The organism is Providencia sp. PROV174, from assembly GCF_028480685.1.
GTDB classification, from domain to species: Bacteria; Pseudomonadota; Gammaproteobacteria; order Enterobacterales; family Enterobacteriaceae; genus Providencia; species Providencia rettgeri.
Window position 1 is genome coordinate 173,014 of sequence record NZ_JAMPOT010000008.1, and the last position, 57,671, is coordinate 230,684.

At 38.5% G+C, this 57,671-nt stretch carries 62 protein-coding genes (1 of these 62 running past the window's edge); 30 read left to right on the forward strand and 32 right to left on the reverse strand.

The genetic code is table 11. From position 1 onward, the window contains the following. On the reverse strand, nucleotides 1-329 hold the beginning of the coding sequence (locus PSE60_RS06550; protein ID WP_272664893.1) for an MFS transporter. The gene continues 850 nt to the left of window position 1, outside the view; only the first 329 of its 1,179 coding nucleotides appear in the window; its start codon is at nucleotides 327-329; its stop codon lies beyond the left edge, outside the window. A 116-nt stretch (nucleotides 330-445) separates the two neighbouring features. Here PSE60_RS06550 and PSE60_RS06555 point away from each other — a divergent pair, with 116 nt between their 5' ends. Then, nucleotides 446-1,345 carry a LysR family transcriptional regulator gene (locus tag PSE60_RS06555; protein WP_272664894.1) on the forward strand — a complete coding sequence of 300 codons (900 nt, stop codon included), beginning with the start codon at nucleotides 446-448 and terminating at the stop codon, nucleotides 1,343-1,345. A 2-nt stretch (nucleotides 1,346-1,347) separates the two neighbouring features. On the opposite strand, the gene PSE60_RS06560 is transcribed toward PSE60_RS06555, so the two are convergent. Further along, complete coding sequence (locus PSE60_RS06560; protein WP_272664895.1) at nucleotides 1,348-2,202, reverse strand: helix-turn-helix domain-containing protein; 855 nt, start codon at nucleotides 2,200-2,202, stop codon at nucleotides 1,348-1,350. Between the two features lie 153 nt (nucleotides 2,203-2,355). On the opposite strand from PSE60_RS06560, the gene PSE60_RS06565 reads away from it, so the two are divergent. The 5 genes from PSE60_RS06565 to PSE60_RS06585 all read left to right on the forward strand — a co-directional run bounded on the left by PSE60_RS06565 (nucleotide 2,356) and on the right by PSE60_RS06585 (nucleotide 7,053). Continuing rightward, nucleotides 2,356-2,898: a GNAT family N-acetyltransferase gene (locus PSE60_RS06565; protein ID WP_272664896.1), complete on the forward strand. Its 543-nt coding sequence runs from the start codon at nucleotides 2,356-2,358 to the stop codon at nucleotides 2,896-2,898. Nucleotides 2,899-3,073: 175 nt separating this feature from the next. Continuing rightward, nucleotides 3,074-4,501, forward strand: coding sequence for a Na+/H+ antiporter NhaC family protein (locus PSE60_RS06570; RefSeq protein WP_210838387.1), 1,428 nt, complete (start codon nucleotides 3,074-3,076; stop codon nucleotides 4,499-4,501). A gap of 15 nt (nucleotides 4,502-4,516) precedes the next feature. Further along, complete coding sequence (locus PSE60_RS06575) at nucleotides 4,517-5,506, forward strand: D-cysteine desulfhydrase (RefSeq protein WP_272664897.1); 990 nt, start codon at nucleotides 4,517-4,519, stop codon at nucleotides 5,504-5,506. A 130-nt stretch (nucleotides 5,507-5,636) separates the two neighbouring features. Continuing rightward, complete coding sequence (locus PSE60_RS06580; protein WP_272664898.1) at nucleotides 5,637-6,158, forward strand: GNAT family N-acetyltransferase; 522 nt, start codon at nucleotides 5,637-5,639, stop codon at nucleotides 6,156-6,158. A gap of 28 nt (nucleotides 6,159-6,186) precedes the next feature. After that, the gene (locus tag PSE60_RS06585; protein WP_272664899.1) at nucleotides 6,187-7,053 is read left to right on the forward strand and encodes an SDR family oxidoreductase; all 867 of its coding nucleotides are present in this window, start codon (nucleotides 6,187-6,189) and stop codon (nucleotides 7,051-7,053) included. Between the two features lie 36 nt (nucleotides 7,054-7,089). Here the strand turns inward: PSE60_RS06585 and PSE60_RS06590 are convergent, their stop codons facing one another. Next, entirely contained in the window at nucleotides 7,090-7,995 is a 906-nt protein-coding gene (locus tag PSE60_RS06590; protein WP_272664900.1) for a DMT family transporter, read from the reverse strand. 96 nt (nucleotides 7,996-8,091) lie between these two features. Between PSE60_RS06590 and PSE60_RS06595 the strand changes: the two genes are divergently transcribed. After that, entirely contained in the window at nucleotides 8,092-8,961 is an 870-nt protein-coding gene (locus tag PSE60_RS06595) for a LysR family transcriptional regulator (protein WP_272664901.1), read from the forward strand. On the opposite strand, the gene yqfB is transcribed toward PSE60_RS06595, so the two are convergent. Further along, nucleotides 8,958-9,287, reverse strand: a complete 330-nt coding sequence (gene yqfB, locus PSE60_RS06600) for a N(4)-acetylcytidine aminohydrolase (RefSeq protein WP_210838397.1) — start codon at nucleotides 9,285-9,287, stop codon at nucleotides 8,958-8,960. The genes PSE60_RS06595 and yqfB overlap by 4 nt on opposite strands. A gap of 184 nt (nucleotides 9,288-9,471) precedes the next feature. On the opposite strand from yqfB, the gene PSE60_RS06605 reads away from it, so the two are divergent. Next, the gene (locus PSE60_RS06605) at nucleotides 9,472-10,254 is read left to right on the forward strand and encodes a GNAT family N-acetyltransferase (protein WP_272664902.1); all 783 of its coding nucleotides are present in this window, start codon (nucleotides 9,472-9,474) and stop codon (nucleotides 10,252-10,254) included. 40 nt (nucleotides 10,255-10,294) lie between these two features. On the opposite strand, the gene PSE60_RS06610 is transcribed toward PSE60_RS06605, so the two are convergent. From PSE60_RS06610 to PSE60_RS06620, 3 genes are all read right to left on the reverse strand, one after another. Continuing rightward, entirely contained in the window at nucleotides 10,295-10,894 is a 600-nt protein-coding gene (locus PSE60_RS06610) for a LysE family translocator (protein WP_272664903.1), read from the reverse strand. 1 nt (nucleotide 10,895) lies between these two features. Beyond that, the gene (locus PSE60_RS06615; protein WP_272664904.1) at nucleotides 10,896-11,816 is read right to left on the reverse strand and encodes an alpha/beta hydrolase family protein; all 921 of its coding nucleotides are present in this window, start codon (nucleotides 11,814-11,816) and stop codon (nucleotides 10,896-10,898) included. A gap of 111 nt (nucleotides 11,817-11,927) precedes the next feature. Further along, nucleotides 11,928-12,698: a DeoR/GlpR family DNA-binding transcription regulator gene (locus tag PSE60_RS06620; protein ID WP_272664905.1), complete on the reverse strand. Its 771-nt coding sequence runs from the start codon at nucleotides 12,696-12,698 to the stop codon at nucleotides 11,928-11,930. Nucleotides 12,699-12,786: 88 nt separating this feature from the next. Between PSE60_RS06620 and PSE60_RS06625 the strand changes: the two genes are divergently transcribed. The 5 genes from PSE60_RS06625 (at nucleotide 12,787) to PSE60_RS06645 (ending at nucleotide 17,513) form a co-directional block, all read left to right on the forward strand. Beyond that, nucleotides 12,787-13,587 (forward strand): inositol monophosphatase family protein, encoded by an 801-nt coding sequence (locus PSE60_RS06625; protein WP_272664906.1) that lies wholly within the window; start codon nucleotides 12,787-12,789, stop codon nucleotides 13,585-13,587. A 27-nt stretch (nucleotides 13,588-13,614) separates the two neighbouring features. After that, a complete protein-coding gene (locus tag PSE60_RS06630; RefSeq protein WP_272664907.1) occupies nucleotides 13,615-14,775 on the forward strand; it encodes an MFS transporter in 1,161 nt (386 codons plus the stop codon). A 190-nt stretch (nucleotides 14,776-14,965) separates the two neighbouring features. Then, a complete protein-coding gene (locus PSE60_RS06635; protein ID WP_272664908.1) occupies nucleotides 14,966-16,066 on the forward strand; it encodes an NAD(P)/FAD-dependent oxidoreductase in 1,101 nt (366 codons plus the stop codon). A 3-nt stretch (nucleotides 16,067-16,069) separates the two neighbouring features. Further along, complete coding sequence (locus PSE60_RS06640; protein WP_272664909.1) at nucleotides 16,070-16,843, forward strand: GNAT family N-acetyltransferase; 774 nt, start codon at nucleotides 16,070-16,072, stop codon at nucleotides 16,841-16,843. A 118-nt stretch (nucleotides 16,844-16,961) separates the two neighbouring features. Continuing rightward, nucleotides 16,962-17,513 (forward strand): adenylate kinase, encoded by a 552-nt coding sequence (locus PSE60_RS06645; RefSeq protein ID WP_272664910.1) that lies wholly within the window; start codon nucleotides 16,962-16,964, stop codon nucleotides 17,511-17,513. Between the two features lie 46 nt (nucleotides 17,514-17,559). On the opposite strand, the gene ddlA is transcribed toward PSE60_RS06645, so the two are convergent. Then, entirely contained in the window at nucleotides 17,560-18,663 is a 1,104-nt protein-coding gene (ddlA, locus tag PSE60_RS06650; RefSeq protein WP_272664911.1) for a D-alanine--D-alanine ligase, read from the reverse strand. Between the two features lie 133 nt (nucleotides 18,664-18,796). Beyond that, the gene (locus tag PSE60_RS06655; protein ID WP_272664912.1) at nucleotides 18,797-19,681 is read right to left on the reverse strand and encodes a LysR substrate-binding domain-containing protein; all 885 of its coding nucleotides are present in this window, start codon (nucleotides 19,679-19,681) and stop codon (nucleotides 18,797-18,799) included. Nucleotides 19,682-19,832: 151 nt separating this feature from the next. Here PSE60_RS06655 and PSE60_RS06660 point away from each other — a divergent pair, with 151 nt between their 5' ends. After that, complete coding sequence (locus PSE60_RS06660) at nucleotides 19,833-20,447, forward strand: LysE family translocator (RefSeq protein ID WP_272664913.1); 615 nt, start codon at nucleotides 19,833-19,835, stop codon at nucleotides 20,445-20,447. A 41-nt stretch (nucleotides 20,448-20,488) separates the two neighbouring features. Here PSE60_RS06660 and PSE60_RS06665 read toward each other — a convergent pair whose 3' ends face one another. The 3 genes from PSE60_RS06665 to PSE60_RS06675 form a co-directional block, all read right to left on the reverse strand. Then, nucleotides 20,489-20,962 carry an NUDIX hydrolase gene (locus PSE60_RS06665; protein ID WP_272664914.1) on the reverse strand — a complete coding sequence of 158 codons (474 nt, stop codon included), beginning with the start codon at nucleotides 20,960-20,962 and terminating at the stop codon, nucleotides 20,489-20,491. Between the two features lie 56 nt (nucleotides 20,963-21,018). Continuing rightward, a complete protein-coding gene (locus PSE60_RS06670; protein WP_272664915.1) occupies nucleotides 21,019-21,405 on the reverse strand; it encodes a cytidine deaminase family protein in 387 nt (128 codons plus the stop codon). Nucleotides 21,406-21,483: 78 nt separating this feature from the next. Then, a complete protein-coding gene (locus PSE60_RS06675) occupies nucleotides 21,484-22,824 on the reverse strand; it encodes an aminotransferase-like domain-containing protein (RefSeq protein WP_272664916.1) in 1,341 nt (446 codons plus the stop codon). Nucleotides 22,825-22,919: 95 nt separating this feature from the next. On the opposite strand from PSE60_RS06675, the gene PSE60_RS06680 reads away from it, so the two are divergent. Together PSE60_RS06680 and PSE60_RS06685 are read left to right on the forward strand one after the other, a co-directional pair. Next, nucleotides 22,920-23,804 carry a DMT family transporter gene (locus PSE60_RS06680; protein WP_272664917.1) on the forward strand — a complete coding sequence of 295 codons (885 nt, stop codon included), beginning with the start codon at nucleotides 22,920-22,922 and terminating at the stop codon, nucleotides 23,802-23,804. Nucleotides 23,805-23,921: 117 nt separating this feature from the next. Continuing rightward, nucleotides 23,922-24,380, forward strand: coding sequence for a GNAT family N-acetyltransferase (locus PSE60_RS06685; RefSeq protein ID WP_272664918.1), 459 nt, complete (start codon nucleotides 23,922-23,924; stop codon nucleotides 24,378-24,380). 46 nt (nucleotides 24,381-24,426) lie between these two features. Here PSE60_RS06685 and leuE read toward each other — a convergent pair whose 3' ends face one another. Further along, a complete protein-coding gene (gene leuE / locus PSE60_RS06690; RefSeq protein WP_272664919.1) occupies nucleotides 24,427-25,068 on the reverse strand; it encodes a leucine efflux protein LeuE in 642 nt (213 codons plus the stop codon). Nucleotides 25,069-25,553: 485 nt separating this feature from the next. On the opposite strand from leuE, the gene PSE60_RS06695 reads away from it, so the two are divergent. From PSE60_RS06695 to PSE60_RS06720, 6 genes are all read left to right on the forward strand, one after another. Further along, nucleotides 25,554-26,408, forward strand: a complete 855-nt coding sequence (locus PSE60_RS06695) for an AraC family transcriptional regulator (protein WP_272664920.1) — start codon at nucleotides 25,554-25,556, stop codon at nucleotides 26,406-26,408. A 58-nt stretch (nucleotides 26,409-26,466) separates the two neighbouring features. Further along, entirely contained in the window at nucleotides 26,467-27,168 is a 702-nt protein-coding gene (locus tag PSE60_RS06700) for an AzlC family ABC transporter permease (RefSeq protein WP_272664921.1), read from the forward strand. After that, nucleotides 27,165-27,479: an AzlD domain-containing protein gene (locus PSE60_RS06705; RefSeq protein WP_004910828.1), complete on the forward strand. Its 315-nt coding sequence runs from the start codon at nucleotides 27,165-27,167 to the stop codon at nucleotides 27,477-27,479. Before PSE60_RS06700 ends, PSE60_RS06705 begins: the two co-directional genes overlap by 4 nt. A gap of 191 nt (nucleotides 27,480-27,670) precedes the next feature. Next, nucleotides 27,671-28,138: a DUF1456 family protein gene (locus PSE60_RS06710; protein WP_272664922.1), complete on the forward strand. Its 468-nt coding sequence runs from the start codon at nucleotides 27,671-27,673 to the stop codon at nucleotides 28,136-28,138. A gap of 88 nt (nucleotides 28,139-28,226) precedes the next feature. Next, on the forward strand, nucleotides 28,227-28,688 hold the full coding sequence (gene parS, locus PSE60_RS06715) for a type II RES/Xre toxin-antitoxin system antitoxin (protein WP_004910826.1): 462 nt from the start codon (nucleotides 28,227-28,229) through the stop codon (nucleotides 28,686-28,688). Further along, nucleotides 28,685-29,143 carry an RES family NAD+ phosphorylase gene (locus tag PSE60_RS06720; RefSeq protein ID WP_196718396.1) on the forward strand — a complete coding sequence of 153 codons (459 nt, stop codon included), beginning with the start codon at nucleotides 28,685-28,687 and terminating at the stop codon, nucleotides 29,141-29,143. The genes parS and PSE60_RS06720 overlap by 4 nt, the downstream gene beginning before the upstream one ends. On the opposite strand, the gene PSE60_RS06725 is transcribed toward PSE60_RS06720, so the two are convergent. From PSE60_RS06725 to PSE60_RS06750, 6 genes are all read right to left on the reverse strand, one after another. After that, nucleotides 29,144-30,034 carry a LysR family transcriptional regulator gene (locus PSE60_RS06725; RefSeq protein ID WP_272664923.1) on the reverse strand — a complete coding sequence of 297 codons (891 nt, stop codon included), beginning with the start codon at nucleotides 30,032-30,034 and terminating at the stop codon, nucleotides 29,144-29,146. It abuts the gene before it with no gap. A gap of 45 nt (nucleotides 30,035-30,079) precedes the next feature. Next, entirely contained in the window at nucleotides 30,080-31,039 is a 960-nt protein-coding gene (accA, locus tag PSE60_RS06730; protein WP_210838816.1) for an acetyl-CoA carboxylase carboxyl transferase subunit alpha, read from the reverse strand. 105 nt (nucleotides 31,040-31,144) lie between these two features. Further along, a complete protein-coding gene (locus PSE60_RS06735) occupies nucleotides 31,145-31,567 on the reverse strand; it encodes a helix-turn-helix domain-containing protein (RefSeq protein ID WP_210838818.1) in 423 nt (140 codons plus the stop codon). Between the two features lie 30 nt (nucleotides 31,568-31,597). Beyond that, nucleotides 31,598-32,161, reverse strand: a complete 564-nt coding sequence (locus PSE60_RS06740; protein WP_210838820.1) for a GNAT family N-acetyltransferase — start codon at nucleotides 32,159-32,161, stop codon at nucleotides 31,598-31,600. Beyond that, nucleotides 32,142-33,602 (reverse strand): AMP nucleosidase, encoded by a 1,461-nt coding sequence (locus PSE60_RS06745; RefSeq protein WP_371031718.1) that lies wholly within the window; start codon nucleotides 33,600-33,602, stop codon nucleotides 32,142-32,144. Before PSE60_RS06745 ends, PSE60_RS06740 begins: the two co-directional genes overlap by 20 nt. 93 nt (nucleotides 33,603-33,695) lie before the next feature. Then, nucleotides 33,696-34,610 (reverse strand): AEC family transporter, encoded by a 915-nt coding sequence (locus PSE60_RS06750; RefSeq protein ID WP_272664925.1) that lies wholly within the window; start codon nucleotides 34,608-34,610, stop codon nucleotides 33,696-33,698. Between the two features lie 295 nt (nucleotides 34,611-34,905). Here PSE60_RS06750 and PSE60_RS06755 point away from each other — a divergent pair, with 295 nt between their 5' ends. The 4 genes from PSE60_RS06755 (at nucleotide 34,906) to PSE60_RS06770 (ending at nucleotide 37,861) form a co-directional block, all read left to right on the forward strand. After that, nucleotides 34,906-35,673: a basic amino acid ABC transporter substrate-binding protein gene (locus tag PSE60_RS06755; protein WP_371031681.1), complete on the forward strand. Its 768-nt coding sequence runs from the start codon at nucleotides 34,906-34,908 to the stop codon at nucleotides 35,671-35,673. Nucleotides 35,674-35,739: 66 nt separating this feature from the next. Continuing rightward, entirely contained in the window at nucleotides 35,740-36,504 is a 765-nt protein-coding gene (locus tag PSE60_RS06760) for an amino acid ABC transporter permease (protein WP_102140354.1), read from the forward strand. Then, the gene (locus PSE60_RS06765; RefSeq protein ID WP_109912194.1) at nucleotides 36,491-37,213 is read left to right on the forward strand and encodes an amino acid ABC transporter ATP-binding protein; all 723 of its coding nucleotides are present in this window, start codon (nucleotides 36,491-36,493) and stop codon (nucleotides 37,211-37,213) included. The genes PSE60_RS06760 and PSE60_RS06765 overlap by 14 nt, the downstream gene beginning before the upstream one ends. 99 nt (nucleotides 37,214-37,312) lie before the next feature. Beyond that, nucleotides 37,313-37,861, forward strand: a complete 549-nt coding sequence (locus tag PSE60_RS06770; RefSeq protein WP_272664926.1) for an NADAR family protein — start codon at nucleotides 37,313-37,315, stop codon at nucleotides 37,859-37,861. Nucleotides 37,862-37,959: 98 nt separating this feature from the next. On the opposite strand, the gene PSE60_RS06775 is transcribed toward PSE60_RS06770, so the two are convergent. Continuing rightward, nucleotides 37,960-38,418, reverse strand: a complete 459-nt coding sequence (locus tag PSE60_RS06775) for a GNAT family N-acetyltransferase (protein WP_272664927.1) — start codon at nucleotides 38,416-38,418, stop codon at nucleotides 37,960-37,962. A 103-nt stretch (nucleotides 38,419-38,521) separates the two neighbouring features. Between PSE60_RS06775 and pdxR the strand changes: the two genes are divergently transcribed. Together pdxR and PSE60_RS06785 are read left to right on the forward strand one after the other, a co-directional pair. Further along, nucleotides 38,522-40,009: a MocR-like pyridoxine biosynthesis transcription factor PdxR gene (gene pdxR / locus PSE60_RS06780; RefSeq protein ID WP_272664928.1), complete on the forward strand. Its 1,488-nt coding sequence runs from the start codon at nucleotides 38,522-38,524 to the stop codon at nucleotides 40,007-40,009. A 94-nt stretch (nucleotides 40,010-40,103) separates the two neighbouring features. Then, a complete protein-coding gene (locus PSE60_RS06785) occupies nucleotides 40,104-40,685 on the forward strand; it encodes a YebB family permuted papain-like enzyme (protein WP_272664929.1) in 582 nt (193 codons plus the stop codon). 31 nt (nucleotides 40,686-40,716) lie between these two features. Here the strand turns inward: PSE60_RS06785 and PSE60_RS06790 are convergent, their stop codons facing one another. The 6 genes from PSE60_RS06790 to PSE60_RS06815 form a co-directional block, all read right to left on the reverse strand. Further along, complete coding sequence (locus PSE60_RS06790; protein WP_272664930.1) at nucleotides 40,717-41,394, reverse strand: CerR family C-terminal domain-containing protein; 678 nt, start codon at nucleotides 41,392-41,394, stop codon at nucleotides 40,717-40,719. Nucleotides 41,395-41,415: 21 nt separating this feature from the next. After that, nucleotides 41,416-42,681 (reverse strand): M24 family metallopeptidase, encoded by a 1,266-nt coding sequence (locus PSE60_RS06795; RefSeq protein WP_272664931.1) that lies wholly within the window; start codon nucleotides 42,679-42,681, stop codon nucleotides 41,416-41,418. 185 nt (nucleotides 42,682-42,866) lie between these two features. Beyond that, complete coding sequence (gene yajD, locus PSE60_RS06800; RefSeq protein ID WP_210838838.1) at nucleotides 42,867-43,214, reverse strand: HNH nuclease YajD; 348 nt, start codon at nucleotides 43,212-43,214, stop codon at nucleotides 42,867-42,869. Nucleotides 43,215-43,385: 171 nt separating this feature from the next. Continuing rightward, complete coding sequence (locus PSE60_RS06805) at nucleotides 43,386-44,417, reverse strand: methionine synthase (protein WP_272664932.1); 1,032 nt, start codon at nucleotides 44,415-44,417, stop codon at nucleotides 43,386-43,388. Between the two features lie 29 nt (nucleotides 44,418-44,446). Beyond that, a complete protein-coding gene (locus PSE60_RS06810; protein ID WP_210838840.1) occupies nucleotides 44,447-45,424 on the reverse strand; it encodes a DUF1852 domain-containing protein in 978 nt (325 codons plus the stop codon). Between the two features lie 440 nt (nucleotides 45,425-45,864). After that, a complete protein-coding gene (locus PSE60_RS06815; RefSeq protein WP_272664933.1) occupies nucleotides 45,865-46,470 on the reverse strand; it encodes a DJ-1/PfpI family protein in 606 nt (201 codons plus the stop codon). An 85-nt stretch (nucleotides 46,471-46,555) separates the two neighbouring features. On the opposite strand from PSE60_RS06815, the gene PSE60_RS06820 reads away from it, so the two are divergent. Further along, nucleotides 46,556-47,101: a TetR/AcrR family transcriptional regulator gene (locus tag PSE60_RS06820; RefSeq protein ID WP_272664934.1), complete on the forward strand. Its 546-nt coding sequence runs from the start codon at nucleotides 46,556-46,558 to the stop codon at nucleotides 47,099-47,101. Between the two features lie 101 nt (nucleotides 47,102-47,202). Here PSE60_RS06820 and ahpF read toward each other — a convergent pair whose 3' ends face one another. From ahpF to PSE60_RS06850, 6 genes are all read right to left on the reverse strand, one after another. Then, the gene (ahpF, locus tag PSE60_RS06825; RefSeq protein WP_272664935.1) at nucleotides 47,203-48,777 is read right to left on the reverse strand and encodes an alkyl hydroperoxide reductase subunit F; all 1,575 of its coding nucleotides are present in this window, start codon (nucleotides 48,775-48,777) and stop codon (nucleotides 47,203-47,205) included. Between the two features lie 117 nt (nucleotides 48,778-48,894). Continuing rightward, nucleotides 48,895-49,458 (reverse strand): alkyl hydroperoxide reductase subunit C, encoded by a 564-nt coding sequence (gene ahpC / locus PSE60_RS06830; protein WP_272664936.1) that lies wholly within the window; start codon nucleotides 49,456-49,458, stop codon nucleotides 48,895-48,897. 188 nt (nucleotides 49,459-49,646) lie between these two features. After that, complete coding sequence (locus PSE60_RS06835) at nucleotides 49,647-50,771, reverse strand: ABC transporter permease (RefSeq protein ID WP_210840102.1); 1,125 nt, start codon at nucleotides 50,769-50,771, stop codon at nucleotides 49,647-49,649. Nucleotides 50,772-50,776: 5 nt separating this feature from the next. After that, a complete protein-coding gene (gene rbbA / locus PSE60_RS06840) occupies nucleotides 50,777-53,533 on the reverse strand; it encodes a ribosome-associated ATPase/putative transporter RbbA (protein WP_272664937.1) in 2,757 nt (918 codons plus the stop codon). Further along, a complete protein-coding gene (locus tag PSE60_RS06845) occupies nucleotides 53,530-54,600 on the reverse strand; it encodes an HlyD family secretion protein (RefSeq protein WP_272664938.1) in 1,071 nt (356 codons plus the stop codon). Before PSE60_RS06845 ends, rbbA begins: the two co-directional genes overlap by 4 nt. A gap of 371 nt (nucleotides 54,601-54,971) precedes the next feature. Next, nucleotides 54,972-55,448, reverse strand: coding sequence for a GNAT family N-acetyltransferase (locus tag PSE60_RS06850; protein WP_222959679.1), 477 nt, complete (start codon nucleotides 55,446-55,448; stop codon nucleotides 54,972-54,974). A 418-nt stretch (nucleotides 55,449-55,866) separates the two neighbouring features. On the opposite strand from PSE60_RS06850, the gene PSE60_RS06855 reads away from it, so the two are divergent. Continuing rightward, nucleotides 55,867-57,612 (forward strand): ABC-F family ATP-binding cassette domain-containing protein, encoded by a 1,746-nt coding sequence (locus PSE60_RS06855; RefSeq protein WP_272664939.1) that lies wholly within the window; start codon nucleotides 55,867-55,869, stop codon nucleotides 57,610-57,612. Nucleotides 57,613-57,671: the final 59 nt, after the last annotated feature.

Sequence of the window (57,671 nt, forward strand, 5' to 3'; positions counted from 1 at the left end):
AATGCACCATGATTTAAGCTGGTAATAAAACGAGAAAGTGACAGGGTCACTAAATCAGGTGACATTGCCGATAATACATTCCCAACAGTGAAGATCGACATCAAAAATACTAATGCTATTTTAGGGCGCCTTTTGACTAACAATAACGTCATAATAGGTGCACCAACCATAACACCAAGGGCATAAATAACCACTATCACTCCCACAGAAGGAATATCTTCTTTAAGATTATCAGCAATATAAGGAAGCATTCCCATTGGTGAAAACTCTGTTGCTCCAATAGCAAAAGCCCCTATCGCTAATGCTAGTAATGCCGTGTTAATTTTCATATAAAACCTTATTGAAATAATTTATTAACATTTTTATTAATGAGCAGAATTTTTTCACATTGATACTCAATGAAAAAGGCGTTAAGGTGAAAATAACTTTTGCCGGATATGCAATAATGAAAATAACTTTTGAAGAGCTTCAAGCCTTTATTAGCGTTGTAGATTGTGGTTCTATCACCGCAGCAGCAGAACAATTAAACATGACAATATCGACAGTAAGTCGTTTATTACTCAGGCTTGAAGAAAAAATAAATACGACATTAATTTACCGAACAACGCGTTCGATTAAACTTAGTGATGAAGGCGCTGCATTTTTGCAGAAATCGCGAAAAATAGTTGAACTAGCTCAAGAAGCTGAAGATATGCTCTCAATACGACAGGCTGTTCCTTCAGGTAAGTTACGTATAGATGCATCAACGCCCTTCTTGACCCATGTTATTGCCCCGTTAATTCCACAATTTTATGCACTTTATCCGCAAATCGAACTTGAGATCCATAACTATGAAGGAATTACTAATCTGTTAGAAAAACGGATTGATGTAGCTTTTCGTATTGGAGTCCTCAAAGATTCTTCACTCAATGCCACCTTATTAGGTTTTAGTCGACAACGACTCGTTGCCAGCCCTGCTTATCTTGAAAAATATGGCGTACCACACAGTATTGAAGAATTAGAACAACACTGTTTATTAGGCTTCACTCAACCTGATTCATTAAATATCTGGCCAGTAAAAACTCAAAATGGGGATTTATTTAAGGTTTCACCTGATATTTCAGGTACTAGCGGTGAAGTTTTATTCCACCTTGCCGTTCAAGGTGCAGGTATTTTATGTTCAGCTGATTTCGTCACACTAGACGCTTTCGCTCGTGGTGAATTAGTACAAGTATTAGAAAAGAAAACCATTAAAATTCGCCAACCTATAAATGCCGTTTACTATCGTAATCAAGCTGTTTCACCACGCTTACGCTGTTTCATTGAATTTATAAAAAAATACTCAACAAAAATTGAACCACATTAATATTATTTATTTTTCCGCTCTTTTTGTTCAATGCGTTTTTTAAATCCCGTTAACGTCATCCCTGTATGCCGTTTAAAGTAGCGGCATAAATAAGATGTATCTTCAAAGTTTAATTCATCCGCAATTTGCTTAATGGATAAATTACCAATTTCTAATAATGCCTTTATTTCTAGAATCACTTGCCTATCAATCAATGCTTTTGGTGAGTCTTTAAAAAAACTTTGACTAATTTTAGATAAATAAAATGGTGTGAGCGACAATTGCTCTGCATAAAATTTCACTTCTTTATGCTGTTTACAGTAAGTGCTGATTAAGTCCCAAAAACGCCAGCACAGTTTCTCTTGGCGGCTGTTATTTTCTGGTTGAATAGAAGTGTGTTGAACGTGATTACTAATTTCTAAAAATAAATTTTGCAAATGGTTTTTTAATTGCAATAACCCATGTCCACTCCAGTTTGACACGATAGTTAAAAGAATATATCTCCAGTTTTCAAATAGTGCAGTTTTTTCTAATGGCGTTGAAATTACAGGGAAGTCATTAAAAAAAGCAAAAAGTTTATGTGGTAATGCATATGCAATTTCTACTGCTAGCTTTTTGTCAATCAACCAATACTCCAAACGAAATTTGCGTGATTTGGCTTGTAGCATTGCAAAGGAATCATCGTACAAAACGATTATGTCGTTTTTTCGTACTGAATACCGTTTGAAATTAATATTGAATATTGCATATCCTTGCTTGCATACACAAACCGCCACATAAGATGTTTTAATCGGTTTAAATTGCATTTCATCCATATTGCTTTCACCAATCCGAATGACTTCAGGCAAATCAATTTGATAATTTTTTAAATGTAGCATGATCGTTGCACTTTAATTTGCACCATATCGCACTACCATAACAAATAAGTTGTCATAAGTACCTAAAATGAACAAATTATGCCCTTATTTTATTTCCATAAATACCTAAAATAGCTTTCAAGTTAGGAGATGCCATAATGAGGAGATGATAAAATGGTACTTACAACAAATAGGTTAGTATTGCGTCCTTGGCAAGAAACAGATGCCGCTGATTTATATTTCTATGCAAAAGATGAAAGAATTGGCCCAATCGCAGGTTGGCCTGCACACAAAAGCGAAGAAGAGAGTCTTTCTATCATCAAGAATATTTTTATGCGTGATGAAATTTACGCTGTAACGTTAAAAAATGAGAACCAAGCTATTGGCTTGATTGGTTTATCATTCAGCCATGAAAGTAATTTTTCTATTGGTGAAAATGATGCAGAAGTTAGCTATTGGATAGGTGTACCGTTCTGGGGAAAAGGTATTATTCCAGAATCAATTAACGCCATCATGCACCATGCTTTCACTGATTTGAAATTAGATAATTTGTGGTGCGGTTACTTTCAAGGCAACGAACAATCTAAAATTGCTCAAGAAAAATGTGGCTTCAAATACTATGCAACTCTTGAACCACAATTTATTGAATTAATTGGTGAAACTAAAACAGAAGATATTAGTAAAATAACGGCTAAAGAGTGGCAAGCTCGACAGTAATATTTGATTCTATCTATACATATGGCCAACATTTATCTGTTTGGCCTTTTTCTTATTAATTTATTGTCACAACCCATTTCAAACTACATAAAATTATTCTACCGTGTTCCTATTAATGCTATGATTTTTCAATAATTATAAAATTCATATTTTCTCTCAGATCACAGGTAAACACATGCAGGACTATGGTATTTGGACCGTTATCACTCCCATTGTGACTATAATATTGGCGATATTAACTCGCCAAGTCATGCTTTCATTAATGTTAGGAATACTCGTTGGTTTTACTGTCATTCATGACCACAACGTATTATTAGGTGTTCAAGGTACCGTTGATGGTATTATTGATACGTTTTCATCTGCAGGGAATACGCGAACAATTGTCTTTATGGTTATGATCGGTGGGATCATGAGGCTTGTTGTGGTTACCGGTGGTGTTCGTGCGTTAGTTCAGTTACTTACCAATAAGACAAAATTAATTAAAAACCGTAAATCTACCCAGTTGCTTGCTATTATCATTACTTCTCTTATTTTTATTGAAAGCTCAATTAACCAATTAGTCGCCGGCGCCTCAACTAAAAATCTAGCACGGCAATATGGTGTTGCCCCTGAAAAAATGTCCTATATTATCCAAACAGCGTGTGTTTCTGTTTGTTCCTCGGCCATCATCAATGGTTGGGGAGCGGTAATAATGGGGTTAATTGGGGTACAAATATCCCAAGGACTGATTCAAGGCGAGCCTTTTGATATTTTAATTACGTCGATTGGCTACAATTTAATGGCATGGCTATCCATTATAACTATCCTATTCTATGTATTTACTAACATTTCATGGGGTCCCATGAAAAAAGCAGAAGATACATACCGACAAAATTTTATTGCTGGGAATATTTCTCAATTACAAAGCCAAGAGAACGAAGAAGAGATTATTGATCACCCTAATGCTCATTCTTCATTAAACTTCTTTATACCTATTTTATCTACGGTATTAATGGTCCCTATCGCACTATACATCACAGGTGACGGTGACTTTAGCAAAGGAAGCGGTTCGACCTCCGTATATTGGGGAGTCATGTTTGGTACCGTGGTATCTTTCTGTTGGTTTATCGGTCGACGGCTACTAAATATTGATGCGTTCTTTAAAGAGTTATTTATCGGCTACGCCAATATGCTAAAAATTAGCTCCATTATGATTTTAGCATTCTTAATGGGAAATGTTTCTGCTGAGTTAAACACAGGCGCTTATATTGCTGAAGTCACTCAAGGCGTTATGGCTCCAGGTTTTTCTATTGGTTTTATCTTTATAATTAGCGCCATTATGTCTTTAGCAACAGGTACCTCTTGGGGAACTTTCGCAATAATGATCCCTATCGGAGTTCAATTAGGTTTATCTGTAGGAATGCCTGTGGAATATATGATTGGTGCCGCAATTTCTGGCTCAATATTTGGCGATATGACCTCTCCAATTTCTGCGGATGCTATTGTTGCTTCAATGGCAACAGACTGCGAACATATTGAGCACATTCGAACACAGATGCCTTATGCATTAGTGACTGCCAGTATTGTTCTTGCTATTTACCTTTACCTTGGTTTCTCTTATTAATTATTGGGAGTTTAGATGTCTCTTCAACAACGACTAGCACAGTTTGCAAAAATAGATTTACTTAACGCATCGACTCCACTTAATCGATTGAATAATTTATCGCATACATTTGGTCGTGAGATTTATATAAAGCGTGATGATATGACCCCCCTTGCCATGGGAGGAAATAAACTGCGTAAACTAGAATTTTTAATGGCCGATGCATTAGCCAAAAAAGCAAAAATTATTGTTACTGCGGGGGCAATTCAATCAAACCATGTCCGCCAAACTGCCGCGGTTGTCGCTATGTATGGGCTTGAATGCGTTGCATTGTTAGAAAATCCAATTCAAAGTGATAACCCTAATTTTCTTCATAATGGTAATAAATTATTAACTGATTTATTTGCCACTCGTTGTGTTATGTGTGATGAACTAACCGATCCTCAATCTCAACTGGAAGAATTAATTAAAACCCTTTCTCTTAAAGATGCCTATATTGTCCCTGTAGGAGGGTCAAATGCATTAGGTGCCTTAGGCTATATTCAATGCGCTATTGAAATAGCTCAGCAGAAGCCAGAACATATTGAATTTGACAAAGTTATTGTTGCATCAGGAAGTGCTGGAACACATGCAGGGCTTGCTATTGGCTTGCAAGAACTATTACCACAAAGTCAAGTGATTGGTGTAACCGTATCAAGAAAACAACAAGACCAAGCCCCTAAAGTTGAGAAATTACAAACCGAATTGACCCAATTGTTGGATCTAACTAAAACACCTAAAGTGCAGCTATGGGATAACTTCTTTGCCCCCATGTATGGAATGCCAAACCAAAAAGGCCTCGCTGCAATCAGTTTATTAGCGAGGCAAGAAGGTATTTTATTAGACCCAGTTTATACCGGTAAAGCCATGGCTGGATTAATTGACTACTTAGAAAACTCTGAAGAAAAAACACCCATTCTATTTGTTCATACAGGTGGAGCCCAAGCGTTATTTGCTTATTCAGATATTAGCCAAGCAATTAAATAATTACCATCAGATAAAAGGGCTAAATAGTCCTTTTATCTTCTCTCTAATACCAAAAATGCTCTACTTTTCCTCTTCTATGACATTTATCAATTGATTGCTATACACTGATAAAGCACAGGAGAAAACATTTATGAACCAAGTTCCCCATATACTAAAAAAAGCAACGAAACATGACGTGTTATTACTACATAAAATAGGTACGGAAAGTTATTTGCATCATTTTGCTACATTATGGAATAGCCAAAATGAACTTAACACATATTTAAATCAAGAATATAGCACATCTAAAATCACTGAGGACCTTAATCAACAACATATTGATTGGTATATTATTGAAAATACGAGCCCAATCGGTTTAGTAAAACTAACCTATCACTCCTCTATACCTGAAACTGATTTAGTTGGTACTTTGTTAAATAAGCTTTACTTCTCTCCTGGCGCTACAGGTAAAGGTTATGGAAAAACCGTATTTAAATTAATAGAAGCGCTCGCAAAACAACAAGGTGACTCTTTGCTATGGCTAGATGTCCTCGCAAGTAACACTCGAGCAATGACATTTTATCAGTCAAACGATATGCACATTCTGAAAGAAATTTTATTTACAAGCGAAACTCAGCAATCTCTTGAATATATTATGAGCAAAAAACTTTAACTGTATATATTGTAACTATAGGATATTCATGAAAAATACAATTCTTATCACTGGTGCGACAGGCCAGGTTGGTCATTACCTTATCCAATCATTACAGAACAAAGGCTATCATGATATTGTTTTAGCGGTTAGAGATCCTGCTAAATTGAAAAACACACCTTATCGAACTGTTGTTATGGATTATGATAAGCCAGATACTATTGAAACCGCTTTACAAGGTATAGACTCCGTTTTCATGATGACGGGCTATACCATTGATATGCTTGTACAAAGTAAGATCTTCATTGATATTGCAAAAAAATCGTCCGTGAAATATATCGTACATTTAGGTGCCTGTGGGGATGATAGCGCTCAAGTGGCACATTGGGCATGGCACCAGCTTATTGAACGCTATATTGAATGGTCAGGAATACAATTTACTCACCTTCGTCCCGAATCTTATATGCAAAACTTACTGGGTTATCAAGGGGATGAGAACTTACAAAAAGGTGTCTTGCGCTCTTATTTTGGCAATGCGGTACTCAGCTGGGTTGACTGTGCCGATGTTGCTGAGCTAGCAGCTTATTGCTTACTTAACCCGCAACAACATACAGGACAAATTTATCGTCTTGGTTATGAAAACAAAAATTACACACAAATAGCTGAATTATTAACAGAACAATTGGGGATCCCTTTCAGCTATCAGGCAGAAAATCCCAATGAGTTTTGGCAACATGCCCTTAAAAATAATTTAGAACTCGCTTATATGAAAAGTATCTATGACCATTATGTCGCTTTTACCAATGGGGAATTAGACCGTTCAGGGATGATTTTTGATAATTTTCAAGCAATAACGGGTAAAGCACCAACATCACTAAAAGAATTTATTTTAAAACATCAAGAAAAATTTAAGTAAATTTAAAATAGGCCTCTAATTTGGCCTATTTTTATATTATCTTTTATTCGCAATAAGTATTCCCAAAACAATTAATATTCCGCCAATAAAAATCACTGTACTGATTTGCTCATTAAGAAATAGAGTTCCCACAATAACCGCACTCAGCGGATTTAGTGCAATAAATGCCCCTGCACCCGCAGCCCCTAATTGTGAGACTCCCTGATAATACCAAACGTAAGCTATTGCAGACCCCAAAATACCCAAATAGCCCAAACTCACTAAATCTTTTAGAGAAAATAATGATACAGTATCTAATGTGATATCTAGACACAATGACGTTACTATCAATAACAAGGTCCCAAATAACACAGCGTAAGTTACCGTATGTAATGCTCCAATTTCTTTAATAACGTTTTTACCTGCTACAGTATAAATCCCCCAACTGATTACACATCCTAAAATTGCTAGATCTCCTTTACTAACCATAAAAATATCACTACTCGGTGTTTTCTCTGACAACAAAATTATTGCCCCAACAACACATAACGTAATCCCAACACCTTTTTTCAATGAAACCTTTTCTTGCCAAAGAAGAAAAGAAATGAACGCTATCATGGCAGGGTTAATGGCGACTAATAATGCGGCTCTTGACGCAGGGATAATTTGTAAACCATAAAAAAATAAAATTTGATAGATAAACACGCCACTGGCCCCTAATAACATAATCTGCCATAGCTGCCTTTTATTTATTCGTTTCCAACCTAATCGACCGAGTATAATGACAAGAACCAACGAAATACTGGCAAAAAGAAAACGCACCGTCGCGGATAATAACGGTGGAATTTCAGGTTGAATAACCCTACCCGCAATGAATGTTCCCCCCCAAATGACAGATACAAATACCATTTGGAAAAATATAAAATTACTTGGTCGTCTTTTCATTACTGTTATATTGCTCATCCATGTATTCCCTGTTATCAACTCATATTTATCTTCTCTTTACATGATGGATAAGCTAACCTTAATGCTAGGTCATATCCTAATGAGCATTTACTCATGACATTAAGCCAACTTGAAATATTCACAATTGTTGCCGAACTCAAAAGTTTTACGCTTGCTGCAATGAAATTAAACATCTCTCAGTCAGCCATTTCACACGCGATAAAATCCCTTGAAAAAGATCTTGGTGTCGTGTTATTCACTCGAGAACAAAATCAAACCACGTTAACTGAGATAGGGAAAAAGCTCTTATTAAGAGCTCATAATATGCTCAATATTCAGGAGGCGATGAAGCAAGAAGCATTTGCTGCAAATGGTCTGAAGGCGGGTATTCTGCGAATTGGTTCTTTTGGTCCCGGGTCATCTTTAGGGCTGTTACCTCCATTACTCGATAGGTTTCGCCAAAAATATCCATTGATAAATATTATGGTTGATGAAGGTGATGATGAAACCGTTACACAGTGGTTACAAGAAAAGCGAATTGATATTGGTGTTGTCGTTTTACCCGATGAACGCTTTGATACGTTTAAAGTCAAAGACGACCAAATGGTTGCTATACTGCCATTAGGCCATCCTCTGGCAAATGAATCGTCTATTTCTTTGAAACAGCTTTGTGATTATCCATTTAATTTAACCCAAGCAGGTTCTGGAAAAATCGTTCTAGATTTATTTCATGCACAAAAATTAACGCCAAAAATTCAATTTAAAACAAAACAATTGCTAAGTACTTTTACACTCGTTGCTCGGGGAGAAGCTATTTCTATTGTTGCACAACTAGCAATTCCTACGCATCTTCAAGACATCGTGATTAAACCCCTTAACCCACCAGTTAAGCGCAGTATTGCTTTTGCTGTTAATAACGAAAACCAAGCATCACCTGCAACAAAGGCATTTTTACAAATTGCCAAAAAACTATATTGTGATTAGTCAGTGCTATTCAGCAATTGGTAAGTGATTACGTATAAATATTGCTCATTTGGGTAAATTTCTTTGATAAGCGCTTTCAACGTCTCTAAACTCATGGCTTCTTGCTTAGCATGGTATTCAGAAATGTCATCATAAGAAATGGGCTCTACCGACAGTATTTTAATATCAGTATAATATTCACCTGTTTCCAACGCATATACCTTCACAATAGTCCCAGGAACATAATCACTCTCGCTTTTATCACGGATAGTGATAATTTTTTTACCGGAAACCACCAATGGAAGTAAACGTTCAAAAAAGGTTATCGTGTCTGGTGTGTTATTCATAATAATTCTCTTATTTTTATACCATGTCTTCTCTAGGAAGGCCTATTTTCTTATAACTCCAATAAATTGCAATAAAATGGTTCTTTTTGTGCTTTCAATTATACGAATGCTATAGCGAACATTCCATTTTATATACAATCAAGCCATAAAAATATTATCTACGACTATAAACTGAGTACGCATAATGGATAACAATGAAAATTTGTTTTATCAACAAGAACACTACTTTTGGTCTGCTATATGTGCAAATGTAGTGAAAATCAGCAACCAAACTAGTGCTTACTTTTCTGAGCTACCATTACCTATATTTAATTATATTTACCTCCACCAAGGCGCGCTCATTTCAGATTACGAGAAGGCTGAAATGCTGTTCAAACAACAAGCTAAGCCTTATGTACTTATTGTTCATGACCAAATACATTCACTATTTGAGTCAGAAATAATAGCTCGGGGATTAATCTACGATGGTGAATCAACCGCAATGATTTTGCCGCAAGACGTTCTATCTCAATACAATTCACCACCGCAGCTTAATGCTGGTTTTCAGGTTGTGTTAAGCAATAATCAACTCAAAGATTGGGCTCAGCCTTTAATTACTGCATTCCCTATCGATGCTGATACAAATGAAGATGACTCAACTGTTACCGACGAGTATATTCGTTATCACCAAAGAGCACTTGATAAACAAACTAATATGGTACACTTAGTCTTATTTGCAGATCAGCAACCAGTCTCAACCTTAACTATGACATTTAATAATAAGACGGCTCGACTGGATGATATTGGCACCGATATTCAATACCAAGGTAAAGGGCTCGCGACTTTACTTATTAAACATGCGCTATACCTTTGCCATCAACAAGGGGTTAAACAGTGTGTATTGGAGTCATCCAGTGAAGGGTTATCTATCTACAAAAAACTGGGTTTTGTACCTATATTTAATTACTACAGCTATATTTCGGAGTGATTTTATAAAATGCATCTTAATAAACAAGGTGCATTTTACTTTACCTAAAAAGATAAGGCTCGAATGTAATCACTAATAGCAAGACTCCCCCTCCAATATTAATGTATTTTCGTAATGTTGAGACTTTAAGGGAGGAAGAAGAAATAATTAAAGCGGAACAAGAAACCAGCAGCCATAACGCCATCATGATAATATGGATAAGTGATAATACTAGAAAGTTAGCGAGTGACGGGTCTGCTCCTGCATATTTAGAAACAACAACTAAATATAAAATAATCGCTTTTGGGTTAAGTAAATTAGCTAAATAAGCATCTTTGACCGTGATTTTTTTTATTTCTTGAGAGCTTTCTATTTTACCGGCATTAACCCCTGAGATGATCAATGAAACTGCAAGATACAATAGATATAACGTACCTAAAATGCCAATTAAATTCATTACCCACTGGTAAGAAACCAGTACTTTACTTAAACCAATTCCAACTAAAAAACCATGAGTTAAAATGCCTAATCCTGTTCCAACAATAGGTATGAACAGCCCTCTAATACCTTGGTTTAATACACTATTTAAAGCAATCGCAAAGCTTGCTCCCGGTGACACGACAATGGGAAATAATATAACGATAAATCCGAGTATATCCACTTTATTTTGTCACCGTTTGGTACCAATGTTGAATATCTGTCACAATTTGTTCAGTATGTAACTGCCCATCTTTATCTTTAAAAAAATGGTCTAAATCTTGATATGTTCGGTAGCTGACATGGGGATTACGGATTTGTTTCATCATATTATTTGTACCATGAGCATCCACGTTGGTATCCGCCATCGTTTGTATCACCAAATGTGGAGTTTTAACTGACTGAATAAGTTTTAAATTGTCAATGGTGAGCATCTCATACCACCATTTCGGACCATGACCGCTGACAAATTGGTCGTTGTTTAATTGCTTTTGTTTTACTGCTTCTGCAAATTGTTTAAAACCTTCTTTTGAGTTAGCAATTTCTTCTTTAGGTGTATTATTTTCAATACTATACAGAACATCATTAATAAAATATTGGCCGCCGACATTCAATGCAACGGATGCGGTTATAAAGTTTTCTTGTGCAACAATTAAATTAGTTACCAGTGCACCTTCACTTCCGCCTAATAGCACTATGTGTTGGTAATCATTTTTTAATTGTTGTAATACTGCCACATAATTATTGGCGCGTTCTAATGGTGAATCTTTCGACATATAGTCAACAGGACATTCTTCTTCCGAAGCTTCTTCATCATTAGCCCCCACTAGGTTGTTTAGCCCTGTTTTTTCAACTAATAAAATATCATTATCAGGAAATACCACACCGAAATTTTTCAGCATGTTTGGATTATTAATGACGCTTTTACAATCAGAGCCTTGTAATAGAACTAATAAATCCTTTGATTTTTCGGCTTGTTTTTGGATTAAGTAATAGTTTATTTCTTTTCCTGCAAAGTGCATGGTTTGCATATTCACAGATAAATCCTGAGCAAATACACCCAATGAATAAAGTGAAAGTAACAAGGTAGTCATTTTTAATTTCATCGCGCACTCATCATGTCTATAAGGGCCTTTCGAAGATATTATATTGATTTTTTTATAACAAATAGCACCTAAAATGCCCTCACGATACAAAATAAAAATTACATATATAACCTATGCTTGAGCAATCTTTATTGCCATATTAGTAAACAAGTCAGTCGTTTGTTTACTCAATTCTGTTGTCATAACTAAGATTGAAATTTGTTCACAATTGGCAATCTTATACCTCGCGACTCCAGGTAATTTGTCTGCGGTCACTCCCATAATGACTTGATTACTGCGTTCAAAAAGGATTTTCTTAAATTTAGACTCTTCATAATCAAATATCGAAACCCCCATTTGTGGATCTAAAGCACAGCCACCAATAAAGCATTGGTCAAAATGGATTTGATTGATTTGATTTACTGCAGAAATATCAATACTCGCGCCAACTTGGCGGTTTAATTTTCCACCAATTAAAATCACTTCACATAGTGGCTTCTTCATTAGTTCTAATGCTATTGCTGGAGAATGAGTCACAACCGTCAACGATAGTTCTGAAGGTAAATAACGAGCGATTTCTAAGTTAGTTGAACCTGAGTCAATAAAAATACAGGTATTTTGTTTGACTAGTTTATTGCAAGCCTTCGCTATTTTGATTTTTTCATCTTGGTTTTGTGTCGTTCTCTGCTCGAATGTGCCCTTTTCCTCAAGCATACTGACCGCACCGCCATGGACTCGACGACAAACGCCTTCTTGTGCTAATTCATTTAAATCCCTGCGAATAGTATGCTCTGATACTTGCATTTCACGGGCTAACGTCGTGCAAACCACACGCCCTTCATCTTGTAGTAACTGGCGAATTTTATTTTGCCTTTGTTCTGGAAAAGCGACATAATCGAGCATACACTTCCTCATTAACTTTTTTTAGCAATCATAATCGAGCAAGAAAAGATGTCAAACACTATCTTGTTCAGCACTCGAGGACAACTAAATGACACACTCTCAGTTACCAGATAGCTTTTTCTTACATGAACTTGCCAATACTGCCGGTAAAATTTCTCTTGAATACTATCGAACAAATGAACTTAGTGTTATTGAAAACAAACCCAAAGCCAACTATCGCTTCGACCCAGTCACTCAAGCGGATAAGCTCGCAGAAAAAGCCATGCGAGAACTGATATCTAAACATTATCCAACGCATTCTATCATGGGTGAAGAATATGGAATAACGGGTATAGGTCCCATTCAATGGGTACTTGATCCCATCGATGGAACCCGCCCTTTCCTTTGTGGGCTCCCTTTATGGGCAAACTTGATAGGCCTAACTGAGCATGGCAAAGCGGTTATGGGAATGATGAGCCAACCCTATATTGGCGAACGTTTTTGGGCAGACCAACACGGGAGTTGGACTAGTAGCTCTCACGGACAATATCGCTTATCTACTCGCAAACACGTCAAACTCGAACAAGCCATCTTGCATACCACATCGCCTGAGCCTATAGCAGCACGGCCAGACATTCATTTTATGGCGCTTGAGAAACAAGTATTAATGACTCGCTATGGGGGAGAATGCTATGCAATGGCAATGCTAGCAGCGGGTAGAATCGATATTTGTGTCGAATTCGCACTGGAACCTTATGATATTGTTCCATTAATCCCTATTATAGAACGTGCTGGTGGCATAGTGACTACATTAGATGGCAGCCGAGCTGAAGCAGGCGGTGCTGTTGTAGCCACGGGTTGCCCATACCTTCATGAACAAATTCTGACTATCTTAAATACAGGTAGTTAATTTTATCTTTTTAAGAAGCCCTATAAAATGCAATCTACTCAACAAGTTAATAGCCATGTTTCCTTGATACCCGCAAAAAGGGAGCAAGTTTCTACTCGAATTATTTTTTTTATTGCTGGTTTTGTTACCGCGGCTTGGGCAGCCATTGTTCCTTATGTCAAACTTAACACAGGAGCAAATGATGCCACCCTTGGCATGCTACTATTATGTTTCGGTGGAGGGGCACTTATTGCTATGCCGGTGACCGGAGCATTAGCGGCCAAGTATGGCTGCCGCCGTTTAATGGTTTTTTCCACTATCGCCTTTTGTTTGTTATTCCCCATTTTATCTTCTTTATCGCAAGTTAACTTCATCATCGTTGCTTTGTTATTTTTTGGAATTTTCATTGGGTTAACAGATTGCGCGATGAACATCCAAGCTGTTATTGTTGAAAAATCATCCGACAAGCCAATTATGTCTGGTTTTCACGGTTTTTATAGTGTCGGAGGTATAGCAGGTGCAGGTACCATGAGTTTGATCTTGCTACTTGGTGTTTCCGCGACAATGGCATCAATCATTATTTCAATTGTTGCGGTGGTTCTATTAGCGGCTTGCTATAACGGTTTAATCCCTTACGCTAACGCCCCAACTGGCCCCCTTATCGCTATTCCGAAAGGCATTGTTTTAGTTATTGGGATTGTTTGTTTTGCCGTTTTTCTTGCTGAAGGTGCAGTTCTTGACTGGGGAGCTGTATTTTTAATTGAACACCATGGATTAAAAGAAACTTTAGGCGGTTTAGGGTTTGCGGCTTTCGCCACAACCATGACTATTGGCCGATTATTGGGTGACAAAATTGTTATGCGAGTCGGTTCTGCTCGTGTCGTATTTTTAGGTGCTTTACTCGCTTGCCTTGGTTTTGTTATTGCTGTTTTATCTCCTCATCTCATATTTGCCATCATAGGTTTTGCATTAGTCGGTGCGGGTTCATCTAATATAGTCCCAGTGATGTTTTCTGCTGTAGGGAAGCAAAAAACGATGCCAGAGGCTCTTGCTGTACCCGCAATTTCAACTTTAGGCTATTTAGGTATTTTGGCTGGACCTGCAGCTATTGGTTTTGTTGCTTTTCAATTATCCTTGGCAACTGCATTATTATTAATTTCTGCATTATTAGTTATTATTGCTTTTGTAACTCGTTTTATTCGCGTGTAATTTTTTGAATCTCTTAAGGCTACTGCGTTGTAGCCTTACACTCCATTTTCCCTCATCAATTGTTCATATCTGATAAAAATGGGAACAATCGTGCTCTATTTATAGATTCCATATATATAATTATTCATTAAACTATTAAAATTCCATCTGATTTTTCTACTAGCGACTTCCATATATACACTGAGGCTAAATGAACCCTACTCATAAAAAAAAGATTATTATTATTGGTGCTGGCTTTGTGGGTACAACATTAGCTTGGTATCTATCAAGACAATCTGATACGCAGGTCATTTTGCTTGATAAAGCACACGCTGGCCAAGGTGTCACACAGCACGCTTTCGCTTGGTTGAATGTGTCATATGGAAGGCCTGATGCATATAATCAACTTCGACAACAAGCCCTCGTGGCATGGCATGAACTCGATAAACACACAAATGGAAAGTTAAATATCCAATGGATAGGCGCTCTCAGTTGGCAGGAAACAGATTCAGCAACTGCAGAATATGTCTACCACTACCAACAAAGTGGATTTAATGTCGAATTATTGGACAAATCAACCGTACACAAGATGGAACCTTTCTTGTCTGCTTTACCTGAACTTGCTGCATTTTGCCCAGATGAAGGTAGTGTTGACCCGATTCATGCAACAAAAGCGTTACTATCCCTTGCTATCGAACAAGGTGTTGTCTATTTACCTCAGCAGGAAGTTCACACTATTTTGCAGGAAAATGGACGCATAATTGGCGTAAATACCCATAAAAATACGTTTTTAGCTGAACAGGTTATCGTGACTGCTGGCGCAGACGCAACCGCCCTTATGCAATCACTTGATGTTGAATTACCGGTTACCGCCTCTCCTTCTATCATTGTGCACATCAATGATTCCACCGAACAAACATTGGTTCAACATATCATTTCAACACCACAAATGGAGCTACGACCGGCAGGTTCAGGTAAAATACTCTGTGCTGAAGATTATATTAGCGAAAAGCTCGAACACAGTGCAGTGGCTATCGCACAAAACGCCCTTACAACGATTAAAAATTCATTTATAGGTAGTAACACGTTAAATCTTGAAAACGCTTTCATAGGAATGCGACCTATGCCTAAAGATGAGATGCCAATTGTCGGAAAAGTTGCTGATTTTGAAGGTTTATATATTATCAGTATGCACGCTGCGATTACGCTAGCGCCTTTGATATGCCAATTGGCTCAAGATGAAATCTTGCATGGAATTGAACAAGCTGCATTAGGCCCATATCGATTAACTCGTTTTGTATCAGGTAACTGACAAATGAATATTCCGTTGTACTATTTAAGACATTATCAATCGATTGAAAAAACATTTTGGACATCTATTTGTGAACATAGTATCCAGATTGCACAACACACCATTTGCTATTTAACGCCCCTTAATTCACCGGCGTTTAACTTCATTTATTTGCAGCCTGACTCGACCAGTCACGCCTTTATGCAGGCTCACAACCTGTTTGTTTCACAGAAGAAAAACCATACCTTAGTGATCCCCGAAGAGATGATCCAGCAGGTGGTTACTGAGGCTGAGTCACTAGGTTACAAACGTGACAGCGTCACCACTGCAATGGCATTGACCTTAGCAAAACAAAATGAGGTTGAACTGCCTGATAACCAAGTCGATATCGTTTTAGCGAATCACGATTTGTCTTTGTGGGCAAAGCCACTTGTTTCCGCATTTTATTTATCTGAAGAGCACGACCAAGTTATTAAAGAATATGTGCGTTATCATGAGGATGCTTTGCAACAAGGTGCACCGCAATTTCACCTTGTGTTGCTCGTCAACGGAGAACCAGCGACCTCAATGACCGTGACAATTGAAGGAACGTTAGCCCGTTTTGATGATATTGGTACTGAGCCAAGCCATCAAGGTAATGGTTATGCATCACAACTCATTGATTATGCTTTAGCATTTTGCCGCCAGCAAGGTGTAGAGCACTGTTTCCTTGATGCTTCAGAAGCAGGATTTGACCTGTATAAAAAATTTGGTTTTGAGCCATTATTTCGCTATATCAATTATGTCTGGTGCAAATAATTTAAAGCAATAGTGTTATTTGTAGAGGCATCTAATCTGGGATCATTGTTCATACAATGGTTCCAAATTCAGCCATTTCCAGATCAACTCTAGTGACAAAATTGTCTGATGTTTACATATGAAAATTAATATTATTGGCACTAGTGGCAGCGGTAAAAGTACCCTGTGCCAGCAACTTTCTTTGTTATTAAATGTCCCTTCTATTGAGTTAGATAGCTTATATTGGCTAACAAATTGGCAAGGTTCTTCGGATGATGAGCTTAACCAGAAACTTACCGCTGCATTAGATAAAGCGGTATCTGGATGGGTGCTTGATGGCAACTATACACGGACTCAACCCATTAAATGGAAAGAAGTCGACATGGTGGTTTGGTTGGATTACTCCTTGCCTCGAACCCTTTATCAGTCGATTACGCGCACATTAGCACGCATTCGTTCTGGACAAGAGCTGTGGGAAAATACAGGCAACAAAGAACGTTGGAAAAATGCCTTTTTCAGTCGCGATTCGATAATTTTGTGGCTGCTAAAGACTTACTATCCAAATAAGGAAAGAAACCTAAGTCATATGGCAAATCTCAATTTACGCCATATTCAGTTTGTTCGGCTCACCTCACCAAAAGAAACAAACTTATTTTTACAACAGATGAAGGCTCAAGTTCAGAGTAAATAAACATCTCGGCAGTCATAAAAACTACCGAGATAGTATTATTCAGCAATTAAAGCTCATCACATGCCGTTTTCAACATCGCTGTTTGTTGAAATTTTTCAATTCCTAACTCGATTAAGCGGCTAATTAATTGCTGATAGGTCATACCGCCTTGCTGCCATAGTTTCGGATACATACTGATATTCGTAAAACCAGGCAATGTGTTGATTTCATTGATAACGACGTCATTATTTTCCGTTAAGAAAACATCCACACGGGACATTCCATAGCAATTTAATGCGCGGTATGCGGATAAAGCAATCTCACGAATTTTATCACTCACCGCCTCATCTAATTGTGCAGGAGCAACGACAGATGCGCCATTCTCATCAATATATTTGGTATGGTATGCATAAAAACTATCGTGCAACACGATTTCACCACAAGGGCTGGCAAGAGGTACTTCATTACCCAATACTGCACACTCAATTTCACGCCCTTTTACTGCACTTTCAATAAGGACTTTAGTATCAAATAAAAAGGCAAAATCAAGAGCCGTTTCAAATTCCGATTTAGTGCTGACTTTGCTGATCCCGACAGATGAACCTTGATTTGCAGGTTTAATGAATAGTGGTAAGCCTAGCTGTGCCACTGTGGCTTCATATTCCGTTGTTGTACGTTCATTTTTAAGCACCGTAATAAACGGGGCAATATTTAAGCCTGCGTCTCTAAGTAATCTTTTGGTAACGTCTTTATCCATACAGGCGGACGAACCTAAAACCCCCGGCCCGACAAATGGTAAATTCGCCATGCGCAATAAGCCTTGCAGCGAACCGTCTTCACCTAAATTACCGTGGACAATAGGAAAAATGACATCAATTTGCGGCAATGGTTTCGCATCTTCAAGGGAAATAAATTGCTCTCGAGTTTTCCCCGGAACAAGTGCAATGCTACGTTTTGGTGTATTCAATGCAATACGAGACGGGTCATCACCATGCAATAAATAATCAGATTCGTTATATTCATGCCATTGCCCTTCTTTATTAATTCCCAAAAGGCATACATCAAATTTATTACGATCTAATCCATTGATAATATTTTTAGCGGACTGTAGCGAAACTTCATGTTCTGTTGATCGACCACCAAAAATAACACCTACTCGTATTTTGCTCATTATTTGCTCCGACATAAAACACCAAACCTAGCAGAGAAATATAGCACGCAAAGAAATGCTTATGACATAAATTATTTATTTTTCATTAGGGTTCGCTGGCTTTATAATCAAACCGTCTTTTTTTGATGCCTAATTATCTTTCATCAATCAGGGTTTCAATGCTGATACTTACCTGTTCTATTAACCACTGGGTAAAAGTAGCTGCTGCACTGCCTCGCTCAATAGGTTTCGATGACAATAAATAATACGCAGAATTATCTTCAATGAAACCATATGGTGCGGCTAATTGCTTTGATTGCACTTCATCCGCAACCATCAAAAATGATGCAAGCGCTGCTCCTTGCCCCGCCAATGCAGCTTGAATACACAAGTAAAAATGCTCATATGTAATGGTTTTACTATTTGGAAGAGCAACTTTTTTTATATTCTGCCAAGTTGCCCATGCATTAGGTCTAGATGTCGTCGACAGTTGTGGTATGTGAGCAAAATTTTTCTTAAGATCAAGTTCAGGCCGAACCACAACCCCCATACGTTCTGAACAGACTTTTACTGCACAAAGATTGTCACTCCATTTAAAATCATTACGCCTCAATGCTAAATCAACATTCGCTTTTGTAAAATCAATAACACCACCTGCTGCAACTAGATGTACCGTAATATGAGGATATTGTTGATAAAAATGCGTAAGTCGAGGAATTAACCACTTCATTGCAATTGTTGGTTCGCATGACAAGCTAACAACATCAGGAAACGTGCTATTTTTTATCTTTTCAACACCGTCTTTAAGCTGCTCAAATATCGAACTAGTCGTTTGTAACAATATTCGTCCGTTAGCCGTTAAAAAAACAGCTCGGTTCCTTCGTTCAAATAACTCAACACCAAGGTATTCTTCTAATAAACGAATTTGTCGGCTAATCGCACTATGAGTCACATTTAGCTCTTGTGCCGCTTTCACAAAACTGCCTGCTTTCGCAGCAGTATCAAAAAAACGTAATGATGTTAACGGTGGTAGTTTCATATATATAGGTAATAAAAACTGACAGATTTGCGTCAGGATAAATCGCTTTTTAGTTTTATTCAATCCATTGATAATAAAAACAATAAATAAACAAATTATTTCAAAGAAAATACATTTTTAGTCTGTTTCTATTACCTTTCAGGAAATTAATATGAATGAAATTATTGCAGTTGCGACCATCACCATTTTAGCCGTTATTAGTCCGGGGCCTGACTTCGCTATGGTAACTCGCAATAGTTATACCTATGGCATTAAAACAGGCTTACTGTGTGCGCTAGGTATCGCTATTGGGGTACAGGTTCATGTGTTCTATACCGTTTTTGGCATCACGTTAGTCATCATGAATTCACCAACATTATTCTTAATTGTTAAACTTATTGGGGTATTTTACTTGGTGTATATCGGATTTAAATCATTAACGAATAAAGTAAAAATATCCTCGAATAATGCAGCATCAAGGCCATTATCTGCCTTAAATGCTTTTAAAAATGGTTTTTTGACGAATGCTTTAAACCCAAAAACCATGTTTTTTGTGGTTTCTGTGTACAGCCAAGTTATCAGTACACAGAACTCAATTTGGTTAAACTTAAGTTATGGCCTATTTATTTCTTTCGCTCATTGGCTTTGGTTTAGTCTAATTGCGATTTTCTTTGCAACCCCCGTAGTACGAAACAAAATCCTTAACTACCAATTTATTATGGATAGAACAATTGGCACACTACTCATTCTATTGGGACTATCTTTATTATTCTTTAATGTAAATTAATCTTGTACTTACACCCCTACCCATGCCCACATTCATGATAATTATTTACCTTGCAACCGATAATATTCATTGACTACTTTCGCCAACTCAATCACATCAGCTGGAATGTTGAGTTTGGCGAGCGCCTCAAATGGCACCCATTCAAATGGTGCAAAAGGCGGTTGTGATGAAGGCAATAACTCACATAAGTAAATCATATCAATATGCCAATGGTTGCCTTTCTTTTTATCGACAATAAATTCTTTTAAGATAGCGATAGGCAGCGGCAGTACTTGTGTATGGGGTGAATCATGGATTTGTGATGCAAACGGGAAACCACAACTGACTACTTGGCACTCTAACCCCGTTTCCTCAAGAACTTCTCGAAAAACAGCATGCTGTGGCTCTTCATTCACTTCGATGTGGCCACCCGGTGGTAACCAAAAACCAAGCTTTTGATGCTCGTGTAATAAAAACTCACCATGCTCATTACGGATCATTGCTGTTGCCGTAAAATGTTTAACTTCCTCGTTCATCCTGTCACTGCCCTTTTTCTATTTTACTATTTCTACATTGTATTTTTATTTCGAGCCTAACACCTTGCGGCCTTCCAGTCATAAGGCATTAACTCTGCTAATGTCACCTGCGTGTTTTCATTGACTGCAACGACTGTTGACTGGTTTTTATCTGACAGCTGGCTTAGCAATTCCCGGCAGCGCCCACAAGGCGGAACAATACAGCCTGAAGCATCAATGGCGACAATAGCTTTAATGACTGATTTACCATTTTTAAGCATATCCGCAACTGCAGCATGTTCCGCACAAAAGCCAAGTGAACAGGCAGAATCAATACTGATGCCACTATAAATCTCGCCATCTTCTGTTTCTAATGCAGAAGCGACATAACCACTTTCTACATAACCATTAAAGGTTGCAGGTTTAGCATATTTCTTTGCTACTTCAATTAAGTGTTTTAACATTACTTCTCCGCTAACTATTCTATTGATATGTTCGTATTAGACGTTAACTAGATATAATAATATCAATTTTTTTGTGCTTTATTCTAAGTCCACCATATAAAGAATGACTGATTTTATTGTTTTCAACGCGCTTTCAAGCTCCTCATCAGAAACGGTACTAATGGCGACACGAATAGCTTGAGGAACAGCTACTGCTGTCGAGTAAGAGCTAGCACTACTCACAGCAATATGATGTTTAGCCAATACGCTAATCACTGGCTCTGAACGGACGCCTTCAGGCAACGGTAGCCAAAGAAAATAACTATTGGGATGGGCTATATAAGGGAGGTCCGTGAAAATTCGCTCAGCGATTTTTTGTCTATTTCTCGCATCTTGCCTTTTGTTTCGCTCAATTTTGGCAACTTCCCCTTTTTTTATCCAATCACAAATAATTGCCGTGGTTAATGCTGGCGTATTCCACGTCGTTATACGTATAACTTTTTCGATGTTAGATATGTATTGTTGTGGCGCTAAAACGATACCAACACGCAAGCCTGTAGCAATATTTTTCGAAAATCCCGCGATATAAAACGTTCTTTCTGGTGCCAACACAGCTAATGGAATTGCCAATGGTCGTTGCAAAAACGCATACGCGCCATCTTCAATCAGTAATAAATCATATTTTTTTGCTATTGCTACCAAAGCCTTACGTGCTGATAAAGACATAACCCATCCCAAAGGGTTATGCACTGTAGGCATTGTATAATAACCACGAATTTTTCTTTGCAAACACAGTTGCTCTAAAGCAGCTAAGTCAGGCCCCCCCTCTAATACCGGTATTGAAATTAATTCAATATGATATGTCTTAGCTAATGCTTTAAAGCCTGGGTAAGTAAGAGCGTCGACAGCTATCGAATCTCCTGGGCTAAACATCCCCAAGATAATAGTCGCTAGGCCATGCTGTGCACCGCTTACAAAAGAAATAGTATCAGGTGATACGTTGGAAAAACCTTGTTGTGCTAGGTAATTAGCCGCAACAATTCGCTCATGATGACGGCCTGTATGTTGCTGATAATATAAGATCCCCTCCAAATCACCACCGATAGAAAGCTCTCTTAACGAGTCTCGTAATAACTTTGTTTGCTCTTTTGCAATTGGATAACTAAAATTTAAATCTAACATTTCGGGTGTTACATCTTGTTCAATGCTCAATGCGGGTAGCAGATGGATATCCCTGACAAAAGTTCCTCTACCCGTTTCGCCACTCACTAAGCCTTTTTCAATAAGCTCACGATACACCCGTGACGCTGTCACCAATGAAATACCTTCCTGCTTAGCAAATGCGCGATGGGTCATCAATCGAGTTCCTGGCTTCAACTCCCCACGAGAAATCTGCCCTGCCATTTTATCGACGTATTTTTGGTAACGTGCCTGAGCCATGTGATTGTACCTATGACAATTTTTTGATTGTCATGATTATCTGCATTAATTTTCTCGAACTCAAGATATTTACCTATTCATTTAATGAGGAAATTATGGAACAAACAGTATCAACACAACCCTCTTCTACACGAGGTTGGTTGTATGGTTTTATTGGTGTCGTTATTTTCAGTGGCTCCTTACCAGCAACGAAAATGGCTATAGAAGGGTTCAGTCCAGATTTTTTAACCGCTGCACGTGCTACTATTGCAGGCATTATTTCTATCATTATTTTTCTGTTTTTACGCCAAAAACTCCCTAATAAAGCCACTTTTCTCCCTTTAGTCATTGTCTCTATGGGTGGGGTTATTGGTTTCCCTTTGTTAACCGCTTTGGCATTACAGTATGTAAGTTCCGCACACTCAATTGTATTCATAGGTTTACTGCCTCTCGCAACCGCTTTTTTTGCCGTTTTGCGTGCCCACGAGCGCCCTCGCAAAATGTTTTGGTTGTTTTCAGTAATAGGAAGTTTATTTGTTATCGGCTTCGCATTATTTCAAGGTGGAGAAAGCAGCTTGCTTGGTGACCTCTATATGATAATCGCTATCTTGTTATGTGGCCTGAGTTATGCAGAAGGTGCCGTACTGTCAAAACACCTTGGTAGCTGGCAAGTGATTTGTTGGGCATTAGTTATCTCTTTGCCCATTATGTTAGTGCTGTGTATTACCTTATGGCCGGGAAATGTAATGGCAGTGCCGAGCAAGGCATGGGGAGGTTTACTTTATGTTTCATTATTTAGCATGCTCATTGGTTTCTTTTTTTGGTATAGAGGCTTAGCTGAAGGTGGTATTGCTGGTGTAGGGCAGTTACAGTTATTACAGCCATTTATTGGTTTGTTGTTGTCAGCATGGCTACTACACGAAACTGTAGATATATTAATGGTCATTTCAACTTGTGGTGTGATCTTTTGTGTTGCAGCATCCAAAAGATTTGCAGGGTGAGTTTCTTATTGAAAAACATGGGGCATTCGAAGCGCGATTAGAGAAGATAAATTATCGTATGATAGTTGGCAGCAATTGACTGTAAACTCCCTCTTTAATTGCAAGGAATGATTAAAAATGCAATTTGTTATTGTCCAGCAGCAAGATACACAATTAATTGATCAAATCAGCTCTGCATTACACCAAGAATGGGCAACATTAACGCCGTGGTCTGACATTTCCATTATAAAAGAACGATTATTTAACCGTAGCCACATAGATAACCCTCAAATATTGTCATGCTTTGTTGATGAACATGGGCAATTACTTGCCTGTGCAAGCATTATTTTGCATGAGCTTCCAGACGTTTCAGGTGCTCAGTGGTGGTTAGGCGAAGTTCTCACGATCCCATCTGCTCGTGGGAGAAAAATTGGCACAAAACTGATTGAACAACTTTACCAGTATTACCATAGATTCAACATTGCCCCTTTGTATTTATACACGCCAGATATGCAAGCACTATATCGCCAAATGGGCTGGGAAGACGCTGAACAGAGGCTAGTGAATGGTGAGTGGGTAACCGTAATGAAACGTTAGTGGTAAAAATAGCCAGCGCATGGGCCGGCTATTTCTGATAAAACTATTATGCGGTTAGTGCCAGTTTTGCTCCAAACATCAAGAATACAGCGCCAATACAGCTATTAGAGAATTTAGATAGTTTTTTATTATGTTTAACCATATTCGTTACGGCAACCGCGCCAAAAATCAATAGTGATAAATAAATCATGCTACAGACTTCTAAAATGGCGCCAAGAATAAAAAATGGCACACCCGCGCTTGGATAAGCTGGGTCAATAAATTGGATAAAAAATGAAACATAAAAAATGATCATTTTAGGATTTAGTAAACTTAAAAAAACGGCTTTTTTATAGGTACTCTTGGTTTCTAAAGTAATTGAATCAACATCACCTGTATTTTCTTTCTTATGCAATACGCTATATAAGGTTTTAATCCCTAAATAAAATAAATAAGCCGCCCCTGCGTATTTTATAACACTAAAAAAGATAGGCGATGTTTTCACTAAAGATGCAACCCCTAAAAATGATAGAAAAATGAGCATAGCATCTCCTGTAAAGACACCTAATGCCGCTTTATAACCATTTTTCACACCATATTTCGCACTGCTAGTTAAAACAAATAAAGAATTAGGGCCTGGTACCAGTGTAATAAAAATAACACCGATAAGATAAGTCCATAAGTTTGTAATACCGAGATTTTCAAGCATAGGAAACCCGCTAACTCAATAAAAGTTATAACAAAAAATTCACATCGTTTCTTTATATCTATTATGATACAGACTTTATTTACCCTATAAAAGATATCACCAATGAATAATGTAAATACAAAATATAATTTCAATAAATTAAAATAAACTGGTTTTATATGAATGAATCAACACGTAAAATTGGAATAATAAACCATATCGATCAGCTTAATCAGAAGCAGACTGCAAACACCGAACAAGGCAGTAATTAATGCTAATATTTTTCGATAATTAAGAATTTAACACCACAAAAACAAATGAAATAGTAATAGTGATTTGAGTGAGATTTCGCGTTATAACATAAACGTCGGTGCTATTTAAAAGTAACGTTGGATAAAAACTGCATGAAATTAAAACACCCCATTTAATAGCAAGCTAAGATTATTTTCTTTTAACATTTTATTAAAAAATATTGGGTTATTAATAACTATTATTTTAGGAATTCCATGGAAAGCGCTAACTATTTTCATCTAGAGGAACTCAATGGCCTTGAAATGATCAAAGCTCGTTATCATCAACAAAAATTTTCTCGCCATAGTCATGAAGGGTTTTGCATTGGTGTTATCGAAGAAGGCGCACAACAATTTTTCCGTACTGGCGAAAACCACTACGCCCCTAAAGGGGATATAATTTTAGTTAATGCCGATGAAATTCACACAGGCTCATCAGCAATGGAAAATGGCTGGTCTTATCAGGCTATTTACCCTACTCCAGAACTTTTTACCCAACTCACACAAGGTTTAACAACAGAACACCAAGGGCTAGTACCCTGGTTTCCTATTGCGGTGATACAGGATGCAGGGCTTAGCGCCCAACTCCGCTTATTGTTTAGTCTATTACCTCAGCCAGGTAATACCCTTTTCAAAGAAACCTTGTTGTTATCCTCTTTAAGTTGGCTGACCTTACGTTACAACCGTACTAAAGTTGAATTAACAGAAATAACACCCGCAAAGAAACGCATAGAACAAATTTGTGATTTGCTCATAAACACCTGCGAACAAGAACATTCATTAAGCCAATTAGCTGAAATATCAGGTTTTAGCCAATGGCACTTTCTACGACAGTTCAAATTGCATACAGGAATTACACCGCACGCATTCTTAGTACAAGCCCGCTTACATAAGGCAAAAAAACTGTTATTAGCAGGAAATTCACCCGCAGAAGTATCAAACCAATGTGGTTTTTCCGACCAGAGTCATTTCACTCGGCATTTTAAACAAGCCCTTGGAGTTACCCCTGGGAATTTTATTCGGCATCGGATCGGTGAAAAGAGCAATTTTATTCTATCTACTAATATTTAATCTCTTTAAAATCAATCAAATTATAAAAGTGTTCATAATTACAACAAGGTTAGTTTAAATGGCATCACAACAAAGTAATCAATGGCAAAAAGCAATGATGACAGGAGCTGTTCATACCGCTCCTCTTAACCTTGCGGTTATTCCATGGGGGGTATTAGCAGGCTCAATGGCGGTCGAAACTGGTCTCGATTTCTGGCAAAGTGTGGCGATGTCTGCGATGGTATTTGCAGGCGCAGCACAGTTAGTCACTCTTGGATTACTTAACTCAGGTGCAGGCTATATCACGATTGTTATTTCTGTTTTTTTTATCACTTCCCAACACTTACTTTATGGGCTGACATTACGCCCCCAAGTTAAGGACTTTACAACGCCTCAACGTCTTAGTATCGGCTTTTTATTAACAGATGAATTGTTTGCGATTAGCGCAGCTAAACGGCAAAGCTTAAGTTTTCCCTATCTCTTTGGTGCTGGGTTTAGTTTTTATCTGGTTTGGTTAATCACCAGCCTTTGTGGGATTGCGATGGCCAATATTGTGGGCGATTTGAGTCGCTTACATCTCGATTTTTCTGTGGTTGCAACTTTACTTGCAATCGTCGTTCCACTAACAAGAAAAATAAGTACGCTTTGTGGTGTTATTTTTTCACTCGTTGTCGCTATCGTACTTTCAATGTACTCCTTCAGTAGTGCTATTGTTATCGCTGGTGTGGGTGGGATGTTTGTGTCAGTGGCCGTTTCACGTTTATTGAAGGAGGAAAAATGATTTGGCTTTTAATTATTACCTTAACAGCGGTTGTTTTTACTCTACGTTATATTTTCCTAATACCACAGTTGCCAATACGTCTTCCCCTCGTGGTTCGCCAAGCACTAGGGTACTCAGCACCTTGCTTGCTAACTGCAATTTGTGCCCCTGTTATCCTATTAGAAAACCATGATCTACGCTCCTTCCCAGATAATCCTTATTTATGGGGGGCGTTATTCTGTGTCATTGTTGCCTCAGTATTGAAAAATATGCTGTTAACTGTCGGTCTTACCTTAGTATTTTTCTATTCCCTTATTTATTTTATCGGTTAACTTAATATTCAAGATAAAGCATCGTTCAACGCTTTGCTTTATCTTGGTTAATCCCTCATAATATGGCCCTCTCAAAATACATTCCTTTTCAATTTCACCCTGTCATTGATTGTCATAGTGAATACTTTATTGGCCTTACTTACTCAATAAATAGCCAATTAACTTTTATAGATAATGGATAATACAATACCATGCTTAATAATTATGTTTTACGTAGTGTTCGCTATATGTTGGATTTAAGCGATGCCCAAATGGTTAAAATCGTAAAACTCGCAGATTTGGCTGTTACAAAAGAAGAAATGGTGACTTGGTTAAAAAAAGACAATGAGCCTGAATATGTTGAGTGCAATGACAATGTAATGGGGCATTTTCTGAATGGTTTAATCTATCACCGCCGTGGTAAAGATGAAAATCATCCCGCACCTGACGTTGATAGCCGCATTAATAACAATATTATGCTCAAAAAATTACGTGTGGCTTTTGAATTAAAAGATACAGATATGATTGAAATCTATCAGCTTGTTGATTTTCGCGTATCCAAACCTGAGCTTAACGCTGTTTTCCGTAAGCCTGGACATAAAAACTATCGCGAATGTGGAGACCAATTACTGCGTTACTTCCTAAAAGGCCTGACAATTCGTCTACGTGGTGATAAATAACCATTTCTTCTGTTTGTTTTTTGTTCGTTTATTTTGCATTTTTCTGACATTTGTCTATAATGAAGATGACAAATGTCAGGAGATTCAAATGAGAAACTATATCCCCACAACCCCACTTCAACCGACTGCTTCATCTTTTAAACCACTATGGCGCCATGTAGGGTTACCCGCTGAGCGTGGTATTGAATTGACCCACTTCTTACGCCAAGGGCTGTCTGTCTCTGTTTTAGACAATATCCAGGAATGGTCAGGAATGAGCAAAACTGAATTATTACGGATATCCGGTATTAATGAACGCAATATTGCTCGTCGCAAAAATGCAGGCCAACCCCTTAATGCTGATGAAAGCGAACGAATTGCTCGTCTAGTACGCGTGTTCGATGCGGCAGTGCGTTTATTTAATGGAGATAAACATGCAGCAGGTGATTGGCTTAATCACCCAGTTAAAGGGTTAGGCCATTTACGCCCTATTGAGCTTATTGCGACAGAAAGTGGAGCCATTGAGGTGATTGATTTGATTGGCCGCATTGAGCATGGTGTGTTTTCATGATTTTGTATCGATTGGTTAAATCCAGTTTTGTACATGATGCATGGTCAGGCCAAGGAGCCATGCTCTACGGCGGGCGTTGGAATCATAAAGGAACTCCCGCTGTTTATACTTCAACGAGTATTTCATTAGCCACCCTTGAAATACTCGTTCACATCAATCAAGACTTACTGTTAAACCAGTTCAGCTTGCTGTCCATCGATATCAATGACAGATACGTGATGAAATTGTCGTTAGACCACCTTCCAACAGATTGGCAGCAAGACCCAGCACCAACCTCTACCATGGATATTGGTACTACATGGCTAAATAACCAAGATAGCTTAGTATTGTTAATTCCCTCTTGTATTATTCCCTACGAATACAATGCAATTATCAACCCGTTGCATCCGCAATTTCAAAAAGCTATACATACCGTTAAACCGCTGGATTTTAGTGTTGACCCACGCTTAGCATAGTTAAGTATTTGCTAACAAATACTGTAAAAAAGTGTCTATTTTCGGTGATAATGCACTACGGCTCGCATAAACCGCGCTCAGTTCTATTGGGGCTGGTGATACCTCATCGAATTCTATTTGCACTAATTTATTCTGTGTAATCTGTTCGGCACACCCTTCTAATGCCAAGATGGCATAACCAACGCCGCTCATTGCGGCAGCGTGAGCTAGAATACCACTATTTACGCGATAGTTACTGTTAACTATCACTTTTTGCTGTAACCCCTCTGAATCAATAAATATCCATGGTTGCCCCTGCAATGCACTCAAGCTTGAAATACACGGCATATTAGCTAAGTCCATAAATGAACGCGGTTTTCCTACTTGTTCAATTAATTGGGGAGCGGCAACTACAACACTTTGCCATGATTTGATTAAACGTGAGTGATAGCTACTGTCCTCAAGGTGACCACGATGAAATGTGAGTAATAAATCAATATCATCACTAATAACATCTTGAGGCATTAATTGTGTATCACAGTGAATATTTAATTGTGGGTGTAATAATGCAAACTTCGCTAATAAATCCGCGAATAGTAGACTACCAAATTCACTGGGGATAGTTAGCCGTAACGTTCCGGTAAGTTGTTGTGGATGACAAATTTGCAGCACAACCTGCTCTAATTCACTAACTAGCTTTTGGCTTTGCTCAAATAAAATATTTCCCGTTTCAGTTAGCCGCATTTGCCGGGTTGTTCGTTCAATTAACTGGCTGTTAAGTTGTTGCTCCAACTGTTTAATATAACGGCTCACATTCGATGTTGGCATTGAAAGTAATTTTGCCGCATTGACAAAATTTCCTTGTGTCGCAACAGCAATAAATACTTTCAATAAGTTCAGGTCAACAGCCATTTCTAATCCCTACAGTTCACTCTCTATTAATCTGAACTAATAGCATTAGCAGTATCCAAAATCCATTATTTTTTGATACCGCTCTGCTAGCAATACTTCCATGTCTAATTGAATTAACTCATTTAAATCAGTGAGTAATTGTTGTTTTAATTGTTCTGCAGCTAACTGATAGTCACGATGAGCTCCACCCAAAGGCTCTGAAATAATGGTATCGATAATGCCTAGCTCTTTTAACCGTGGAGCAGTCATTCCCATCACTTCCGCTGCTATTTGTGCCTTTTGGGAATCTTTCCATAAAATAGAGGCACAACCTTCCGGGGATATCGCTGCATAAGTACTGTATTCCAACATATTAATACGATCCCCCACACCAATACCTAACGCACCACCAGAACATCCTTCACCTGTAATGACACAAATAATGGGCGTTTTTAAGCGCGACATTTCGATAATATTGCGTGCAATGGCTTCTGCTTGTCCGCGCTCTTCAGCACCAACGCCAGGATAAGCTCCCGCAGAATCAATAAATACCAATACAGGTAGGTGGAAACGTTCCGCCATTTTCATTAAACGGAGTGCTTTGCGGTAGCCTTCTGGCGATGGCATACCAAAATTACGCATAACTTTCTCTTTTGTTGTACGCCCTTTTTGTTGCCCCAGCACCATAACCGGCCTACCATCCAAACGAGCAAGCCCTCCCACCAGCGCCTTATCATCAGCAAAAGCACGGTCACCGGCTAATTCTTGAAATTCAGTAAATATTAATGAAATATAATCAAGAGGATAAGGCCTTAATGGATGCCTTGCTAATTGAACAATTTCCCATGCCCCAAGAGATGCAAATATCGTTTTTGTCAGAGAATGACTCTTTTTTTTCAAGAGCTGGATTTCTTCCTCTAATTTAATTTCTGAAGGGTGCCCTTTCTGTTTGAAGGCAATAAGCGCTTCAATTTTGTCATTGAGTTCAACAATGGGTTTCTCAAATGCAAGAAAATGGTGAGTCATATCGTTCCTAAAATGGTAACTGCAATCTTAGGAGTGTAACCAGAGAATCAATCCCATTCCATGCCTAAAAATAGGATTGATTATTACCAAAAGTGGGATAGTTATTTAGCGCTGATTTTTCTTCAATTGATTTGATTTTAAACTATTTTCCATGATTTTTTGAAAATTAGGGCATAAAAAGTGGTTTTTTTCAGGGCAATTCGCAATGTGCAAAATACCTTTTTTTAATGCAGATAACCCCTGTATGGTTTGTTCAATCTCCTCGGCTTTTTCGAGTAAGCTCCCACGTTCAATATTAGGGCCATCCTTATGATTGAGCATGATAGCAATTTCGTCGAGTGAAAATTTAGCTTCCTGCCCTAATGCAATTAAAGATAAGCGGGTCATAACATCTTTCCCATGATAAACCCGTTTTAGCCCCTTACGGCCTATCGGTTTAATCAACCCTCTTTCTTCATAATAACGTAAGGTTGATGCCGCTAAACCTGATAATTGGCTAACTTGAGAAATATCCAGTTCATCATGCATGAAATAATAACCCGCTCTAACATTCACAACTCAAGCTAGTTGTTGCCGTAATAATACCGTAATTGTGCCGTTCATAAAAATTTCACGATCAACTACGTAACCCAACTTTTCAGCCACGCGTAAAGATGCCAAATTCCTCGGCTCAATAAAGCAAATAGATTGCTGAAACTTATTTTCTTTTACCAGCCAAGACAATGCAGCCTGCATCGCTTCTGTTGCATAGCCTTTTCCTTGGTATTCAGGTGCAATGACCCAGCCCGCTTCCGGAATGCCTTTAACTTGGGGTTCGACCATGCGATGAAAATCCGCAAACCCCAAATCACCAATATATTGGCCACTTACTTTTTCGCGGACAGCCCAATAACCAAAGCCTAATAATGGCCATAAGCCACCATAAGCTAACATTCTCATCCATGACTCGCGCTCGCTAGATGGCATACCGCCAATGTAGCGAACCATCGACTCGGTCGCCCATAACTTCGCAAGTGCAGGAAAATCACTCACTTGGTGTTTATTTAATATTAATCTGTCTGTCTCAAGTTCAGGTATTACAGCCATTGATTGCATCTCCTTGCTATCTAAATGGGGGTTCATCAAACGTTCTTAATTTCCTTGAATGTAATTTATCCCCTTCTTGCCTCAATAAATCAATAGCACGAATACCTATTTGTAAGTGTTCAGAAATTGCACCTTCATAAAAACTGTTTGCTTGGCCCGGTAATTTAATCTCACCATGCAAAGGTTTATCCGAAACACATAAAAGCGTACCGTAGGGAACCCTGAAACGATAACCTTGTGCTGCGATTGTGGCACTTTCCATATCCACTGCAACAGCGCGACTTAAACTAAAACGGCGAGCCGTTGCAAAAAAGCGTAATTCCCAGTTTCTATCATCTGTTGTAACAACGGTTCCTGTTCGTAGTCGCTGTTTTACCAACTCCCCAGGCATATTACTAACTTGTTTCGTTGCGTCATATAACGCGCGTTGGACTTCTGCAATACTTGGAATAGGAATATCTGGCGGTAATACATCATCAAGAATATGGTCATCACGCAAATAAGCATGTGCCAAAACATAATCACCAATTTTTTGGCTTTCTCTTAATCCACCACAATGGCCTATCATCAACCAAGCATGTGGTCGTAAAACCGCTAAATGGTCGCAAATATTCTTTGCATTTGAAGGCCCAACACCGATATTCACTAAAGTAATCCCTGCACCATCCCTAGCGATTAGATGATATGCAGGCATTTGAAATTTTTTCCATGTTAAATCAGAAATGGCAATTTGTGGGTCTGCATTCTCAGCGATTAAATAATTATGCCCTACACAAGATAATGCGATATAACGACTTTCAGGATCACGTACCTGTTCACATGCCCAATTCACGAACTCATCAACATAACGGTTATAATTGGTGAATAAAATATAAGGTTGAACATGTTCAGGTGGGGTTCCGGTATAATGCTTCAAACGCGCTAATGAAAAATCCACACGTAATGCATCAAAATGAGACAGTGGCATTTCATCCGTAGCAGAATACAAGCCATCGGTAATATCATCACTAATGTGAGATAAATCGGTTATAGGAAAATGTGCAGCTAAATTACTGCTCATACTCCTATCCAACATTAAGTCTGAGCCATCAATGACAAAAGGATAAGGAATTTCAATTTTTGAAGGGCGAACAGCAAAAGTAACATCATAATCTTGTTGCAAAATAGACAGCTGTTCAACTAAATAAGCACGAAATAACTCTGGTTGAGTCACCGTAATGGTGTAATCACCTCGTTTAACAAAGCGTGCATAAGCACGTGTTTTTTCACAATGATCGACTTTTCCTTCCCATGTTACACATAGCTCGGGGTAAGCGAATAACCCATTTTCCCTTTCTGTAATATCTGGTATGCGGCCTTCTTTTACATAAATAGCAATAGCGTCCCTTAATGAGTCTATCGCATTGCTATATAACAACGAAAGTTTATCCAAAACATCTTCAATAGATAAGTTTTCATATTTCTGGCATTTTTCCAAAGACACACACAACTCCTTATCATCAGATAAAATCATCTCCGATAACATAGAGTATCAGTGTGATAGTTGCAAAATATATCGAGATTAATGTACTCACGATAAATGTACTACAAAAGATAAAACAATGGGTAATGTGAACACAGCAACCACGGTTTGTAAGGTAATTATACCGGCCATTAACTGACTATCTCCATTTAACTGGCGCGTTAAAATATAAGCGGTTGGTGCAGTGGGAATAGCAAAAAATAGCACTAATAAGGTTGTTTCAAGGTTTGGCAATGAAAATAAACCCGCCACTATTACCGCTAAAATAGGCATAAGAAGTAAGCGTAACAATGTCGATGTCATGATGGGTTTAAATTCATTTCTCAGCGTTGAGGTTTGTAATGCGGCTCCAATACAGATTAGGCCTAACGGTAAGCTAGCGGCTGCGAGTAATTTTAAAAATTGATCGGAGCCAAACGGTAACCCGACAGGCGATATATTTAATAACACCCCAACAACACAAGAAATGATTAATGGATTTTTTATGATCGGTAATAAAATTTGCCTAACGGAGACTTGTTGCCCAGAAGATAATGAAAGTACAGCGATGACATTACAGCTTGGTACTAAAACAGCCATAATGACTGCAGCGATAGCAATGCCTTCTTTACCAAATAAATCTGCAACAATGGCCAACCCTAAATAAGTATTAAAACGCGTAATTCCTTGGATGTGAGCACCAAATCGTGGGATAGGTATTTTGAATAAATATTTACAACCGAGAACTAACGCGGAACTCATCGCTAAAACACACAAAATGGCGCTCGCTAAATAGGGTAATTTAGGGTTATCCAATGGTGCTGTTGCTAAACTGTTAATTAATAATGCCGGGAATAAAATAAAATAATTTAACTTTTCAACACTCGGCCAAAAATCTGTGGTAACTATTGTCGAACGACGTAATACAAATCCCATTGCAATCAGAGCAAATAATGGCCATAAAACTAATAAAATCTTATCCATGAGAACGTCATCTGTTTTATCGAAGTATTAATTAAGTATATTAATCAGTCTATCGTTAAGTTTTTGTGACAGATAGGTAAAAAAAGCTCTATTTCAATATTTGGCTTTTCTCCTATTCATTTTTGCATCAATCAAGATTTAATCGATTATCTCTTGTTTATATTTAAATAAATATTTTTTCCACACAAAAACTGAACCCTAAAATTATCTCACTTAGGCATATAAAAATCATTTGCTTACCACAGCAATATTATGTATTTTTATTCACTATAAATGCATAATTAAAGAGGTTGATATGTTTAAAAAATTAGTTTTTGCTGGCTGTATGTCATTGGCAGCCTTCGCCGGGAATGTTTACGCAAAAGAAAGCTATACGGTTGGTGCTGGTGGAACTTACCGTCCATTCGAATATGAAAATAGCCAAAAACAACTCGAAGGCTTTGATATTGATATCATTAAAGCCATCGCGGAAGCAGAAGGTTTTGACGTTAAACTTGTCAATACTCCTTGGGAAGGGATTTTTGCGACTTTATCGTCAGGTGATAGAGATATTTTAATTTCGGGGATTACAATTACCGATAAGCGCAAAAATATGGTTGATTTTTCTAATCCCTATTTCCCAGCTGAGCAAGCGATCGTTATCAGCGAAACATCTGATGTAAAAGATTTAAATAGCTTAAAAGACCTGAATGTAGGCGTCGTAAACTCCAGCACAGGTGACATTGTTGTTTCTGATGTAATCGGAAAAAACAGCACATCAATTAAACGTTTCGACAATACTCCGCTTTTATTACAAGAGCTATTTGAAGATGGTATTGATGCAGCTGTTGGTGATGTTGGTGTGATTAAATATTACATAAAAACGCACCCCGAGAAAAAATTCAAACTGATCTACGATAACCACTTCGAAAAACAATATTTTGGTATTGCTGTCGCAAAAGGAAATAGCGAATTACAGCAAAAAATAAATAATGGCTTAGATAAAATTATTGCAGACGGTACTTACAATAAAATTTACCAGAAATGGTTTGATGAAAATGTTCCTCAATTACCAAAACAATAATTTAATCTAACTTAAGGCCATCCTTGGATGGCTTTTTCACGTTATAAATCAGGGTGAAATATTAAGATGTCTGCGTTTCGTTGGGAAATAATTGAAGAATATGCTCCGTTATTTGCTGAAGGCGCAATGATGACGATAAAAGCAACCATCATTTGCGTTATTTTAGGCTCATTATGGGGGTTAACTCTCGGCTTAGGAAGAACTGCCAAAGCTGAGCAAGGAATTTGGAAACCTATTTTACATTATTTTGTACAGTGGCCTGTTCGCTTCTATGTCAGTGCTTTTCGTGGTACTCCGCTATTTGTTCAAATAATGGTTGTTCACTTTGCCTTAGTTCCACTATTTATTAACCCGCGTGATGGCTTATTTGTTACCTCAGGGATTATGTCTGTTGATACGGCTAAAATGCTCCGGTCCGATTACGGTGCATTTTTATCTTGTGTCATTGCAATCACTTTGAACTCAGGGGCTTATGTTTCTGAAATTTTTCGTGCGGGCATTCAATCTATTGACAAAGGGCAGATGGAAGCCTCGCGTGCGCTTGGTATGAGTTGGGCAAAAACAATGCGTAAAGTGATCCTTCCGCAAGCTTTTCGTCGTATCCTTCCCCCGCTTGGAAATAACGCCATCGCGATTGTTAAGGATTCCTCCCTTGCTTCCGCAATTGGCTTAGCTGATCTCGCCTATGCAGCGAGAACGGTATCCGGTGCTTATGCAACTTATTGGGAACCCTACTTAACGATATCTGTGATTTATTGGATGCTGACATTTATACTTGCTCAGTTGGTGCAATATATGGAAAGAAGGTTGGGCAGAAGTGATTTACGTTAATAATTTACAAAAGAAATTTGGCGATGCTCATGTACTTAGAGGTATTTCTTGCGAAGTTAAACCTCAAGAAGTGATTTGTGTCATTGGCCCTTCTGGCTCAGGAAAAAGTACCTTCTTGCGGTGTTTAAACGCACTAGAGCGCCCAGATGGCGGTGAAATACAAGTTAACGGTTTTAACGTTCATGACCCTAAAACCGATTTAAATAAAATGAGAGAAAATGTGGGGATGGTGTTTCAGCGTTTTAACTTATTCCCTCATATGACCGTGCTAGAAAATTTAATGATGGCACCAACCTTAGTGAAAGGAATAAAAAAGGAACTGGCGCTTAAACAAGCTGAACAGCTCCTAACCAAGGTGGGACTGTTAGATAAAATTGATGCATGGCCAGCCAGTTTATCCGGTGGTCAGCAACAACGTGTTGCTATTGCCCGGGCCTTAGCAATGCAACCGTCCATTTTGTTATTTGATGAACCGACATCGGCACTTGACCCTGAATTAGTTGGGGAAGTACTTTCTGTGATGAAAACCCTTGCGAATGAAGGTATGACGATGGTTATCGTCACCCATGAAATGGGATTTGCGCGTGAAGTTGCTGACCGCGTTATGTTTATTGACCAAGGCATAATTCAAGAAGAAGGTACACCAGAACAACTCTTTACTGCACCTAAAAACCCACGAACTGCGGAGTTTTTAAGTAAAGTACTTTAATTTTTTTACCTGCTTAGCAATCTAAGCAGGTTTTTCTGATATCCAAATCTTTTTATTATCGATAAGCTAAGAATATCACTCCTTAATAAATCTTAAGTTATGGATATCAAAAGCCTCTGTAAACAATACCGCTCAGGAAAAAAATTTAAATATGTTTTCTTCTGGGGCCACCAAACCAAGCAAAACCAAATTACAAAAAGCTGTTTCAGCCAATGGTACCCTTCCCCATTTATTGTCGATAATCACCGTTTTGCTAGCGCAGAGCACTTTATGATGGCAGAAAAAGCACGCTTATTTAGTGATTTAGAAACATTGGATAAAATTATTCACGCACCAAATCCTGGAGCAGCTAAAGCATTTGGTCGTGAGGTTCGTGGGTTTAAACAAGATATTTGGGATGAAAACCGTTTTACCATTGTTGTTGCGGCGAATATGGCCAAATTTTCTCAAAATATAGAAATTAAGCAGTTTTTACTTGCCACAAACGAACGTGTTCTGGTTGAAGCTAGTCCTGTCGATAAAATTTGGGGAATAGGCCTTGCCGAAGATGCTGAAAATATTGAAAACCCATTAACATGGAAAGGGTTAAATCTGCTCGGTTTTGCATTAATGGATGTTAGAAGTCAGTTAGCCAATCTAACTCTCTAATTTTTCGCTTATTTTCCGATAAAAACAAAAAACCCGTTGTGACTAAACAGCGGGCCTATCAATATGTTACTGAATATAGGATATGCTACTACGTTTTATTACAAAGGCATTCTATATTCAATTACCCCTGGTTTTTCTGCAACCCAATTATATAATTTTTGACCTCGTAAATTGGTTTCCTGTGTATGCCAATATAAGCGGCCACATTGTTTTTCTTGCGCTTGTGCATGTACAAATTCAATTAATTGCTTCCCTACATGTCGTCCCCGCATTTCTGGCGACACATACAAATCTTCTAGGTAACAAAAATCATTTTCTGCCCATGTTGAACGGTGAAATAAATAATTTACAAAACCAACAACTTTTCCATCTTCAAGCGCAACCGCACAATACATCGGTTCATTTTCATCAAAAAAGCGCTCCCATGCTTTTAAGGTAATTTCTTCGCTTAAATCTACTTGATAAAATTTTTGATATTCCAGCCAATACACTAACCATGCTGGATAATGTTCTGGAGCAACAAATTCCACGGTAACTGATAATGCTGTTTTACTCATAATAACCCTTCCATTTGTAGACATATTACATAATGGAGTTATAGTACATAGCAATCTGGCTCTGCATAAGAGACACTTTTGTTATTTATTTAGGAACCACTTTATGCGACGTCAACAACATGCGCAGTTTCCATTACTCTTACTTGAAGATGGGCACATTAAGGAAAATGTTTATCACACAATACGTAGCGCTATCTTAGATGGACGTATTGCTGCTGGTGTTAAGCTACCTTCTTCGAGAGCATTAGCGGAAATGATGTCGATCTCGCGAAACTCGGTCATTGCTGGGTTTGAACGATTAATTGATGAAGGGTATCTTTATTCGAAAAAAGGCTCAGGAACTTATGTTTCGCCCCATATTCCTGATGAATTAGTTGGCACCATAAGTAGCACTAAACAGCGTGACCAATCTGGATACCCTGCATTAAATCTGAACCCTAGAGTTTCTACTTTAACAAATTTATGGAAAAACTCACGACCGAATACCGATAAGAACTCAATGTTTAATATTGGTATTGGCTGTGTTGACCAATTTCCACATGAATTATGGGGTAGATTATTAGGCCGAGTTTGGCGTAAATCCAAACATACAATTACGCATTTTAATCACCCTGATGGATATACACCGCTAAAAAATTTATTAGTCGATTACGTTCGTTCTACTCGCGGAGTTCATTGTAAACAGCAACAAATTATTATTGTCAATGGAACACAGCAAGCCATTAATTTAGCTGCAAAAGTCTTATTACAGCAAGGAGATAAAGTATGGTTAGATGACCCTGGCTATGATAGTGCAAGAGCTATTTTAACCGCGGCAGGTGCTGAGATTGCCGCAATTCCATCTGACAGAGAAGGAATGGATATTGTATACGGTGCAAAACACCATGAAACAGCAAAATTAATTTATACCACGCCTTCTCACCAGTTTCCTCTCGGCACAACCCTCAGCTTACCGAGACGTTTAGCATTATTGGATTGGGCGCAACAAAATAATGCATGGGTTTTTGAAGACGACTATAACAGTGAATTTCGTTTTCTATCAAAACCTATTCAAGCCTTACAAGGCTTAGATAATCATCAACGTGTTATTTATGCAGGGACATTCTCTAAAATGATGTATCCCGGTTTTCGTTTAGGCTTTTTAATTGTGCCAGAAATTCTGAGTGAGGCATTCACCATGATGAAATATTATAGTGATAGCCACTGTAGTTATTTAGAACAGGCTGCTTTAGCGCAATTTATCCAAGAAGGCCACTATGCACGCCACGTCAGAAAAATACGAAAGATATGTTACGACCGACAAAATACGTTTATCAATGCCATCAACCATTATCTCCCGCATTTATTTGATGTACAAATGACAGATTCAGGCATTCATACCGTTTGTTGGGTTAAAGATGGTTATGATATTAACCTGATCCTTAACCAATGCCGTCTGTTAGGCTTTGGCGCACAACCGCTATCGCGTTACTGCATTCAAAGTACTCACCAAAATGCGATTCTATTTGGCTACGCCGCTCATTGTGAAAATGAGATAATTAGCAACGTAAAATTACTTAGCAATCAATTGAATAAAATATACCCTAGTTAAACAAAAATGATTTTCAGCTTTTATCTGATAGCTAGGAATTTTTCTAATCTTTATAACTGTACCTTAATAGCATTGTTTATATTGAGGCACTTTTATGACAAAAATAAATTATCCCCATGAGTACGAAGTTGGCGATGTTGTCTTTACCAGTATTGGGACCGAATTATTTCGCCAAATAGCCTCAGCATCTTTATGTTGGAGTAACCATGTTGGCATGATTGTCGGCCATAATGGCGAAGACTATTTGATTGCAGAAAGTCGGGTTCCGCTTTCAACAACGACAACCTTATCTCGCTTTATTTCCCGTTCATCTGGTAACCGTTACAGCGTACGTCGATTGGCTCATACACTAACCCATGAACAAAAATCCGCATTAATCGCTGAAGTTCCTGCTCGCTTAAACAAATTTTACCACACCGGGTTTAATTACAATTCACCTAGGCAGTTTTGCTCTAAGTTTGTTTTTGATATTTACCAATCTGCTTTGTCAGTCCAAATTGGTGAAATTGAAACATTTGAAGAATTATTAACTAAAAATCCGAATGCCAAATTAAATTTTTGGAAACTTTGGTTTATTGGCCAAATACCATGGGACCGTAAAACAGTTACTCCAGCGAGTTTATGGCATCACCCTGAATTATCACTCGTATATCGTAGTCATGAGGATATTCATTAAAACAATGTGGGCAATAAACTTGTTATTATTATCATGTAGGCCTAATATCATGAAAACCTAACGCCTTCATGGCCATTAAACTGATTTGTTGCAAAATATCCGCTAATAATGCGTTATCGATTTGCTCGCACTTTAAGCGTTTAAGGAGTGGTTTTCGTGCAACAACAAAACCTAATACTTGGCCAATTAGCACATGAGCCTGAATAATTGCAGTTTGTTCATCAACTGAACTCGCAAGTTGAATTATCCCTGACAAACGCGTATGAAAAGGCTCAATAAAATCACGATAAATGACATCATAATTATCTGTTGGTTCTAATTGCTCACGAAGGATCAACACGGAATAAAATTCATGGTCTGGTGATAACAACGCATTTCCCAGCCCTTTTATTAACAAACATACCAATTGATTTATTTGCTCTGCATTTATCATTTCTTGCTGTGTTATATCAGCAAATAGCGTATCAAACGCTAGAGTGTTACTTGCTAATGATAAATCAGTTGCGACTTTATGAATAACAGCGGCATATACACCTAATTTCCCTCCCATATGATAAGGGATCGCAGATTGATTTACGCCTGCATTTTCAGCTAGTTGGCGAGTTCTTACACCATTAATACCATGAAGAGCAAATTGCTTGATCCCTTCGTTAATCAGCTTATCTTTGGTTGACTCCGAAGAAAGGGTATTTTTATTGGTATCAGTCATATTCCGCTGTTATTCCGTGAATTAATTATCCGCCCGCATAAGATATGTTGAATTATAATTCAATTCAACGCCCTGCTCTTTACCCACAACGGCTGTTCCACCCAAATTACAAAGATGGTGACCAAATGCACAATTGGGCTCAAACGCAAATGTCATACCGGCTTGTAACACCAATTCTCTACCTGGATTCGGCAACCGTTCCAATTGTCGATATTTTTGAGCAATTGGTAAAGATTCAATCCCCGGTGCAGTTCCAAAACCTATTGGCCCATAAGGATTAATACTATGAATCAAAGGATGCACATGCCACCCCTTTGATTTTAAAAGTGGTTGTTCCATTTTATCAACCACTTCCCCAAAAGTAACACCTTCTTTAAGGTTTTCAACACCAATTTCATAACATTCACGAGCAACAGCCGCTGCTTTCTCAATATTTGGATGGACTTTTCCCACGGCAACAGCGGCTTGGTGCTGAGTCTCGTACATCCCATACAATGCAAATATTTCAGTTAAAACGATATCTCCTTGTTGAATTTTACGCGGATGTTGTGAACGATATTGCCATGCAGGTTGGCCCCAACCAATATATTCAGGTCCTGACCCCATCAAGATCTCTGCAGTAAATCCCCCCATCGACAAACATTTTGCAGTAACTGCCGCAGCAATATCTGCCTCTGAATTCCCTACAATCGCCGTAGTACGCATCGCTTCACTCATAGCCTCACCTATCATGGCGGCATGCTTCACATGCTCAAGCTCTTCCGCACTTTTCACTGAGGCTAATTGAAAAAATGAGCGATAAACAGGAACAATATTCAGATGGGGTAATCGCTCTTTTATTCCTGATAAGGTGTTATATGGCATCGCACCATCAAAATAAAATGGTGGGTAAGGTTCTAAACCAATTACTCCCAAATTTGCATTCGCTGAAATACCTAAATCAACTAATACTTGTGCAATATTTCGCCCTGTTTTACCCACAATAATCTGTTCTGGAGAGATCCACTGCTGGTCGCCACGAATCTTCGCTTGCATATGGTCAGCGACCATCATCGGTGCAAAAGTGACGACTAAAGGTGTTTTATCTTGGTGGAAAATAACTACGGAACCTAAACGGTCATTGGTAAAATAATGGTCAATACAAAATGGCGCGGGAGCGGCTGACTCTCTATCTCCATAAACCATTAATACTTCAAGATCATGTTGTTGCATGATTGTTCGAGCAATGCTCCATCTTCTATCACGTTCTTCAAAGGTAAATGGGCGAGGTATGGTTGCTATATTCATATATGATCCTTTTAATATTTAATTCATTTGAATGAATTAAATATTGGATGTAATACGCATATTTGTCAAACCATTAAATGAACACTTTGTGCTCATCTAGAATGATGAACACACGCTCAAATACGCACAAAAAAGCACTCTAAAGAGTGCTTTTAACTATATTCAACTGAATTTGCTATAAAATTTTATTTTTTCTTATTTAACATCGATTGTAAATCAGCGAAAGGGTTATAGGTTGCCGCTGGAATATCTTTTTGAGCATCCTCACCAGCAATAACGGTTGTTCCGTATTGGTCTGCTTCAGTATATTTTGAGTGTTCGTGATCATGGCAAAATAGGCACAATAGTTCCCAATTGCTGCCATCTTCTGGGTTATTAGTATGATCATGGTCGATATGGTGAACCGTTAATTCACGCAAATTTGAATACACAAACTCACGGGTACAGCGTCCACAAACCCATGGATAAATCTTAAGCGCTTTTTCACGATAGCCACTTTCCAATCGCGCATAGTTTTTAGGGATCAAAGCCATTGCCAATATTCCTATTGAAGATAGTAATTTTGAAATAATACGCCTAATATACCTCAAGTAAGAGCAAAAAAATAAACTCAAAGCAACAAAAAACCCAGATATCATGAAGTCCCAACTTTATAGGGCACCTCATCAATTCTGGGTCCTTTTATTCGTTAATTTATACTTAGATTACTTATTCAACAATTCTCTGCGGATAATCTCAGCACCTGCACTTAATGCATTAAGTTTACCCGTTGCGATACGACGAGAGAGCGGTGCCATCCCGCAGTTTGTTGATGGATAAAGCTTATCTGCATCCACAAATTGCAGTGCTTTACGTAGCGTATTGGCGACTTCTTCTGGTGTTTCGATAATATGACTGGCCACATCAATCGCTCCTACCATCACTTTTTTACCGCGAATAAGCTCAATCAAATCCATTGGAACATGGGAGTTATGGCATTCCAAAGAAATAATATCGATATTCGAGGTTTGCAGTTTTGGGAAAGCTTCTTCATATTGTCGCCACTCAGAACCCAGCGTCTTCTTCCAATCTGTATTGGCTTTGATGCCGTACCCATAACAGATATGAACCGCGGTTTCACATTTTAGCCCTTCAATCGCTCTTTCTAGTGCAGCTACACCCCAATCGTTAACTTCATCAAAGAATACATTAAAAGCTGGCTCGTCAAACTGAATGATATCAACGCCCGCCGCTTCAAGCTCTTTTGCCTCTTGGTTCAAAATCTTAGCAAATTCCCACGCCAATTTTTCACGGCTTTTGTAATGATTATCATACAGGGTATCAATCATCGTCATCGGTCCAGGAAGCGCCCATTTTATCGGCTGCTTCGTTAGCTTACGTAAAAATTTAGCATCTTCGACAAAAACAGGCTTTTGACGTTCAACCGCGCCAACCACTGTTGGTACACTCGCATCATAACGATCACGAATTTTAACCACTTCACGCTTTGCAAAATCAACACCGCTGAGGTGCTCAATAAATGTCGTCACAAAGTGCTGACGGGTTTGCTCGCCGTCACTAACAATATCAATCCCTGCACGCAGTTGATCTTCAAGGGATAAGCGCAATGCGTCTTGTTTTCCCTCAATGAGTTCTTCATTTTGCAACTTCCAAGGAGACCAAAGCGTCTCAGGTTCAGCAAGCCAAGAAGGTTTTGGTAAGCTACCCGCGGTAGATGTTGGTAATAATGTTTTCATAATAATTGACCTTAAATTTTTATAATTAATCAAAGCGCGTAGTTAGCAGACCATTGCTCTAGAATATGCTTATAGGGTTCAATAAAGTGTTCTTCCGTATATTTCCCTTGCTCAATAGCCAATCGGCTACGTTCTTCGCGGTCATAAACAATTTTTGTTAATGAATAATCTTGGTTCGTCAAACTCGGTTGGTAGCATGATCCCGCAACGGAGTTCGCATTGTAAATCTCAGGGCGATAAATCTTTTGGAATGTTTCCATCGTGCTAATCGTGCTAATTAATTCAACATTGCTGTAATCGCTCAGCAGATCTCCCGTAAAATAAAATGCCAGCGGTGCAACACTGTTTTGAGGCATGAAATAACGAACCTGTAATCCCATCTTTTTAAAATATTGATCCGTTAATGAAGCCCCATTTTGCTGATATTCAATACCTAATACAGGGTGTTGATTACCCGTACGATGATAAACATCTTTATTTGAGACACTTAAGCAAATGACTGGTGCCTTACTAAAATGGGTTTTGTATTCGCTAGAATTAACAAAACATTTAAAGATATTCCCATGTAAGTCACCAAAATTTTCTGGAATACTAAAGTTTGCTTGGTCTTTATTGTGATCTAACAATAAAACACTAAAATCATAATCACGTACATAAGATGAAAAGTTATTTCCAACTATGCCCTCAGTACGTTCGCCTGTTTTGTGATCAACAATATTGGTTTTCAATATTTCAATCACAGGAAAGGTATTACTATTCCCTTCAACACTCATCTCAACAGAAATAATTTCAAGTTCGATAGAGTAACGGTCACTTTTAGGGTTATCCCAGTAGGCTAATGTATTGAAACGATTGTTCATCATGACAAGCGTGTTACGCAAATTTTCTTGGCGATTTTTCCCTCTGGCTAAATTAGCAAAGTTAGTTGTAATACGTGTATTTTCAGAAGGATTATAATTTTCGTCAAAAAGACTACTTTTAATCGTAAATGTAAAATTTTTGTTCATCGTCTCGTCACACCCTAAATTCCAAGATGGAAACTCAATTGACTTCTTGATTTTCTAGAAGTTTTAGTTGTCCATTCATCAATCTTTATGTTGTAAATACGTTAATTCGTTTGCGTTATCTAATTTATGCCAGAGCTGTTGATTGAGTGAAAGCGACTTAATTTCATTTCAAACATGAACGATTTTCATGATCATCTATTTTACTTATTTTAATTATGTGACAGAGAACCAAGAAATATTATTTTGTATTATAATTCATTATGTTAAGTTTATTTCATGGACACTTTCCTAGAGGAGATGAATATTCGACATGAAGACTTAAACATTGGTTAGTGAAATAAATTTATTTAATACAATGAAAAATATTTAGGTGATACAGTCAAAGTCATTAACTACAATAATAAAAGGTGGCACATTATTTATGCACCACCAACAAGAAGTTAATTATGTTTGGCTTGGTTTAGTGTTGATTGTATTAAATTTTCAAATTCTAATTGTTGTCCAGCAGGTAAGACATGGCTCAAGGTTTCTTTGCGTTTCTGTTTACCAAATAGAGACTCAATCAGCCAACCAACAAGATATACGGAAGATAAACAGCCTCCCGCAGTTGCAACTTTTCCATGGCATACAAGAGGATGATCAATAGGGGTTATTTTTCTATTTACAAGGCCTTCACGTGCATCAGGATGAGTTGTTGCTGCACGTTCTGGTAATAAACCCAGCTCATCTAAGATAAATGCACCAGCACAGATAGAACCAATATATTGACGTTTTGGATCCAAATGTAACTCAGGTAAAAAATTAGGATTGATTAAAGCATTTGGGATACCAATCTTACCGCTACTAAATAAAACTGCATCGGCAGTATTGGCTTCTCTCACCGCACCATTAACCGTAACGGTTAATCCATGAGCAGAATAAACTGTTGGTGTTGCGCCTAAAATACGCACACGCCAATCCTGTTGATTACGCCCCAAAATATCCCACATCAAAAATAAATCGATATCTGTAAAATCATCGAAAGCGATAATCGCTATTTCTTTCATCTAATTTCCCTTACACTCTTACTAATACAAGTTAGAGTTAAACAGTAGCAATAATATTTTCACCATACACAGTCTGTATTGAGCAATGAAAAAATTAACTAGAGAGTGTTGGGTCAACGCAGGATTTAAAATATTAGACACTGAGGGGCATACCCGCTTTTCCAGTGAAAATATTGCTAGGCAGCTAAATGTAACCCGAGGATCTTTTTACCATCATTTTAAAAACCGCGAAGACTTTGTACGTACATTGCTTTCTCGTTGGGAGTTTGAATATACCGAGCTGATGTTGGCTCAAGCTAACATGGGGCGTACTCTTGATGATGTATTAAAAAGATACCTTGATGTAGCCTCCCAAAAACATCCATCAAGAGAAATAGCGATCCGAGCTTGGGCGCTCAACGACCCTCTAGTTGCCGAGTACCAACACCGTGTTGATGAAAAGCGTTTATCATTCATTATTAAAAAATTGCATCTGCTTTTTATTCCTCACGACTACGCCGAAAAAATTGGGAAATTAATTCATTTATGTTTCATTGGCGGCCAAATGTCAGGAGATCGACACGATGCTCAGGAATTTAACCAACTTATTCTTAATACACTGAGTTTAAAAAAACTTATTTTCCGTTTTTAAAGTTATTTATTTTTAATATTGACACATTTTATGCACAAAAAAAAGGCACTCGCCCCGAGTGCCTTTTGACTACAACTCACTGAATATAAAGTAAATTATACCTATTCAGCGGTTCTGGTACTTGTGCGGATAAGGTAGTCAAATGCGCTAAGTGCGGCTTTGGCCCCTTCTCCGGCGGAAATAATAATTTGCTTATAAGGGACTGTGGTACAGTCACCTGCAGCAAAAATACCTTTAATGCTGGTTTCATTACGAGCGTCAATTTCAATTTCGCCCATACGGTTTCTGGCGACCGTATCACCTAACCAATTGGTATTTGGCAATAAACCAATTTGTACAAATGCGCCAGCAACTTCAAGTAAATGGACACTATTATTAGTGCGGTCTTTGTATTCAAGACCTGTCATTTTACTGCCATCGCCTTTTACTTCTAAGGTTTGTGCATTGACGATAATATCGACATTTTTCAGGCTACGGGCTTTTTGCTGTAACACTGAGTCCGCTTTCAATTCTGGTGCAAACTCCAGCACGGTCACATGTTCAACCACACCCGCTAAATCGATAGCCGCTTCAATACCCGAGTTACCGCCACCAATAACAGCAACACGTTTACCTTTAAATAATGGGCCGTCACAATGCGGACAGAATGTTACGCCTTTAGTGCGATATTCTTGTTCCCCCGGAACACCCATATTTCTCCAGCGTGCACCCGTTGAAATAATAATACTACGTGATTTTAAGATACCACCTGATGCTGTTTCGATTTGGTGTAATCCACCTTCTTCTGCAGCAGGGATCAGTTTTGCAACTAATTGACCATCAATGACATCAACATCATAGTTGTCCACATGGTTCTTTAATGCACCTGCAAAAATGGCGCCTTCCGTTTTGATAACTGAAATATAGTTTTCAATATCAACCGTATCCATGACTTGGCCACCAAATCGCTCACCAATCACACCAGTGCGGATCCCTTTACGCGCCGTATAAATTGCCGCTGAAGCCCCTGCTGGGCCACTACCAATAACAAGCACTTCAAAAGGTTCGCGCTCTGTTAGTGATTTTGCTGCACGCGCATCCGCATTGGTATCGACTTTGCTAACAATCTCGCTTAATGTCATACGCCCTTGACCAAACTCTTTTCCATTCAGGAAAACCGCAGGAACGCCCATTACATTACGTTCATCAATTTCATTTTGGAAAAGTGCACCATCAATAGCGGTATGGCTAACACTTGGATTTAAAACCGCCATCAAGTTCAGTGCCTGAACAACATCTGGGCAGTTATGGCAAGATAAAGAATAATAAGTCTCAAAATGAAACTCACCTTCAAGACCTTTAACCTGCTCTAATAACTCTAGTGCTTCTTTCGATGGGTGCCCACCAATTTGCAATAACGCCAGCACAAGAGAAGTAAATTCATGTCCCAGAGGCGAGCCTGCAAAACGCAAACCACTATCTGTGCCTGGGTTAGTAATTAAAAAAGAAGGTGTTCTTACTGCACTATTGCGTTCTTCACGCACAGTAACTTTATCGGACAACGTCGCAATTTGTTCTAACAGCTGTTTGATTTCATTTGATTTTTGGCTGTCATCTATATTAGCAACTAATTCAACGGGTTTAGTTAAACGTTCTAAATAGGCTTTCAATTGTGCCTGTAAATTATTGTCGAGCATGTAATCCCCTTTAATTTTTATCATAAAATCGGGTACATATACCCGTCATGATCCAAGTTGCAGGCCTAGACACCTGCAACCTGAATTATTCAGTATTAATCAATTAAGATAGATTAATTAGATTTTGCCGACTAAGTCCAAAGATGGAGACAGCGTTGCATCACCTTCTTTCCATTTAGCTGGGCAAACTTCACCTGGGTGGCTAGCAACATATTGCGCTGCTTTTACTTTACGCAGTAAATCTGAAGCGTCACGGCCAATGCCTTCTGCTGTAACTTCAATCGCTTGGATAATACCTTGTGGGTCAACAACGAAAGTACCGCGGTCTGCTAAACCTTCGTCTTCACGCATATTTTCAAAGTTGCGTGTTAATGCGCCTGTTGGGTCACCAATCATTGTATATTTGATTTTACCGATAGTTTCTGAACTTGCATGCCATGCTTTATGGGTAAAATGTGTGTCAGTAGAAACAGAGAAAATTTCAACACCTAATTTTTGGAATTCTTCATAATGGTCAGCAATGTCACCCAATTCAGTTGGGCATACAAATGTAAAGTCAGCTGGATAAAAGAAGAAAACACTCCATTTACCTTCAACATCTTTCTCTGAAACGTGAATGAACTCACCGTTTTTAAATGCTTGGTTATTAAATGGTTTGATTTTAGTATTAATTAATGACATATGATGTTCTCCTGTTTGGTTGCCTATTAAATTACTGTTTTACAGTAGCTTAATCCAATCATTACCTACTATCGATTTGATAGGTACAGTCTAATCATATTTCAAAAATCAATAGGTGAGACATTAAAACGCTTACTAATCTGTTCAGCAAGCGTTTTATTTATAAGGTCTATTTTATGTTCTGTGAGTTAAGCCATGGTGGCAATCGTTTTGCGAAAACGAATGAGTGCAAGGGAAAAGAATACAGCGCCAATGACAACGAGCACTGCAAATTGAGGCCAAACAATTTGGAATCCTGCTCCACGATATAAAATCGCCTGAGCTAAACTAACAAAGTGTGTGGTTGGCATGGTTAACATAATATCTTGAACGAGCTGGGGCATACTTTCTCGTGCTGTCATCCCGCCAGAAAGCATGTTTAATGGCAACAGCACTAAAATCATCAACAAACCAAACTGAGGCATGGATCGTGCAATTGTCCCCATAAAAATACCAATTGATGTTGTCGCAAATAAACTCAAGGCAACCCCACACATAAACAATAAGATAGACCCTTCAATGGGGACTTGTAGCAATGTTTTTACCACTAAAATTAAGGAAACACCGGATGCAATCAGTACCACCAGCCCCATTGACCATATTTTTGACATCATAATTTCAAATGGTGTTAGTGGCATGACCATCAAGTGCTCAACGGTACCGTGCTCTCGCTCTCTGATAAGTGCAGCCCCCGTCAAAACGATCGATAGCATCGTAATATTATTGATAATTGCCATAACAGAACCGAACCATGACTGTGTCAAATTAGGATTAAAGCGCATGCGCACTTCCAAATCGACAGGCAAACTCGCATTACTACGGTATTTTGCTAAAAATTCGTTCACTTCTCCTAAGGTAATATTTTGAATATAACTATTCCCTAAGAAGGCTTGGCTCATTCGTGTTGCATCAATATTCACCTGAATTTCCGGATGACGGCCGGCAAGTACATCACGTTGAAAGTTAGGCGGAATATCTAATGCAAATGTATATGAGCCACGGTTTAACAAACCATCAATTTGGTCTGGTGTGATATCTACGGGTGATAAGAAGTAAGGTGCATAAAAGCTATTGATTATCCGGTTTGATAACTGCGACTTATCTTGGTCAGCAATTGCAATGGGGGCATTATGTAAAGAGCCGGGTGTCACGGTTGCTGACGAATATATTGACACCGTAAAAGCAAAAACAATTAAAGCTAGCATCGCTTTATCGCGGCCTAAACTGCGTAATTCTTTGATACCTAAATTAAATATATTCTGAATTTTACGTATCATCACTATGCCTCCTGCTTTTTCAGGAATAAAACACTTAATCCAATAACTAGTGGTACGGTGATCAGTAATGGAATAAATGATGACTGTAAATCGAATAAATTTAATCCCTTAGAAAAGGTTCCTCGCGTGATAGTCAGAAAGTGTGACGTTGGATAAACCATTCCAACCCAACGGCCAATACCCTCCAATGATGAGACAGGGTCAATCATTCCTGAAAACTGAGTTGCTGGTATCAACGTGATGATAGAAGTACCAAAAATTGCCGCAATTTGGCTTTTCATAAAACATGAAATTAGTAGTCCCATACCTGTTGCAATACTGATATACAGAAATGCTGCTAGCGTTAATGTCAGAAAACTACCTTTGAATTCAACACCAAATATATACACTGATAATATGCAAAGTAATACAAAGTTAAACATACCTAATAAAATGTAAGGGAGCTGTTTTCCAAGTAAAAATTCTAATTTGGTGATCGGGGTGACATAAAGATTGATAATCGAACCAAGTTCTTTTTCTCGAACAACACTTAACGCACTCAGCATCGCAGGTATCATCATTAATAATAATGGAATAACCGCGGGAACAATCGCCGGCAAGCTGCGAACATCTGGGTTATAACGATATCGCGTTTCAATGTCGATAGCGGGCATTCCAGCAACGCCTACGGGTTGACGAGCAGCCATCGTACTTAGCCATGCTAAGTGCATTGCTTGTACATAGCCACGCACAGTTTCAGCACGGTTTGGCATGGCACCATCAATCCACACGCCAATTTTAACGTTATTACCACGGGCAACATCCCTTGCAAAGTTAGGTGGAATTTCAATCGCAACGGTAATATTGCCGCTACGCATGCCAGCCTCTAAATCATCATAGTCTTTGATTGGAGGTTGTTCGATAAAGTAACGTGAACCTGCTAAGTTCAAAGTATATCCCTGACTTAGCCCTGTTTGGTCGCGATCGAGTACTGAAAAGCGTAAATTTTCCACATCCATGCTAATACCGTAACCCATGATAAACATAAGAATTACAGTCCCCAATAACGCCAGTGTTGAGCGGACAGGATCTCGACGCAATTCCATTCCTTCCCGAATGGAATAACTGAATAACCGACGCAAGCTAAAGCGTTTTTTCAATGCTTCAGTCGCTTGTTCTTTCAGTTCAGGGTCAACATGAAACTCAGGCGCAGTTTCTTGCCCTTGCCCTGCATCACCTACCGCATCTTGCAAATAAGCAATAAAGGTTTCTTCTAACGTCGCTAATCCGCGTTTTTTGGTTAAGTTTGCAGGCGTATCACAATCAAGTACCTTTCCTGCGTGCATCAATGAAATCCGGTCACAGCGTTCGGCTTCATTCATAAAGTGAGTTGAGATAAAGATTGTGACGCCGTCACGCCTTGATAAATCGACCATTAAGTTCCAGAACATATCTCTGGCAACAGGGTCCACTCCCGACGTTGGCTCATCGAGGATTAACATTTCAGGTTCATGAATAACGGCGACAGCTAAAGATAACCGTTGACGAATTCCTAAAGGCAAATCGTCTGGCATTACGTCTCGCACATCATCAAGTTCAAAACGCTGACACATTTCATCTACACGCTGAGGAATTTTATCTTCCGGTATATGGAAAAGTTTGGCATGCAAAACAAGGTTTTGTTCAACACTGAGTTCACTATATAACGAGAATGCTTGCGACATATAACCGACGCGCTTACGGGTCTCGATGTCTTTAGGGTCAATTTCTTGACCAAATAGCCAAGCTTGACCTTCACTGGCTTGAAGTAAACCCGTTAGCATTTTCATGGTGGTGGATTTACCACAGCCATTGGAGCCTAGAAAACCGAAAATTTCCCCTTTCGGAATTTTAAAATTAACATGGTCAACAGCGACAAAGTTGCCAAAACGCATGGTTAGATCTTGGGCTTCAATGGCAATAATATTGTCTTTTGTGGTATCACGCGCAGGGATCACAACCTTCTTGTGCCCGCTACGCTTTTCTTCTGGTAGTAATTGAATAAACGCAGCTTCAAGGTCATCACATTGCGTCTGTGCTTTTAATTCAGATGCATGACCCGTGGCAAGCACCTTGCCATCATCCATTGCCACTAACCAATCAAAATGTTCGGCCTCTTCCATATAAGCTGTTGCGACCAAAACACTCATATTGGTTTGTCGCAAACGAATACGATCGATTAAATCCCAAAATTGTGCACGAGATAACGGGTCAACCCCAGTGGTAGGTTCATCTAAAATTAATAAATCGGGATCATGAATTAACGCACAACATAATCCCAACTTTTGTTTCATGCCCCCTGATAACTTGCCGGCAGGACGGTCTTTAAAGGGTGCAAGCCCTGTACTTTCAAGTAAATCTTGAATGCGATATTCACGCTCAGCTTTTGATTGACCAAATAAACGACCAAAAAAATCGACGTTTTCATAAACAGATAATGTATGGTAGAGATTCTTCCCTAAACCTTGCGGCATGTAAGCGATGCGAGGGCAAACAGCTCGACGGTGTTCAATATCATTCATATCACCATCAAGTACCGTTATTTGCCCTTGTTGAATCACTCTTGCCCCCGCGATCAGAGAAATCAAGCTTGATTTTCCTACACCATCTGGGCCAATCAACCCAACCATTTTTCTTGCTGGGATGGAAAGCACAATGTCATCCAACGCACAATTATCACCATAATGCTGGCTGACATGCTGTATATCGATAATCACATCATCCATCAGTTTATTGGTCATTGTGGTAATCTCACCTCAAGTTCAGCAGGCCAAGATTCATTCGGATCTAAACGTACATACGCTTTACCGGGTAACCCTGTTTTGACATATTCTAAGTGTTGCCCTAATAACTCAGGGGAAATACGCGCACGTACTCTGAACATCAATTTTAAGCGTTCATTTTGTGTTTCTACGGTTTTGGGTGTGAATTGTGCAACACTTGCCACGAATGTGGCTTTTGCTGGGATCACGATGTTTGGTGCAGCATCGAGTATAATGTGAACATCACTGCCTAAGGCAACTTTACCGGCATCTTCAGTTGGTAAGAAAAAGGTCATATATACATCACTTAAATCAACCATATTCAAGACCCGCCCACCAGCACCAAGTACCTCACCTGGTTCAGCTACACGATATTGAATACGACCATTTCTTGGCGCTTTTAGAATGCTGTCATCTAAATCCGCAATAATACGACGTTCCGTTGCTGTCGCTGCATCAACACGGTTTTTCGCTTGAACAATACCGGCACTTGCAGAATCAATCGCTGATGTCGCGGCGGCAACTTGCGCTTTTGACGCCTCCAATGCTGCGCGAGAACCTTGCATTTGTGCTGTATCGTCATCGACTTGTTGTTGAGAAACAGCGTTGGTTCTTACCAAAGCTCTAGAGCGATTCAACCGTTTTTGTGCAGCGTCTAATTCCGCTTCACGTTGACGAACAACGGCTTGAGCAGCAACTTTTTCACTTTTTCGTTGGGCTAAAGCAGATTCGGCTGTCGTCACTGCGCTAATCGCTTGGCGCAACTGGGCTTGTACTTCATGAAGCTGCTCTTGAAGCGCTCGAGTATCCATACGAGCAAGTTCTTGGCCTTCTTTAACAAAATCCCCTTCTTTGACGTTAATCGTTTCAATGCGCCCTGCAGTCTTAGTCGCAATATCAATTTCCGTTGCTTCTATACGACCATTACTTTGTGCAAATCCAGCAGGTAGCCCACCTGAGTTAACATTCCAGTAATAAAAACCACCCGCAACAATAATTATTATTAAAATGATGTAAAAAGATATTTTTTGCTTATTTATTTTCATACCATCCCTTTCCATTAAATGAGAAAACAAGGAACAACAATTATTTTGATTATTAACCTGGTAAATATTAATAAAACGAGATAACTGTCCTATATGCTAAATAAATACAACTAAGACAAAAGTAATAATTTTTTATTTTTTAACTATGTTAGTACGTGTAAACACAGTTATTAAATTAGCTATCTATCTAATTTAATAACATTTTATCAGCATTTAAGTTAAGTGAAGTTGCCTTGTGTCACAAAAAGGTAGAATAGACAGATAAAAACAATAATAAGGCATTAATTGTATACATTTAATTCAATATATAAAAAATAAAGCCAGTCAATTAGTTTACTGGCTTTATTAATAGCATTTGATTTGAATAAATATTAGCAAGCAAATTCAGCTATCGTTTTCTCGTCCATTCGGTAACGAACCCACTCATCCTGTGGTTGCGCACCTATGCTTTTATAGAAATCAATTGCTGGCTGATTCCAATCAAGAACGCTCCATTCCAAACGCTGGCATTTTCGATCCACAGCCAATTTTGCAATATGTTTCAATAGTTTTTTCCCAGCTCCTGCTCCCCTAAAATCAGGAGATACATATAAATCCTCTAAATAGATGCCGCTATTACCTAGCCATGTTGAATAACTTGTAAAGAACACGGCATACCCTGCTGGTTGCCCATCCACATAACAAATCAATGCTTCAGTGCTTGAATTTTCATCGAATAAGGAATTTTCGATATCAGCAACTGTTGCTTTCACTTCATGACGTGCTTTTTCGTAATCCGCAAGTTCAATGATCATATCTAATATCAATGCGGCATCTTGGCGGGTTGCTGACTTTATTTCTACGTTCATTTGGGACTCTCTTATCTTTTGAATCCTAATTTTAAACGCTACTAACGAAGAACCCAATTCACAGCAGTATTATTCATTTCTTCGTGCATGATATAAGTATCATTTATATCTGTGGATATGCTTAATTTAACAATAATAATCAAACAACGCATTTCTGGACATTGTTTGCCAAAGACTATGTTTGCTATGATTATCTCATGGATTAACTTAACAAATATTAAGGAGGCTAATCTATGCTGTTGTGTGATCTTATTGAATACTCACACTTCTTTGGTAATCGCCAGAGCTCAGGCTTTCACAGTTTTATACTGCGATAACCCTGCCTGAGCGAAGCCACTAAAGAAAATCTTCCCTCAGCTTACTGGGTTGTCGTGACGACTATACCCTGGCATTTTTATGCCTAAAATTTGAGTAAGCTATGAGCACTTTATTAACTGTAAAATCACTAAATTACGATACTTCAACCTCGACTTTATTGAATGACATCTCTTTTACCGTTCAACAAGGCGACCGTATTGGTTTAATTGGCCATAACGGAAGCGGGAAAAGTACATTATTGAAGCTAATAACCCAGCAGTTGTTCCCTAATAATGGCAGTATTACTTATGCGAATCACTGCGTTACTGCTTATATTGAACAACATTTACCCGATAATATTGCTTCCTTGACACTGCTTGATGCACTAGTTCAAAAATTACCTGAACAAGACAAAGTCACTGAACGCTGGCGGGCTGAAGTTTTATTATCAGAATTAGGTTTTACACCTGAACAGTGGGAACAAAAAGCTAATGCCATCAGTGGAGGGCAACATACTCGTTTGCTTCTAGGTCGTGCTTTAATTGAGCAACCCGATTTACTACTACTTGATGAACCGAGTAATCATTTAGATTTACCCACACTTATTTGGTTAGGTAATTTCTTACAGTCATGGAAAGGCAGTTTCGTACTCGTGTCTCATGACCAGTCATTATTAGATAAGGTGAGTAACTGCACTTGGATTTTACGAGATAAATCACTGCATTTTTATCGGTTACCTTGCAGTGCAGCACGGCAAGCATTGAGTGAAAAAGACATCACTGATGCACGTCGTAATCAAGCCGAGCAAAAAGAAATTGACCGTATTGCATCAAGTGCCAAGCGCTTAGCTATCTGGGGACATGTGTATGACAACGAAGCCTTATCACGCAAAGCCAAGCAGATGGAAAAACATATTGACCGGCTTAAAGATGCCCAAACTGAGTTAACTGAAGGCTATCAATGGAAGCTTGCTTTAAATGGCAAAGCGATTCCTGCAGATAGAGTTTTGGAGTTGGAAAATACCGTTGTTTCAACACCGAATGGAAATCAGTTGTTTAAAACGGCATTTTATCAAGTGAAAAGTGGTGACCGTATCGCCATCATGGGCGCTAATGGCTGTGGTAAATCGACACTATTACGTCTACTTTGGCAATGTTATCAACAAGATTTACGCTATAGCTCGCAATTGAAGTTTCACCCAGCAATCAGTGCTGGTTATTATGACCAACAATTAGAGCAGCTAAATGATAATGATAGCCTACTAGAGGCACTACGTCATTTTGCACCTTTAACCGATGAACAAAGAAAAATGGCCTTGATTGGCGCTGGTTTTGCTTATTCACGCCATCAACAGAAAGTAGCAACACTGAGTGGTGGAGAACGCGCTAGGTTATTGTTTATTGGTTTAAGTTTAGCTCAGTACGAATTGATTTTATTGGACGAACCTACCAATCACCTTGATCTAGAAGGCAAGGAAGCGCTTTGTGAGCAAATTAGCTTATTTTCTGGAGCATTATTGGTTGTAAGCCATGATAAATGGCTCATTGAAAATAGCTGCCAACGCTTCTGGTTTATCGATGATAATCGGCTAGAGGAATACCTTAATATTGATGATATTTATCATAAAATCGAGCAGCAATCCCAGTCATTATTAACGACTACACTTGGGAGAGATGTCTCTGTTAAATCGGCGATTAAAATTTCTTGTGAGGAAACTGCTCATGAAGATGAGCTACTAGAAACATTGCTGATATTAGAGCAAAAGTTACTTGCGGATCAAAAACGCAAACTAAGCCACCAAAAACCACAGTTACAACAACAGTGGATAAATGAAATAGCCCAAATACACGCTAAATTGGGCTTATAACCGATACCCCCTGATGACGCTAAGTGATCAGGGGGCCTTCTTAATAAGTCATATACTGA

Coding starts and splice junctions, on each gene's coding strand:
- PSE60_RS06555 (WP_272664894.1), top strand. CDS start 446: ATGAAAATAACTTTTGAAGAGCTTCAAGCCTTTATTAGCGTTGTAGAT.
- PSE60_RS06560 (WP_272664895.1), bottom strand. CDS start 2,202: ATGCTACATTTAAAAAATTATCAAATTGATTTGCCTGAAGTCATTCGG.
- PSE60_RS06565 (WP_272664896.1), top strand. CDS start 2,356: ATGGTACTTACAACAAATAGGTTAGTATTGCGTCCTTGGCAAGAAACA.
- PSE60_RS06570 (WP_210838387.1), top strand. CDS start 3,074: ATGCAGGACTATGGTATTTGGACCGTTATCACTCCCATTGTGACTATA.
- PSE60_RS06575 (WP_272664897.1), top strand. CDS start 4,517: ATGTCTCTTCAACAACGACTAGCACAGTTTGCAAAAATAGATTTACTT.
- PSE60_RS06580 (WP_272664898.1), top strand. CDS start 5,637: ATGAACCAAGTTCCCCATATACTAAAAAAAGCAACGAAACATGACGTG.
- PSE60_RS06585 (WP_272664899.1), top strand. CDS start 6,187: ATGAAAAATACAATTCTTATCACTGGTGCGACAGGCCAGGTTGGTCAT.
- PSE60_RS06590 (WP_272664900.1), bottom strand. CDS start 7,995: ATGAGCAATATAACAGTAATGAAAAGACGACCAAGTAATTTTATATTT.
- PSE60_RS06595 (WP_272664901.1), top strand. CDS start 8,092: ATGACATTAAGCCAACTTGAAATATTCACAATTGTTGCCGAACTCAAA.
- yqfB (WP_210838397.1), bottom strand. CDS start 9,287: ATGAATAACACACCAGACACGATAACCTTTTTTGAACGTTTACTTCCA.
- PSE60_RS06605 (WP_272664902.1), top strand. CDS start 9,472: ATGGATAACAATGAAAATTTGTTTTATCAACAAGAACACTACTTTTGG.
- PSE60_RS06615 (WP_272664904.1), bottom strand. CDS start 11,816: ATGAAATTAAAAATGACTACCTTGTTACTTTCACTTTATTCATTGGGT.
- PSE60_RS06620 (WP_272664905.1), bottom strand. CDS start 12,698: ATGCTCGATTATGTCGCTTTTCCAGAACAAAGGCAAAATAAAATTCGC.
- PSE60_RS06625 (WP_272664906.1), top strand. CDS start 12,787: ATGACACACTCTCAGTTACCAGATAGCTTTTTCTTACATGAACTTGCC.
- PSE60_RS06630 (WP_272664907.1), top strand. CDS start 13,615: ATGCAATCTACTCAACAAGTTAATAGCCATGTTTCCTTGATACCCGCA.
- PSE60_RS06635 (WP_272664908.1), top strand. CDS start 14,966: ATGAACCCTACTCATAAAAAAAAGATTATTATTATTGGTGCTGGCTTT.
- PSE60_RS06640 (WP_272664909.1), top strand. CDS start 16,070: ATGAATATTCCGTTGTACTATTTAAGACATTATCAATCGATTGAAAAA.
- PSE60_RS06645 (WP_272664910.1), top strand. CDS start 16,962: ATGAAAATTAATATTATTGGCACTAGTGGCAGCGGTAAAAGTACCCTG.
- ddlA (WP_272664911.1), bottom strand. CDS start 18,663: ATGAGCAAAATACGAGTAGGTGTTATTTTTGGTGGTCGATCAACAGAA.
- PSE60_RS06655 (WP_272664912.1), bottom strand. CDS start 19,681: ATGAAACTACCACCGTTAACATCATTACGTTTTTTTGATACTGCTGCG.
- PSE60_RS06660 (WP_272664913.1), top strand. CDS start 19,833: ATGAATGAAATTATTGCAGTTGCGACCATCACCATTTTAGCCGTTATT.
- PSE60_RS06665 (WP_272664914.1), bottom strand. CDS start 20,962: ATGAACGAGGAAGTTAAACATTTTACGGCAACAGCAATGATCCGTAAT.
- PSE60_RS06670 (WP_272664915.1), bottom strand. CDS start 21,405: ATGTTAAAACACTTAATTGAAGTAGCAAAGAAATATGCTAAACCTGCA.
- PSE60_RS06675 (WP_272664916.1), bottom strand. CDS start 22,824: ATGGCTCAGGCACGTTACCAAAAATACGTCGATAAAATGGCAGGGCAG.
- PSE60_RS06680 (WP_272664917.1), top strand. CDS start 22,920: ATGGAACAAACAGTATCAACACAACCCTCTTCTACACGAGGTTGGTTG.
- PSE60_RS06685 (WP_272664918.1), top strand. CDS start 23,922: ATGCAATTTGTTATTGTCCAGCAGCAAGATACACAATTAATTGATCAA.
- leuE (WP_272664919.1), bottom strand. CDS start 25,068: ATGCTTGAAAATCTCGGTATTACAAACTTATGGACTTATCTTATCGGT.
- PSE60_RS06695 (WP_272664920.1), top strand. CDS start 25,554: ATGGAAAGCGCTAACTATTTTCATCTAGAGGAACTCAATGGCCTTGAA.
- PSE60_RS06700 (WP_272664921.1), top strand. CDS start 26,467: ATGGCATCACAACAAAGTAATCAATGGCAAAAAGCAATGATGACAGGA.
- PSE60_RS06705 (WP_004910828.1), top strand. CDS start 27,165: ATGATTTGGCTTTTAATTATTACCTTAACAGCGGTTGTTTTTACTCTA.
- PSE60_RS06710 (WP_272664922.1), top strand. CDS start 27,671: ATGCTTAATAATTATGTTTTACGTAGTGTTCGCTATATGTTGGATTTA.
- parS (WP_004910826.1), top strand. CDS start 28,227: ATGAGAAACTATATCCCCACAACCCCACTTCAACCGACTGCTTCATCT.
- PSE60_RS06720 (WP_196718396.1), top strand. CDS start 28,685: ATGATTTTGTATCGATTGGTTAAATCCAGTTTTGTACATGATGCATGG.
- PSE60_RS06725 (WP_272664923.1), bottom strand. CDS start 30,034: ATGGCTGTTGACCTGAACTTATTGAAAGTATTTATTGCTGTTGCGACA.
- accA (WP_210838816.1), bottom strand. CDS start 31,039: ATGACTCACCATTTTCTTGCATTTGAGAAACCCATTGTTGAACTCAAT.
- PSE60_RS06735 (WP_210838818.1), bottom strand. CDS start 31,567: ATGCATGATGAACTGGATATTTCTCAAGTTAGCCAATTATCAGGTTTA.
- PSE60_RS06740 (WP_210838820.1), bottom strand. CDS start 32,161: ATGAACCCCCATTTAGATAGCAAGGAGATGCAATCAATGGCTGTAATA.
- PSE60_RS06750 (WP_272664925.1), bottom strand. CDS start 34,610: ATGGATAAGATTTTATTAGTTTTATGGCCATTATTTGCTCTGATTGCA.
- PSE60_RS06755 (WP_371031681.1), top strand. CDS start 34,906: ATGTTTAAAAAATTAGTTTTTGCTGGCTGTATGTCATTGGCAGCCTTC.
- PSE60_RS06760 (WP_102140354.1), top strand. CDS start 35,740: ATGTCTGCGTTTCGTTGGGAAATAATTGAAGAATATGCTCCGTTATTT.
- PSE60_RS06770 (WP_272664926.1), top strand. CDS start 37,313: ATGGATATCAAAAGCCTCTGTAAACAATACCGCTCAGGAAAAAAATTT.
- PSE60_RS06775 (WP_272664927.1), bottom strand. CDS start 38,418: ATGAGTAAAACAGCATTATCAGTTACCGTGGAATTTGTTGCTCCAGAA.
- pdxR (WP_272664928.1), top strand. CDS start 38,522: ATGCGACGTCAACAACATGCGCAGTTTCCATTACTCTTACTTGAAGAT.
- PSE60_RS06785 (WP_272664929.1), top strand. CDS start 40,104: ATGACAAAAATAAATTATCCCCATGAGTACGAAGTTGGCGATGTTGTC.
- PSE60_RS06790 (WP_272664930.1), bottom strand. CDS start 41,394: ATGACTGATACCAATAAAAATACCCTTTCTTCGGAGTCAACCAAAGAT.
- PSE60_RS06795 (WP_272664931.1), bottom strand. CDS start 42,681: ATGAATATAGCAACCATACCTCGCCCATTTACCTTTGAAGAACGTGAT.
- yajD (WP_210838838.1), bottom strand. CDS start 43,214: ATGGCTTTGATCCCTAAAAACTATGCGCGATTGGAAAGTGGCTATCGT.
- PSE60_RS06805 (WP_272664932.1), bottom strand. CDS start 44,417: ATGAAAACATTATTACCAACATCTACCGCGGGTAGCTTACCAAAACCT.
- PSE60_RS06810 (WP_210838840.1), bottom strand. CDS start 45,424: ATGAACAAAAATTTTACATTTACGATTAAAAGTAGTCTTTTTGACGAA.
- PSE60_RS06815 (WP_272664933.1), bottom strand. CDS start 46,470: ATGAAAGAAATAGCGATTATCGCTTTCGATGATTTTACAGATATCGAT.
- PSE60_RS06820 (WP_272664934.1), top strand. CDS start 46,556: ATGAAAAAATTAACTAGAGAGTGTTGGGTCAACGCAGGATTTAAAATA.
- ahpF (WP_272664935.1), bottom strand. CDS start 48,777: ATGCTCGACAATAATTTACAGGCACAATTGAAAGCCTATTTAGAACGT.
- ahpC (WP_272664936.1), bottom strand. CDS start 49,458: ATGTCATTAATTAATACTAAAATCAAACCATTTAATAACCAAGCATTT.
- rbbA (WP_272664937.1), bottom strand. CDS start 53,533: ATGACCAATAAACTGATGGATGATGTGATTATCGATATACAGCATGTC.
- PSE60_RS06845 (WP_272664938.1), bottom strand. CDS start 54,600: ATGAAAATAAATAAGCAAAAAATATCTTTTTACATCATTTTAATAATA.
- PSE60_RS06850 (WP_222959679.1), bottom strand. CDS start 55,448: ATGAACGTAGAAATAAAGTCAGCAACCCGCCAAGATGCCGCATTGATA.
- PSE60_RS06855 (WP_272664939.1), top strand. CDS start 55,867: ATGAGCACTTTATTAACTGTAAAATCACTAAATTACGATACTTCAACC.